Source organism: Variovorax sp. 10N412 (assembly GCF_056394985.1).
In genome coordinates this window covers 1-55,573 of sequence record NZ_JBFTIO010000008.1, presented here as the reverse complement: position 1 = coordinate 55,573, position 55,573 = coordinate 1, and the positions used below count along the sequence as shown (strand labels likewise).

Annotated in this window: 49 protein-coding genes and 1 pseudogene (1 of these 50 cut by a window edge); 22 read left to right on the top strand and 28 right to left on the bottom strand. The window is 69.0% G+C overall.

Features of this window, described 5'->3' with window-relative positions; all coding sequences use genetic code 11:
• The 7 genes from mmsA to AC1DJH_RS19655 all read left to right on the top strand — a co-directional run.
• Window positions 1–768: the 3' portion of a multiple monosaccharide ABC transporter ATP-binding protein gene (mmsA, locus tag AC1DJH_RS19685; RefSeq protein WP_478186995.1), read on the top strand. Its footprint begins 759 nt before the window's first position; only the last 768 of its 1,527 coding nucleotides appear in the window; its start codon lies beyond the left edge, outside the window; it ends in the stop codon at window positions 766–768.
• The gene (mmsB, locus tag AC1DJH_RS19680) at window positions 755–1,966 is read left to right on the top strand and encodes a multiple monosaccharide ABC transporter permease (RefSeq protein ID WP_435482679.1); all 1,212 of its coding nucleotides are present in this window, start codon (window positions 755–757) and stop codon (window positions 1,964–1,966) included. The genes mmsA and mmsB overlap by 14 nt, the downstream gene beginning before the upstream one ends.
• A 6-nt stretch (window positions 1,967–1,972) precedes the next feature.
• The gene (locus tag AC1DJH_RS19675) at window positions 1,973–3,493 is read left to right on the top strand and encodes a sugar ABC transporter ATP-binding protein (RefSeq protein WP_478186846.1); all 1,521 of its coding nucleotides are present in this window, start codon (window positions 1,973–1,975) and stop codon (window positions 3,491–3,493) included.
• 457 nt (window positions 3,494–3,950) lie between these two features.
• Window positions 3,951–4,985 carry an ABC transporter permease gene (locus AC1DJH_RS19670; RefSeq protein ID WP_472117440.1) on the top strand — a complete coding sequence of 345 codons (1,035 nt, stop codon included), beginning with the start codon at window positions 3,951–3,953 and terminating at the stop codon, window positions 4,983–4,985.
• Window positions 4,982–6,028, top strand: coding sequence for a galactofuranose ABC transporter, permease protein YjfF (gene yjfF, locus AC1DJH_RS19665; RefSeq protein WP_478186845.1), 1,047 nt, complete (start codon window positions 4,982–4,984; stop codon window positions 6,026–6,028). The genes AC1DJH_RS19670 and yjfF overlap by 4 nt, the downstream gene beginning before the upstream one ends.
• Before the next feature lie 43 nt (window positions 6,029–6,071).
• Complete coding sequence (locus AC1DJH_RS19660; protein ID WP_435482683.1) at window positions 6,072–7,832, top strand: IlvD/Edd family dehydratase; 1,761 nt, start codon at window positions 6,072–6,074, stop codon at window positions 7,830–7,832.
• 29 nt (window positions 7,833–7,861) lie between these two features.
• Entirely contained in the window at window positions 7,862–8,779 is a 918-nt protein-coding gene (locus tag AC1DJH_RS19655) for a dihydrodipicolinate synthase family protein (protein ID WP_435494095.1), read from the top strand.
• A gap of 49 nt (window positions 8,780–8,828) precedes the next feature.
• On the opposite strand, the pseudogene AC1DJH_RS19650 reads toward AC1DJH_RS19655, so the two are convergent.
• Window positions 8,829–9,695 (bottom strand): annotated as a pseudogene (locus tag AC1DJH_RS19650) (LysR family transcriptional regulator); the annotation flags it as partial.
• A 112-nt stretch (window positions 9,696–9,807) separates the two neighbouring features.
• Here AC1DJH_RS19650 and AC1DJH_RS19645 point away from each other — a divergent pair.
• A complete protein-coding gene (locus AC1DJH_RS19645) occupies window positions 9,808–10,584 on the top strand; it encodes an SDR family NAD(P)-dependent oxidoreductase (RefSeq protein WP_472117428.1) in 777 nt (258 codons plus the stop codon).
• A 49-nt stretch (window positions 10,585–10,633) separates the two neighbouring features.
• Here the strand turns inward: AC1DJH_RS19645 and AC1DJH_RS19640 are convergent, their stop codons facing one another.
• From AC1DJH_RS19640 to AC1DJH_RS19620, 5 genes are all read right to left on the bottom strand, one after another.
• Window positions 10,634–10,888, bottom strand: a complete 255-nt coding sequence (locus AC1DJH_RS19640) for a hypothetical protein (RefSeq protein WP_478186844.1) — start codon at window positions 10,886–10,888, stop codon at window positions 10,634–10,636.
• A 135-nt stretch (window positions 10,889–11,023) separates the two neighbouring features.
• Window positions 11,024–11,503, bottom strand: a complete 480-nt coding sequence (locus AC1DJH_RS19635; protein ID WP_435482686.1) for a hypothetical protein — start codon at window positions 11,501–11,503, stop codon at window positions 11,024–11,026.
• Window positions 11,504–11,531: 28 nt separating this feature from the next.
• Entirely contained in the window at window positions 11,532–11,942 is a 411-nt protein-coding gene (locus AC1DJH_RS19630; protein ID WP_478186843.1) for a hypothetical protein, read from the bottom strand.
• Window positions 11,943–12,093: 151 nt separating this feature from the next.
• The gene (cphA, locus tag AC1DJH_RS19625; protein WP_478186842.1) at window positions 12,094–14,661 is read right to left on the bottom strand and encodes a cyanophycin synthetase; all 2,568 of its coding nucleotides are present in this window, start codon (window positions 14,659–14,661) and stop codon (window positions 12,094–12,096) included.
• Between the two features lie 45 nt (window positions 14,662–14,706).
• On the bottom strand, window positions 14,707–16,944 hold the full coding sequence (locus tag AC1DJH_RS19620) for a cyanophycin synthetase (protein WP_478186841.1): 2,238 nt from the start codon (window positions 16,942–16,944) through the stop codon (window positions 14,707–14,709).
• A gap of 139 nt (window positions 16,945–17,083) precedes the next feature.
• Here AC1DJH_RS19620 and AC1DJH_RS19615 point away from each other — a divergent pair, with 139 nt between their 5' ends.
• The gene (locus tag AC1DJH_RS19615) at window positions 17,084–19,372 is read left to right on the top strand and encodes a cyanophycin metabolism-associated ABC transporter (protein ID WP_478186994.1); all 2,289 of its coding nucleotides are present in this window, start codon (window positions 17,084–17,086) and stop codon (window positions 19,370–19,372) included.
• Entirely contained in the window at window positions 19,369–19,848 is a 480-nt protein-coding gene (locus AC1DJH_RS19610; RefSeq protein ID WP_478186840.1) for a cyanophycin metabolism-associated DUF1854 family protein, read from the top strand. Before AC1DJH_RS19615 ends, AC1DJH_RS19610 begins: the two co-directional genes overlap by 4 nt.
• Window positions 19,849–19,852: 4 nt before the next feature.
• On the opposite strand, the gene AC1DJH_RS19605 is transcribed toward AC1DJH_RS19610, so the two are convergent.
• The 4 genes from AC1DJH_RS19605 to AC1DJH_RS19590 form a co-directional block, all read right to left on the bottom strand.
• Window positions 19,853–20,563: a hypothetical protein gene (locus AC1DJH_RS19605; protein ID WP_478186839.1), complete on the bottom strand. Its 711-nt coding sequence runs from the start codon at window positions 20,561–20,563 to the stop codon at window positions 19,853–19,855.
• Window positions 20,560–22,083, bottom strand: a complete 1,524-nt coding sequence (locus AC1DJH_RS19600) for an alkaline phosphatase (RefSeq protein ID WP_478186838.1) — start codon at window positions 22,081–22,083, stop codon at window positions 20,560–20,562. Before AC1DJH_RS19600 ends, AC1DJH_RS19605 begins: the two co-directional genes overlap by 4 nt.
• 32 nt (window positions 22,084–22,115) lie before the next feature.
• Window positions 22,116–23,591, bottom strand: a complete 1,476-nt coding sequence (locus AC1DJH_RS19595; RefSeq protein WP_478186837.1) for an alkaline phosphatase — start codon at window positions 23,589–23,591, stop codon at window positions 22,116–22,118.
• A 156-nt stretch (window positions 23,592–23,747) separates the two neighbouring features.
• A complete protein-coding gene (locus AC1DJH_RS19590; protein WP_472117399.1) occupies window positions 23,748–24,158 on the bottom strand; it encodes a DUF2177 family protein in 411 nt (136 codons plus the stop codon).
• Window positions 24,159–24,237: 79 nt separating this feature from the next.
• On the opposite strand from AC1DJH_RS19590, the gene queC reads away from it, so the two are divergent.
• Window positions 24,238–24,951, top strand: a complete 714-nt coding sequence (queC, locus tag AC1DJH_RS19585; RefSeq protein WP_478186836.1) for a 7-cyano-7-deazaguanine synthase QueC — start codon at window positions 24,238–24,240, stop codon at window positions 24,949–24,951.
• Here the strand turns inward: queC and AC1DJH_RS19580 are convergent.
• Window positions 24,933–26,720, bottom strand: coding sequence for an ABC transporter ATP-binding protein/permease (locus AC1DJH_RS19580; protein WP_478186835.1), 1,788 nt, complete (start codon window positions 26,718–26,720; stop codon window positions 24,933–24,935). The genes queC and AC1DJH_RS19580 overlap by 19 nt on opposite strands.
• A gap of 109 nt (window positions 26,721–26,829) precedes the next feature.
• Window positions 26,830–27,390 carry a phosphonate degradation HD-domain oxygenase gene (locus AC1DJH_RS19575; protein ID WP_478186834.1) on the bottom strand — a complete coding sequence of 187 codons (561 nt, stop codon included), beginning with the start codon at window positions 27,388–27,390 and terminating at the stop codon, window positions 26,830–26,832.
• 270 nt (window positions 27,391–27,660) lie between these two features.
• Here AC1DJH_RS19575 and AC1DJH_RS19570 point away from each other — a divergent pair, with 270 nt between their 5' ends.
• The 6 genes from AC1DJH_RS19570 to AC1DJH_RS19545 all read left to right on the top strand — a co-directional run bounded on the left by AC1DJH_RS19570 (window position 27,661) and on the right by AC1DJH_RS19545 (window position 34,286).
• A complete protein-coding gene (locus AC1DJH_RS19570; RefSeq protein WP_478186833.1) occupies window positions 27,661–28,695 on the top strand; it encodes a putative 2-aminoethylphosphonate ABC transporter substrate-binding protein in 1,035 nt (344 codons plus the stop codon).
• Window positions 28,696–28,723: 28 nt separating this feature from the next.
• Entirely contained in the window at window positions 28,724–29,803 is a 1,080-nt protein-coding gene (locus tag AC1DJH_RS19565) for an ABC transporter ATP-binding protein (RefSeq protein WP_472117383.1), read from the top strand.
• 2 nt (window positions 29,804–29,805) lie between these two features.
• Complete coding sequence (locus AC1DJH_RS19560) at window positions 29,806–31,530, top strand: putative 2-aminoethylphosphonate ABC transporter permease subunit (RefSeq protein ID WP_478186832.1); 1,725 nt, start codon at window positions 29,806–29,808, stop codon at window positions 31,528–31,530.
• Window positions 31,530–32,669, top strand: coding sequence for a TIGR03364 family FAD-dependent oxidoreductase (locus AC1DJH_RS19555; RefSeq protein WP_478186831.1), 1,140 nt, complete (start codon window positions 31,530–31,532; stop codon window positions 32,667–32,669). Before AC1DJH_RS19560 ends, AC1DJH_RS19555 begins: the two co-directional genes overlap by 1 nt.
• Before the next feature lie 102 nt (window positions 32,670–32,771).
• The gene (locus tag AC1DJH_RS19550) at window positions 32,772–32,906 is read left to right on the top strand and encodes a hypothetical protein (RefSeq protein ID WP_478186830.1); all 135 of its coding nucleotides are present in this window, start codon (window positions 32,772–32,774) and stop codon (window positions 32,904–32,906) included.
• 105 nt (window positions 32,907–33,011) lie between these two features.
• Window positions 33,012–34,286 carry an MFS transporter gene (locus tag AC1DJH_RS19545; protein ID WP_478186829.1) on the top strand — a complete coding sequence of 425 codons (1,275 nt, stop codon included), beginning with the start codon at window positions 33,012–33,014 and terminating at the stop codon, window positions 34,284–34,286.
• Here the strand turns inward: AC1DJH_RS19545 and AC1DJH_RS19540 are convergent.
• Window positions 34,234–35,652: an aminotransferase-like domain-containing protein gene (locus tag AC1DJH_RS19540; RefSeq protein ID WP_478186828.1), complete on the bottom strand. Its 1,419-nt coding sequence runs from the start codon at window positions 35,650–35,652 to the stop codon at window positions 34,234–34,236. The two genes, AC1DJH_RS19545 and AC1DJH_RS19540, sit on opposite strands and share 53 nt — an antisense overlap.
• Before the next feature lie 99 nt (window positions 35,653–35,751).
• On the opposite strand from AC1DJH_RS19540, the gene AC1DJH_RS19535 reads away from it, so the two are divergent.
• Genes AC1DJH_RS19535 through AC1DJH_RS19525 form a run of 3 tightly spaced genes read left to right on the top strand, consistent with a single transcriptional unit; the run spans window position 35,752 to window position 37,947 of the window.
• Entirely contained in the window at window positions 35,752–35,940 is a 189-nt protein-coding gene (locus AC1DJH_RS19535) for a DUF2970 domain-containing protein (protein ID WP_435441643.1), read from the top strand.
• A complete protein-coding gene (locus tag AC1DJH_RS19530; protein ID WP_478186827.1) occupies window positions 35,937–36,650 on the top strand; it encodes a c-type cytochrome in 714 nt (237 codons plus the stop codon). Before AC1DJH_RS19535 ends, AC1DJH_RS19530 begins: the two co-directional genes overlap by 4 nt.
• A 13-nt stretch (window positions 36,651–36,663) precedes the next feature.
• Window positions 36,664–37,947 carry a c-type cytochrome gene (locus AC1DJH_RS19525; protein WP_478186826.1) on the top strand — a complete coding sequence of 428 codons (1,284 nt, stop codon included), beginning with the start codon at window positions 36,664–36,666 and terminating at the stop codon, window positions 37,945–37,947.
• A 17-nt stretch (window positions 37,948–37,964) separates the two neighbouring features.
• Here AC1DJH_RS19525 and AC1DJH_RS19520 read toward each other — a convergent pair whose 3' ends face one another.
• From AC1DJH_RS19520 to gspG, 13 genes are all read right to left on the bottom strand, one after another.
• Entirely contained in the window at window positions 37,965–39,356 is a 1,392-nt protein-coding gene (locus AC1DJH_RS19520; RefSeq protein WP_478186825.1) for an 8-oxoguanine deaminase, read from the bottom strand.
• A 77-nt stretch (window positions 39,357–39,433) separates the two neighbouring features.
• Window positions 39,434–40,333: a 5'-nucleotidase gene (locus tag AC1DJH_RS19515; RefSeq protein WP_435482707.1), complete on the bottom strand. Its 900-nt coding sequence runs from the start codon at window positions 40,331–40,333 to the stop codon at window positions 39,434–39,436.
• Window positions 40,334–40,370: 37 nt separating this feature from the next.
• Window positions 40,371–41,609, bottom strand: coding sequence for a type II secretion system inner membrane protein GspF (gene gspF / locus AC1DJH_RS19510; protein WP_472117335.1), 1,239 nt, complete (start codon window positions 41,607–41,609; stop codon window positions 40,371–40,373).
• 15 nt (window positions 41,610–41,624) lie between these two features.
• The gene (locus tag AC1DJH_RS19505) at window positions 41,625–43,022 is read right to left on the bottom strand and encodes a GspE/PulE family protein (protein WP_435441649.1); all 1,398 of its coding nucleotides are present in this window, start codon (window positions 43,020–43,022) and stop codon (window positions 41,625–41,627) included.
• 29 nt (window positions 43,023–43,051) lie between these two features.
• The gene (gspD, locus tag AC1DJH_RS19500) at window positions 43,052–45,352 is read right to left on the bottom strand and encodes a type II secretion system secretin GspD (protein ID WP_472117329.1); all 2,301 of its coding nucleotides are present in this window, start codon (window positions 45,350–45,352) and stop codon (window positions 43,052–43,054) included.
• A 5-nt stretch (window positions 45,353–45,357) separates the two neighbouring features.
• Window positions 45,358–46,164 (bottom strand): type II secretion system protein N, encoded by an 807-nt coding sequence (gene gspN / locus AC1DJH_RS19495; RefSeq protein ID WP_478186824.1) that lies wholly within the window; start codon window positions 46,162–46,164, stop codon window positions 45,358–45,360.
• A gap of 10 nt (window positions 46,165–46,174) precedes the next feature.
• Window positions 46,175–46,744, bottom strand: a complete 570-nt coding sequence (gspM, locus tag AC1DJH_RS19490) for a type II secretion system protein GspM (protein WP_472117324.1) — start codon at window positions 46,742–46,744, stop codon at window positions 46,175–46,177.
• Window positions 46,741–47,958 (bottom strand): type II secretion system protein GspL, encoded by a 1,218-nt coding sequence (gene gspL, locus AC1DJH_RS19485; protein ID WP_478186823.1) that lies wholly within the window; start codon window positions 47,956–47,958, stop codon window positions 46,741–46,743. The genes gspM and gspL overlap by 4 nt, the downstream gene beginning before the upstream one ends.
• A 127-nt stretch (window positions 47,959–48,085) precedes the next feature.
• A complete protein-coding gene (gspK, locus tag AC1DJH_RS19480) occupies window positions 48,086–49,054 on the bottom strand; it encodes a type II secretion system minor pseudopilin GspK (RefSeq protein WP_478186822.1) in 969 nt (322 codons plus the stop codon).
• Entirely contained in the window at window positions 49,051–49,743 is a 693-nt protein-coding gene (locus AC1DJH_RS19475; RefSeq protein WP_478186821.1) for a PulJ/GspJ family protein, read from the bottom strand. The genes gspK and AC1DJH_RS19475 overlap by 4 nt, the downstream gene beginning before the upstream one ends.
• A complete protein-coding gene (gspI, locus tag AC1DJH_RS19470) occupies window positions 49,743–50,132 on the bottom strand; it encodes a type II secretion system minor pseudopilin GspI (protein WP_478186820.1) in 390 nt (129 codons plus the stop codon). Before gspI ends, AC1DJH_RS19475 begins: the two co-directional genes overlap by 1 nt.
• Window positions 50,129–50,647 carry a prepilin-type N-terminal cleavage/methylation domain-containing protein gene (locus tag AC1DJH_RS19465; protein WP_478186819.1) on the bottom strand — a complete coding sequence of 173 codons (519 nt, stop codon included), beginning with the start codon at window positions 50,645–50,647 and terminating at the stop codon, window positions 50,129–50,131. The genes gspI and AC1DJH_RS19465 overlap by 4 nt, the downstream gene beginning before the upstream one ends.
• A complete protein-coding gene (gene gspG, locus AC1DJH_RS19460) occupies window positions 50,622–51,062 on the bottom strand; it encodes a type II secretion system major pseudopilin GspG (protein WP_478186818.1) in 441 nt (146 codons plus the stop codon). The genes AC1DJH_RS19465 and gspG overlap by 26 nt, the downstream gene beginning before the upstream one ends.
• A 50-nt stretch (window positions 51,063–51,112) precedes the next feature.
• Here gspG and AC1DJH_RS19455 point away from each other — a divergent pair, with 50 nt between their 5' ends.
• Entirely contained in the window at window positions 51,113–51,718 is a 606-nt protein-coding gene (locus AC1DJH_RS19455; protein WP_478186817.1) for a type II secretion system protein N, read from the top strand.
• Between the two features lie 64 nt (window positions 51,719–51,782).
• Here AC1DJH_RS19455 and ilvA read toward each other — a convergent pair whose 3' ends face one another.
• A complete protein-coding gene (gene ilvA, locus AC1DJH_RS19450) occupies window positions 51,783–53,387 on the bottom strand; it encodes a threonine ammonia-lyase, biosynthetic (protein ID WP_472117312.1) in 1,605 nt (534 codons plus the stop codon).
• A 49-nt stretch (window positions 53,388–53,436) separates the two neighbouring features.
• On the opposite strand from ilvA, the gene AC1DJH_RS19445 reads away from it, so the two are divergent.
• Window positions 53,437–54,564 carry a hypothetical protein gene (locus AC1DJH_RS19445; protein ID WP_478186816.1) on the top strand — a complete coding sequence of 376 codons (1,128 nt, stop codon included), beginning with the start codon at window positions 53,437–53,439 and terminating at the stop codon, window positions 54,562–54,564.
• Window positions 54,565–54,658: 94 nt separating this feature from the next.
• Here the strand turns inward: AC1DJH_RS19445 and AC1DJH_RS19440 are convergent.
• Window positions 54,659–55,573: porin (locus AC1DJH_RS19440; protein WP_478186815.1), on the bottom strand; the 915-nt coding region annotated here is incomplete at its 5' end.

The window sequence follows — 55,573 nt, the reverse complement described above, 5'->3', positions numbered from 1 at the left end:
GTGTTCGAGGTGCGCGACTGGCGCGTGCACCACGCGCTGCACGCCGACCGCGAGCAGATCAAGGGCGTGAGCCTGACGGTGCGCCGGGGCGAGATCGTCGGCATTGCGGGCCTCATGGGCGCGGGCCGCACCGAGCTGGCCATGAGCGTGTTCGGCAAGTCCTACGGCCAGCGCATCAGCGGCTCGGTGCTGATGCACGGCAAGCCGGTGGACGTGGGCACGGTGCGCAAGGCCATCGACCACGGCATCGCCTACGTCACCGAAGACCGCAAGGGCCTGGGGCTGGTGCTGGAGGAAGACATCCGCAAGAACATCACGCTGGGCAACCTGGACGCCGTGTCCGAGCGCACCGTGATCGACAACGGCCGCGAGTTCAAGGTGGCCAACGACTACCGCAAGGCGCTCAACATCCGCTGCTCGGGCGTCGAGCAGCTGGTGGTCAACCTGTCGGGCGGCAACCAGCAGAAGGTGGTGCTGAGCAAGTGGCTCTTCACGCAACCCGAACTGCTGATACTGGACGAACCCACGCGCGGCATCGACGTGGGCGCCAAGTACGAGATCTACACCATCATCGACCAGCTCGCGAGCGAGGGCAAAGGCATTCTCATGATCTCTTCGGAACTGCCGGAACTGCTAGGCATGTGCGACCGCATCTACGTGATGAACGAAGGGCGCTTCGTCGCCGAAATGACGGCCGCCGAGGCCTCGCAGGAACGCATCATGCACGCCATCGTGAGCGCGGGGAGCACTGTCCATGTCCCGGCCTGAAGTCAACGCGTTGCAGGGCGCTGCGCCTGTGGCAGAGGCACCGAAGCTGCATGCGGGTTTCCTGAAGAACAACCTGCGCGAGTACGGCATGCTGATCTCCCTGGTCGCGATCATGGTGCTGTTCCAGGTGCTGACCGACGGCACGCTGCTGCGGCCGCTGAACCTCACCAACCTGCTGCTGCAGAACAGCTACGTGGTCATCATGGCGCTGGGCATGCTGCTGGTGATCGTGGCGGGGCACATCGACCTGTCGGTGGGCTCGGTGTGCGGCTTCATCGGCGCGCTGGCGGCGGTGCTGATGGTGGAGTACGAATGGCACTTCGTGCCGACGGCCATCGTGAGCATTCTTGCGGGCGCCGTCATCGGTGCGGCGCAGGGCTGGTTCGTCGCGTTCCGCAAGATCCCGTCGTTCATCGTCACGCTGGCGGGCATGCTGGTGTTCAAGGGGCTCACGCTGGCGCTGCTGGCGGGGCAGTCGGTGGGGCCGTTTCCGGTCGAGTTCCAGCGGCTGAGCTCGGGCTTCATTCCCGATCCGCTGGGTGGCGACGCGCTGCGCACCACCTCGCTGGTGGTGGGCGTGCTGGCGGCCGCGGCGCTGGTGTTCTTCAAGCTGCGCGGCCGCGCCAAGCTCAAGGCGCACGGCATGGAGCAGGAGCCCTATGCCTTCTTCCTGGTGAAGAACCTGTTCTTCGCGGCCATCATCCTGTTCTTCAGCTACCTGCTGTCGACCTACAAGGGCCTGCCCAACGTGCTGATCGTGATGGCGGTGCTGATCGTGGTGTACGACTTCGTCACCAACCGCACCACCATCGGCCGGCGCATCTATGCGCTGGGCGGCAACGAGAAGGCGGCGCGGCTGTCGGGCGTGAAGACGCAGCGCCTGGCCTTTCTTACCTTCGTGAACATGGGCGCGCTCGCGGCGCTGGCGGGCCTGGTGTTCGCCGCGCGGCTCAACACCGCCACGCCCAAGGCGGGCCTGGGCTTCGAGCTCGACGTGATCGCGGCCTGCTTCATCGGCGGTGCGTCGGCCTCGGGCGGCGTGGGCCGAGTGATGGGCGCGGTGATCGGCGCCTTCATCATGGGCGTGATGAACAACGGCATGTCGATCCTGGGCATCGGCATCGACTACCAGCAGGTCATCAAGGGGCTGGTGCTGCTGGCGGCGGTGTTCATCGACGTCTACAACAAGAACAAGTGAACGCGCATGGCTGACAGCAACCCATCGCCCGTGCTCGAGCTGCGGGGCATCCACAAGCAGTTCGGCGGCATTCCGGTGCTGCGCGACGTGCAGTTGCGCCTGTACCCCGGCGAGATCCACGCGCTGATGGGGCAGAACGGCGCGGGCAAGTCGACGCTCATCAAGGTGCTGACGGGCGTGCTCCCGTCCAGCGGCGGCGAGATGTTTCTCGACGGGCAGGCCATTCGCCCGCAGTCGCCGCTGGAGGCGCAGAAGCTGGGCATCAGCACGGTCTACCAGGAAGTGAATCTGTGCCCGAACCTGTCGGTGGCGGAGAACGTGTTCGCGGGCCGCTATCCGCGCTGCGGCATGGCGCAGGGCTTTCGCATCGACTGGGCGCTGGTGAACCGGCGTGCCGAAGAACTGCTGGCGCGCATCGGGCTGGACATCGACGTGACGCGGCTGCTGTCGAGCTACTCGGTGGCGGTGCAGCAGATGGTGGCCATTGCCCGCGCGCTGGGCGTGTCGTCGAAGGTGCTGATCCTCGACGAGCCCACTTCGAGCCTGGACGACGACGAGGTGGAGAAGCTGTTCGAGGTGCTGCGGCGTTTGCGCGGCGAGGGCCTGGCGATCGTGTTCGTCACGCACTTCCTCAACCAGATGTACGCGGTGTCGGACCGCATCACGGTGCTGCGCAACGGCGGCTGGATCGGCGAGTGGCGCGCCGCCGACCTGGGGCCGCAGGCGTTGATTGCCGCCATGCTCGGGCGCGAACTGGCGGCGCAGTCCGCGCGACCCGCGGCCTTGCCGGCATTCGACGAGGCCGCGCCGGCATTGCTGCAGGCCGAAGGGCTGGGCCAGGCCGGCCAGTTGCAGGCGACCGACCTGCGGGTGCGCGCCGGAGAAGTGGTCGGCATCGCGGGTTTGCTGGGCGCGGGCCGCACGGAACTGGCGCGCCTGCTGTTCGGGCTCGAACTGCCGGACCGTGGCGTGTTGAAGGTGGACGGGCGGTCCGTCAGTTTCTCGAACCCGGCCGATGCGATCCGCGAAGGCCTGGCGCTGTGCCCCGAGGAGCGCAAGACGGACGGCATCGTCGCCGAGCTGTCGGTGCGCGAGAACATCGCGCTGGCGCTGCAGGCGCGCCTCGGTACCAAGCGCTTTCTGTCGCACGCAGAGCAGACCGAGATGGCCGAGCGCTTCGTCAAGTCGCTGGGCATCAAGACCGCGAGCGTCGAAACCCCCATCGGCCTGCTCTCGGGCGGCAACCAGCAGAAGGCCATGATCGCGCGCTGGCTCGCCACCGAGCCGCGCCTGCTGATCCTCGACGAGCCCACGCGCGGCATCGACGTGGCGGCGAAGCAGGAAATCATGGAAGAGATCCTGCGGCTTGCGCGCGCGGGCATGGCGGTGGTCTTCATCTCGTCGGAGATGAGCGAGGTGGTGCGCGTGGCGCATCGCATCGTGGTGCTGCGCGATCGGAAGAAGGTGGGGGAGCTGCCGGGGGGCTCTTCCGAGGACGAGGTCTACGAAATGATTGCGGCCGCATGACGCACGAGCTTCTTTTGTCTTTCTCCCTTCCCCGTTCGGGGAGGGCAGGGGTGGGGGCAGGCGCCCGCCGATCAGGCGCTGCCACCTTGCAAGCGCCGCGTGCCCCCATCCCAGCCTTCCCCCGGAAGGGGAAGGAGCAAGACATGGGCAACGCCTCCTGCATTGAGTCCGGATATTTCTCCCTCCCCCGCCGGGGGAGGGCAGGGGTGGGGGCAAGCGCCCGCCGATCAGGCGCTGCCACATTGCAAGCGCCGCGTGCCCCCATCCCAGCCTTCCCCCGGAAGGGGAAGGAGCAAGACATGGGCAACGCCTCCTGCATTGAGCCCGGATATTTCTCCCTCCCCTCCCGGGGGAGGGTCGGGGTGGGGGCGCGCGGCCTTCACCTTCGCGCGATGTCGAAGGCCGCGTGCCCCCATCCCAGCCTTCCCCCGGAAGGGGAAGGAGCAAGGCAGAAGACATGAACCGCCTTTCATCCCTCATGCGCCATCGCCTCGCCTGGCCCCTCATCACACTGCTGCTCCTGCTCGCAGTGAACACGGCCTTCAACGCCAGCTTCCTCCACCTCGAATGGCGCGACGGCCATCTCTACGGCAGCCTGATCGACATCCTGAACCGCGCGGCGCCGCTGGTGCTGGTGTCGCTGGGCATGACGCTGGTGATCGCCACGCGCGGCATCGACATTTCGGTGGGCGCGGTGGTGGCCATTGCGGCGTCGCTCGCGGCCTGGATGATCGGGGGCTCGGTGGCCAACGACGTGAGCCGCTTCCCCATGTCGCTCGCCATCGCCGCGGCCATCGGCATCGCGCTGCTGTGCGGGCTGTGGAACGGCCTGCTGGTCGCCAAGGTGGGCATGCAGCCCATCATCGCGACGCTCATTCTCATGGTGGCCGGGCGCGGCATCGCGCAGCTGATTGCCGACGGGCAGATCATCACCATCTACTACAAGCCCTTCTTCTTCCTTGGCAGCGGCTACCTGCTGGGCCTGCCGTTCTCGCTGTTCATCGTGGCGGCGGTGTTCGTGCTGCTGTACCTGGCGATCACGCGCACGGCGCTGGGCCTGTTCATCCAGGCGGTGGGCATCAATCCGACGGCGGCACGCGTGGCCGGCGTGCAGGCGCGGCGGCTGGTGGTCGGGGCCTATGCGTTCTGCGGTGCTTGCGCGGGCGTGGCGGGCCTGCTGATCAGCTCCAACGTGAAGAGCGCGGACGGCAACAACGCCGGCCAGCTCATCGAGCTCGATGCGATCCTGGCCGTGACGCTGGGCGGCACCGCACTCACCGGCGGGCGCTTCAGCCTGGTGGGCAGCGTGATCGGGGCGCTGATCATCCAGACGCTGACCTATGCGATCTATTCGCTGGGGGTGCCGCCGGAGATCAACCTGGTCGTGAAGGCAGGGGTGGTGTTCGCGGTGATGCTGTTGCAGTCGCCGGAGTTTCGCGCCGAAATCCGGTCGCTGGTGCAGCGGCCGGCGGGTGAAGGGGCCAAGGTATGAGCGCGGTGATCGATAGGGGGCCCTCACCCCAGCCCTCTCCCGCTAGCGGGAGAGGGCGCAAGACCGGGGGCAAGGGCAGGAACGGGCTCAATCCGAAGTACCTGCCGTTGACCGCGACCATTTCGCTGTTCCTGCTGGTGGCCACGCTCGGCTCGGTGTTCTACGACGGCTTCTTCTCTGCGCAGGTGTTCCTCAACCTGCTGATCGACAACGCCTTCCTGATCGTCGTGGCCGTGGGCATGACCTTCGTGATTCTCTCGGGCGGCATCGACCTGTCGGTGGGCTCGGTGATCGCGCTCACCACCATGGTCTCGGCCTCGCTGGTCGAGAAGCACGGCTGGAGCCCGGGCATCGTCATTCCGCTGGTGCTGGCGATGGGCACGGCCTTCGGGGCGTTCATGGGGCTGCTCATCGAGCGCTACCGGCTGCAGCCCTTCATCGTCACGCTCGCGGGCATGTTCCTGGCGCGCGGGTTGTGCTACCTGATCAGCATCGACTCCATCAGCATCACCAACGCGTTCTATTCGGAGGTTTCGCAGATCCGCATTCCGATCTGGGGCGAAGCCTCGGTGTCGATCAGCGCGGTGATCGCCATCGTGGTGCTGCTGGCGGCGGTGTTCATCGCGCACTGCACGCCCTTCGGCCGCGCGGTGTACGCCATCGGCGGCAGCGAGCATTCGGCCATGCTGATGGGCCTGCCGGTGCGCCGCACGCTCATCGGCGTGTACACGCTCTCGGGCTTCTGCTCGGCGCTGGCGGGTGTGATCTTCACCTTCTACATGCTCTCGGGCTACGGCCTGCATGCGGTGGGGCTGGAGCTCGACGCCATCGCGGCCGTGGTGATCGGCGGCACGCTGCTCACGGGCGGCGTGGGCTACGTGGCGGGCACGCTGTTCGGCGTGCTGATGCTCGGGATCATCCAGACGCTGATTTCCTTCGACGGCACGCTGAGCTCGTGGTGGACGCGCATCGTGGTCGGCGCGCTGCTGTTCGTGTTCTGCCTGTTGCAGCGCTTCTTCACGTCGCGTGCGCCGCGCCGCTGACGACTTCTTTTTTTCTCTCTCCAGCTTTCATCAGGACTTCCGCATGTCGGACCCCACATCCAAGACCCCCCCGAAGAAACTGCGCTCCACCGAATGGTTCGGCTCGGCCGACAAGAACGGCTTCATGTACCGCAGCTGGATGAAGAACCAGGGCATTCCGGACCACGAGTTCGATGGCCGGCCGATCATCGGCATCTGCAACACCTGGTCGGAGCTCACGCCGTGCAACGCGCACTTCCGCAAGATCGCCGAGCACGTGAAGCGCGGCATCTCGGAGGCGGGCGGCTTTCCGGTGGAGTTTCCGGTGTTCTCCAACGGCGAGTCGAACCTGCGGCCCACCGCCATGCTCACGCGCAACCTGGCGAGCATGGACGTGGAGGAGGCCATTCGCGGCAACCCGGTCGATGCGGTGGTGCTGCTCACCGGCTGCGACAAGACCACGCCCGCGCTGCTGATGGGTGCGGCGAGCTGCGACATCCCGGCCATCGTGGTCACCGGCGGGCCCATGCTCAACGGCAAGCTCGACGGCAAGAACATCGGCTCGGGCACGGCCGTGTGGCAGCTGCACGAATCGCTGAAGGCGGGAGAGATCAACCTGCACCAGTTCCTTTCGGCCGAAGGCGGCATGTCGCGCTCGGCGGGCACCTGCAACACCATGGGCACGGCCTCCACCATGGCCTGCATGGCCGAGGCGCTGGGCACCTCGCTGCCGCACAACGCGGCCATTCCGGCGGTCGATGCGCGGCGCTACGTGCTCGCGCAGATGTCGGGCATGCGCGCGGTGCAGATGGCCAAGGAAGGGCTCACGCTGTCGAAGATCCTCACGCGCGAGGCCTTCGAGAACGCCATCCGCGTGAACGCGGCCATCGGCGGCTCGACCAACGCGGTGATCCACCTGAAGGCGATCGCGGGGCGCATCGGCGTCGAGCTGGAGCTGGAAGACTGGACGCGCATCGGCAGCCACACCCCCACCATCGTCGACCTGATGCCCTCGGGCCGCTTCCTGATGGAGGAGTTCTATTACGCCGGCGGCCTGCCCGCCGTGCTGCGGCGGCTGGGCGAGAACGGCCTGCTGCCGCACCCCGGTGCGCTCACGGTCAACGGCCAGTCGATCTGGGACAACGTGCGCGAGGCGCCCAGCCTCGACGACGAGGTGATCCGCCCGCTGAGCAACCCGCTGATCGCCGACGGCGGCATCCGCATCCTGCGCGGCAACCTGTCGCCGCGCGGCGCGGTGTTGAAGCCCTCGGCCGCAACGCCCGAGCTGCTCAAGCACCGCGGCCGCGCGGTGGTGTTCGAGAACCTGGAGCACTACAAGGAACGCATCGTCGACGAAGACCTCGACATCGACGCGAGCTGCGTGATGGTGCTGAAGAACTGCGGCCCCAAGGGCTACCCCGGCATGGCCGAGGTCGGCAACATGGGCCTGCCGCCCAAGCTGCTGCGCCAGGGCGTGAAGGACATGGTGCGCATCTCGGACGCGCGCATGAGCGGCACGGCCTACGGCACGGTGGTGCTGCACGTGGCGCCCGAGGCCGCCGACGGCGGGCCTTTGGCGGCGGTGCGCGACGGCGACTGGATCGAGCTCGACTGCGATGCGGGCCGGCTGCACCTGGACATCAGCGACGAAGAGCTGGCCTCGCGCCTGGCGTCGTTGACCGGCACCGACGCGCAACCCATGAGCACGCGCGGCGGCGGCTACCAGAAGCTCTACGTCAACCATGTGCTGCAGGCCGACGAGGGCTGCGACTTCGACTTTCTGGTGGGCTGCAGAGGTTCTGCCGTGCCGCGCCATTCGCACTGACATTCCACCGACATCCACGGCGATTCACCATGACCCCCAGATACCGCGGCATCTTCCCGGTGGTGCCCACCACCTTCACCGAACAGGGCGCGCTCGACCTCGAGAGCCAGAAGCGCTGCGTCGACTTCATGATCGACGCGGGCTCCGACGGCCTCTGCATCCTGGCGAATTTCTCGGAGCAGTTCGTGCTGTCCGACGAAGAGCGCGAGGTGCTCACGCGCACGATCCTCGAGCACGTGAAAGGCCGCGTGCCGGTCATCGTGACCACCACGCACTACAGCACCCAGGTCTGCGCCGAGCGCAGCCGCCGCGCCCAGGACATGGGCGCGGCCATGCTGATGGTGATGCCGCCGTACCACGGCGCCACCTTTCGCGTGCCCGAACCCCAGATCTTCGAGTTCTATGCGCGGCTGTCGGACGCGGTGGGCATCCCCGTCATGATCCAGGACGCACCGGCCAGCGGCACGGTGCTGTCGGCGCCGTTCCTGGCGCGCATGGCCAGGGAGATCGAGCACGTCGCGTATTTCAAGATCGAGACGCCCGGCGCGGCCGCCAAGCTGCGCGAGCTGATCCGCCTGGGCGGCGACGCCATCGAAGGCCCGTGGGACGGCGAGGAAGCCATCACGCTGATGCCCGACCTCGACGCCGGCGCCACCGGCTCCATGACCGGCGGCGGCTACCCGGACGGCATTCGCCCGATCATCGAGGCGCACCGCGCGGGCGACCGCGACAAGGCCTTCGCGCTGTACCAGCAGTGGCTGCCGCTCATCAACTACGAGAACCGCCAGGCGGGCCTGCTGGCCTGCAAGTCGCTCATGAAGGAGGGCGGCGTGATCGCTTGCGAGGCGCCGCGGCATCCGCTGCCGGCGATGCACCCCGAGACGCGCGCCGGCCTGATCGAGACGGCGAAGCGGCTCGACCCGCTGGTGCTGCGCTGGGGGCGCTAGCGGCCTCGCGTTCTTCTGTGAAGTAGGGCGCGAGGATTTCCGTCAGCCAGTCCATCACCGCCAGCACGCGCGGCGCGAGCTGGCGGCGGTTGACGTACACCAGCGACACCGGCATGGGGCGCGCGGTGAACGCCGGCATCAGCTGCACGAGCGAACCTCTCTCGAAGCAAGGCTGCAGGCCCGCGACAGGCGCCTGGATCAGCCCGAGGCCCGCCACCGCCGCGGCGTTGTAGGCGTCCGTGCCGTTCACCGTGACGGTGGCGCGCACAGGCTGCATCCTGTAGCGGCCTGCTGCCGCGTCGAAGTATTCCCAGCCCGCATCGTTCGGCGAGACGGTTTGCGCGAAATGCACGATGCGGTGCTGCGCGAGGTCGGCCAGCGTGTGCGGCGTGCCATGTGCCTGCAGGTAGGCCGGGCTCGCGGCGTTGGCCATGCGCATCACACCGAGCGGCCGTGCGACGAGTTCGGAGTCTCCGAGCACGCCCACGCGCAGCACGCAGTCGAAGCCCTCGTTCACGAGGTCGACCCGGCGGTCGGTGGTGCTGATGCCGATCTCGAGCGCGGGATGCCGCGCGAGGAATTCGGGCAGGCGCGGAATGACGAGGTCGCGCGCCACGGTGGCGGGCAGGTCGATGCGCAGGCGCCCCGTCAGGCCGCCGGTGTTCGAGCGGAACAGGGTGGCCAGTTGTTCGCCTTCCGCGAGGTAGTCCTTGCACCGCGCCAGGAAGCGTTCGCCGTCCTCGGTGAGCCGCACGCTGCGCGTGGTGCGCTGCAGCAGCCGCGTGCCCAGGCGCTCCTCGAGCTGCTGCACGGCCACCGACACGCGCGCCCGGGTCAGGCCGAGCTGGTCGGCGGCGCGGCTGAAGCTCGCGAGTTCGGCGACCCTGGAGAAGATGCGCAATTCGTCGGTGTTCATTGTGGTGGATTGTTATCGAATCGGGCAACAGTGTGCATCGCCTTGCGGGATTTATCTTGCTGCCGGTAATTTTTAAAGTCCATCCATCGATTCATCCACCGAGGACTTTGAAATGACCGCTTCCATCACACCCGTTTCCCGCATTGCCCTTGTCACCGGCGGCAGCCGCGGGCTGGGCCGCAGCACCGCGCTGGCGCTCGCCGCAGACGGCGTCGACGTGATCCTGACCTATGTGTCGAACGAAGCCAGTGCGCAGGCGGTGGTGTCGGAAATCGAAGCGAAGGGGCGCCGCGCCGTCGCCCTTCAGCTCGACGTTGGCGACAGCAGCGCGTTCGCCGCGTTCGCGCAAGCCGTGAAGGCGGCGCTGGCGTCCACCTGGCAACGCGAGCGCTTCGACTTCCTGGTGAACAACGCCGGCGTGGGCCTGCATGCGAGCTTCGAGGAGACGACCGAGGCGCAGTTCGACATGCTGTTCAACATCCATTTCAAGGGCACGTACTTCCTCACGCAGAAGCTGCTGCCGTTGATTGCCGACGGCGGGCGCATCGTCAACCTGTCGTCGGGGCTGACGCGCTTCTCGATGGCGGGCGCCTCCGCTTATGCCGCCATGAAGGGCGGCGTGGAAGTGCTCACGCGCTACCTCGCCAAGGAGCTGGGCGCACGCGGCATCACGGTGAACACGGTGGCGCCGGGCGCGATCGAAACCGACTTCAGCGGCGGCATGGTGCGCGACAACCCGCAGGTGAACGCGATGGTCGCGGGATTCACCGCGCTGGGACGCGCGGGCAGGCCCGACGACATCGGCGGTGCGATCGCGGGCTTGCTGGGGGAGGGGAACCGCTGGGTGAATGCCCAGCGCATCGAGGTCTCGGGCGGGATGATGGTCTGAGCGCGGGGCGCGCCCTGACGGGGACCGGGCACGGCGTGCCCGGGTGAACTCAGCTCTTCTCGAGCTCGGTGACCTGCAGCGACAGGTCGAAAAGCTTCGACTTGCTGGCGTAGTAGCGGTCGAGCCGCCACTCCTTCAGGATGTCCACGGCGAGCTGGAAGCTCTTGTAGTCGAGGTTGTACAGCGTGATCAGTTCGAAGCTGCGTTCGGACTCCAGCGCCAAGACGAGCTGGGCCAGGATCTTGGCCGATTCGTTGGCCGGGTCCGTTTCGATGAATCGGCGAGCGACCTTGATGGCATTCATGGGAAGGGATTCCTCGGTAGGCAGGGACCGAGAACTATAGCTAGCACTCCCGCGCCTTTTGTGACGGTTTTATGACAGCCAAGGTCATCGCCCGCCTTCCGGGCGCAAACCCGGAAGGGAGGAGCCTGCGGGCGTTCAGCGCATCGGCATCGGTGCCGGCATGGGCACCATCACCGGCTCGGGTGCGCGCTCCATCGGCATGGGCCGCGGCATCGGGCGCGCCGGCCGCACGGTGGTGGTGACCGATTCGCGGATCACGCCGCCGCCCATCACGCTGCCCTCGACCGCCGCGCTGGTGTTGCCGCTGCCGCCCAGCACCCGGGCTTCGCAGTCGGCACGGTCGGCCGGTTGCTGCAGGCCGCAACGGGCCAGGGCGTTGGCACGGTAGTCGGGTGCGCCGGTCAGGGCGCCCTGGGCCGCGGCTTGGCGCGCTGCGCCGGCTTCGCGGATGCAGGCGGCACGGTCTTGCTGGTTGTGGCCGCACACGGCCAACTCCTGCTGGTAGGTGCCGCCGTCACCGCGGCGCGGGCCGGCGGCCGAGGCCACGGTGGCGCTGGCCACGCCGCCCAGGGCGAGCAGCGCGAAGATCATCGAACGCGAGGTCTTGCTTTGCATGATGTGTTCCTTGGGAAGTCAAAGGGGTTCAACGCGACGGCACGGGCTGCGCCGGCAGCGGCGTCACGGTTTCGCGGATCACGCCGCCCCCCATCACGCTGCCTTCGGTGGTGGTGCGCGCGCCGCCCTTGATGCGGGCTTCGCAGTCGGCCTGGTCGGCCCCGGGCTGCTCGCTGCAACGGGCCAGCGAATTGACCTGGCCGCGGGCCGGGCTCGGTGTGGTGAGGCCGCTGCGGCCGGCTTCCTGCTTCGCGGCGCCGGCTTCGCGAAGGCATGCCGCGCGGTCTTGCTGCACACCGTCGCACACGGCGCGCTCTTTCTGCATGCGGGCATCGCTGCCCGGCGCCTGTGCGCCGGCGGTCTGCGCGCCGAACACGATGAATCCGCTGGCTGCGAAGAGGGCCGTGGCGGAAAGGATGGAACGAACTGTTGTTGTCATGCGGGCTCCTGGTTGGGGCACGCCCTCCTGGAGGTGCGTGACCGGAGCCACAGTGTGGTGTCGGTGGGGGTGGCGGGTCTGTGGGACAGCCGCACCCTCTGTCCGGGCCGGACGCGCCCCTCTCTGTGGGACGTGTCCGGCAAGCGGGACTTCAGCCAGCCGCGATGCGCTGCGCGAGGTGAGCGAGCGCTTCCTCGACCTGGTCGACGAGGATGAGCGACAGGTCCCCGGGCTGCAGGCGCGCCAGCGCGGTGTCGATGGCGACGAACTCGCCGCGGATCTCGTCGATGTAGCGCGTGCGGGCCGCGCCCTGCAGGCCCTGGCGCAGCAGCGCCATCACCTCGCCGTCGGCGCGGCCGCGCTGGGCCGCGTCCTGGTACAGGATCACGTCGTCGAAGGCTTGGCCGAGGATGGCGGTCTGGTCGCGGATGTCGGAGTCGCGGCGGTCGCCCGCGCCGCTGATGACCACCGAGCGCTTCTTCGCCGGCATCGTGTCCACGGCCGACACCAGCGCGCGCATGGCGTCGGTGTTGTGGCCGTAGTCGGCAATGACGGTGGCGCCGCGGTAGTCCATGACGTTGAAGCGCCCGGGCACGCCGGCCGCGTCGTTCATGAAGCTGGCCAGGCCGCTGCGGATGGTGTCCCAGTCCAGGCCCACGGCCCAGGCCGCGGCCACCGAGGCCATCACGTTGTCGACCTGGAAGCCGATGGTGCCGCCGCGCGTGATCGGCACGTCGCGCAGCGCGATGCGTTCGCGCCACGAGCCTTCGGCGGCGACCAGCGTGTCCTGGTCGACGTACACGGTGCGCTTGCCCTGGGCGCGGTGCGTGGCCATCACCGGGTGCATGCGGTCGGCGGTGAAGAAGATCACGTGGCCCGGGCAGCCCGCGGCCATGGCCGCGACGTTCGGGTCGCCTGCGTTGAGCACCGCGTAGCCGTCGGCGGACACGTTGCGCACGATCACGCGCTTCAGCACCGCGAGGTCTTCCACGGTGGTGATGTAGTTCAGCCCCAGGTGGTCGCCGCTGCCGATGTTGGTGACCACGGCCACCTCGCAGCGGTCGAAGCCCAGGCCCTCGCGCAGCACGCCGCCGCGGGCCACCTCGAACACGGCCGCGTCCACGTCGGGGTGCATCAGCACGTTGCGCGCGCTCTTCGGGCCGCTGCAGTCGCCGCTGTCGGTCTGCCGGCCGTCGACATACACGCCGTCGGTGTTGGTCATGCCGGTGCGCAGGCCGCTGGAGGCGAGCAGGTGGTTGATGAGGCGTGCGGTGGTGGTCTTGCCGTTGGTGCCGGTGACCGCGACCACCGGAATGCGGCCGTCGTCGCCGTGGGCGAACAGGGTGTCCATCACTGCTTCGCCCACCGCGCGGCCGCGGCCGAACGAGGGCGAGATGTGCATGCGCAGGCCGGGCGCGGCGTTGACTTCGACCACGCCGCCGTGCTGCTCCTCGAGCGGGCGCAGCACGTTCTCGCAGACCATGTCGACGCCGCAGATATGCAGGCCGACCATCTGCGCCGCATCGACGGCGCGCGCCGCCACTTCGGGGTGCACGGTGTCGGTCACGTCGGTGGCGGTGCCGCCGGTGGACAGGTTGGCGTTGTTGCGCAGCACCACGCGCTGGCCGCGCGCGGGCACGCTGTCGGGCGTGAGGCCTTGCGATTCGAGCCGGCCGACGGCAATGTCGTCCAGCCGGATCTTGGTGAGCGAGGTGGCATGGCCCTCGCCGCGGCGCGGGTCGAGGTTGACGGTGTCCACCAGCTGGCGCACGGTGAGGACGCCGTCGCCGATCACCTGCGGCGGATCGCGCCGCGCGGCGGCCACCAGTCGGTCGCCAACCACCAGCAGGCGGAAGTCGAAGCCGGGGAGAAACTTCTCGACCATCACCTCGCCGTAGACGGCGGCCGAGTCGTAGGCCGAGAACAGTTCCTCGCGCGTGGTGATGTTCACCGTGACGCCCTTGCCCTGGTTGCCGTCCTGCGGCTTCACCACCACCGGCAGGCCGATCTCGTGGGCGGCGGCCCAGCCGTCTTCGGCGCTGGACACGGGGCGGCCCAGCGGCACCGGCACGCCGGCGGCGTTGAGCAGCTGCTTGGTCAGTTCCTTGTCCTGCGCGATCGATTCGGCCACGCCGCTGGTGCTGTCGATTTCGGCGGCCTGGATGCGGCGCTGCTTGGAACCCCAGCCGAACTGCACCAGGCTGCCGCGCGTCAGGCGGCGGTACGGAATGCCGCGTGCCACGGCCGCATCGACGATGGAGCCGGTGCTCGGGCCCAGGCGCTCCGATTCGTCCAGGTCGCGCAGCTCGGTGATGGCGGCGTCGGCGTCGAAGGGGGTGTCGGCCTGTGCGGCGGCGATCAGTTGCTCGGCCAGTTCGATGGCGCGGCGGCCCACGGCCTCTTCGCTGTACTGGAACACCACCTGGTAGACGCCTTCTTCGAGCGTCTGCGAGGTGTGGCCGAAGTTGACGGCGCAGCCGGCCTGGGCCTGCAGCGCCACGGCGGCGTTTTCCAGCACGTGGGCCAGGGCCAGCGGCTGGCCCAGCACCATGGGATGCAGCTCGCCGATGGTCGGGAAGCGCGCGCGCAGGCGGGCTTCGAAGCCGGCCAGCTTGCCGGTGGCGTTTTCATCGCCTTCGCAGGCCACGACCGCTTCGATGGCGGTGTGGCGGCTCCAGAGATTGGGCCCGCGAAGGGCTCGGATGCGGGTGACTTTCATGGGGCGGCGAGGGCTCGAGGCTTGCGTTTCCGGCGCGCGAACGCGTCAGATGAATTGAGGTTGGAGGGGCTGGGTCTGCGACAGCTGGAGCGAGGCCAGCGCGGCCTGCAGGTCGGCCTCGAAGGCCTCCACGCCGGCGCCGATCAGGTTCAGCGGAATGCCCAGGGCCCAGGCCGCGGCCACGGCGGCCAGCAGGCTTTCGAGGCTCACGCCGGCATGGGTGGCGCGCCACACGGTCAGCCGGCCCAGGCCGGGCAGGAACGATTCGCTGCTGCCGTTGGCCAGCACCACGCGGTCCTGGCGCACCAGCACGGCCTTGCCGCCGGCGGTCTGGTGCGCGGTGAGCGCGGCGGCCTGCGGTTCGGCCGAATACAGGATGACGGCGCCGTCGCACAGCGGCGCCAGGCCGGCCACGCGCGCGTCGGCCGCGTTCAGCACGGCGGTGCCTTCGGACAGCACCACGTCGACCTGCGTGCGCAGCACCTTCACCAGCTGGTCGCTCTCGGTGATGTCGTAGTCGGTGAGGGCTTCGAAGCCGTCGAGGTCGGTGACGATGCCGACTTCGCAGCGGTCGTACGACAGGCCGTCGCGCAGGATGGTCTCGGCGCCGTTCTCGATCACCACGGCCTGCACGGCACGGTTCACCAGCAGGCGGTGGCCGGCGTCCCAGTTGGCGCTGTCGCGTGCGTCGACGCGGCGGCGTTCCAGGAACAGGCCGTCGCGGCAGGCCAGGCCGGTGTGGCGCCCGCCCAGGTTGACGAGCCAGGCGACCAGGCGTGCCAGCACCGCGGTGTTGCGCGAGCCGGCCACGCCGATCACGGGAATGCGCCCGGGCGCGTCGTTGGGGAACAGGTGGTCGCAGATGGCGCGGCCCACCGGGCGCGGCGAACCGACGGCCGGCTTCAGGTGCATCAGGAGGCCGGGGCCGGCGTTGACTTCGACGATGGCGCCGCGCTGCGGGCCCAGCGGCTTGGAAATGTCCTGCGCCACCAGGTCGATGCCGGCGATGTCGAGGCCCACCACGCGCGCGGCCAGCACGGCGGCATGCGCGACTTCGGGGTGGACCTGGTCGGTGCAGTCGTTGGCCATGTTGCCGTTGCGCTGGATGGTCACCACGCGGCCGGCGGCCGGCACGGCGTTGCCGTCCAGCTCCTGGCGCTTGAGCTCCAGCTGCAGCTTGGCGTCGGTGTCCAGCACGATCACGTCGAGCGGAAACTCTTCCTCGGCGCCGCGGCGCGGGTCGCTGTTGAGCTGCTTGTCGATCAGCTCGCGCACGCTGGCCTGGCCGTCGCCGGTCACGGTGATGATCTCGCCGCGCGCGGCCGCCACCACTTCGCCGCCCACCACCAGCAGGCGGTGTTCGTGGCCGCGGATGAAGCGCTCGACCATCACGTCGCTGCCTTCGGGCTCGGCCACCGCGAAGGCGGCCATGACTTCTTCGCGCGTCGTCAGTTCCAGCGAGACGCCGCGGCCGTGGTTGGCGTCCGACGGCTTCACGACCACCGGCAGGCCGATGTCTTCGGCGGCTTCCCAGGCTTCCTCGGCGCTGTTGACGACCTGGCCTTCGGGCACCGGCACGCCGCAGCTCGCCAGCAGGGACTTGGTCAGCTCCTTGTCGCTGGCGATCGATTCGCCGATGGCGCTGGTGTAGTCGGTCTCGGCGGTCCAGATGCGCTGCTGGTTGGCGCCGTAGCCCAGCTGCACCAGGTTGCCGCTGTTCAGGCGCATGTGCGGAATGCCCCGGTCGGTGGCGGCGGACACGATGGCCGCCGTGCTCGGGCCGAGGTAGCAGTCTTCGACCTTGGCCTTGACCGCGTCGACCGCCTTCTGCACGTCGGCGGCGCTGAACGGGTCGTTGTTGATGGCGGCCATCAGCAGGCGGTGGCCCTGGGCCAGCGCCACGCGGGCGACCTGCTCGTCACGCGCCCGGAACACCATGCGGTAGACGCCGTGCTCCGAGGTGCTGCGGGTTTGCCCGAAGCCCGTGGGCATGCCGGCCAGGTTCAGCAGCTCGATGACGACGTGCTCCAGCACGTGGCCCGACCAGGTGCCCTCGGTCAGGCGCTGGATGAAGCCGCCGCGCTCGCCGACGCCGCAGTGGTGCTCGATGAGCGCCGGCAGCAGCCCGGTCAGGCGGTCGGTGAAGCCGTCGATCTTGTTGGAGGGGAAGTCCTCGAGCGAGCCCAGATCGAGCCAGACTTCGAGCACCGGACGGTAAGTCCAGAGATTGGGACCGCGCAAATAGTTGATGCGCAGCAATTGGATGTCGTCGAAACGGGTCATGCAAACGTTCGATGTGCTTTGGCCGAGCACCGCGGCGCCTTCAAGCGCGCCCATGGTGATCGGTCAGAATCGGCGCCCGACCAAGGGCGCCATGAAGCGGTCCATGCGGCCCGCGACGGGCAAGAGTCAAAGAAACACAATGCAACATCACGATCCAGTCGGCACCCGGGAGGGCGAAACAGAGGCGGCTTCAGCGGCGCTGAAAAACCGTCTCGCAGTCGCGGAAAACGTTCTGGTAACACTGACGGTTGACCTCGACGACCAACTTCGCTTCGCCAGCGGCCTAGTCGCCCTCACTGACCGGAGGCTGATTGCATGCGAACCGGGTGGCGAATGGCGTGAGTGGTCGCTAACTGAATCGGCGCTCGAAATGCGTCTTTCAGACCATTCCGGCGTCGGAACCCTTGATTTGACGGGGCCCGCGGGCCGTCTGGGCCGCTGGCGCTACACGCTGGGCAGCCAGGCCGCGGCGCTGCGGCTGCTCAAGTTGTTCGGACAGCGAACTCAGGGTGCCGCCAAGGAAATGCCTCGGGCCGTCGACCCGGCCGACGGCGACGACGCCGCGATCGACACCGAAATCCAGGCCCCGCCCTCGACCTGGGTGCTGCTGCGCCTGGGCCGTTTTGCCGGGCCGTACCGCAAGCAGCTGATCCTGGGGTTCGTTCTGACCCTCATTTCCACCGCCGCCACGCTGGTCCCGCCGTACCTGACCATTCCGCTGATGGACGACATCCTGATTCCGTTCCAGAACGGGCAGAAGATCGACACCATGCGCGTGGGCCTGTACCTGGGCGGCCTGCTGATCGCGGCGCTGGTCGGCTGGGGGCTGGGCTGGGCGCGCACCTACCTGCTGGCGCTGGTGTCCGAGCGCATCGGCGCCGACCTGCGCACCACCACCTACGAGCACCTGCTGACCCTGCCGCTGGACTACTTCGGCGGCAAGCGCACCGGCGACCTGATGTCGCGCATCGGCTCGGAAACCGACCGCATCAACGTCTTCCTGTCGCTGCACGCGCTCGATTTCGCCAATGACGTGCTGATGATCGTGATGACCGCGATCATCCTGTTCTCCATCAACCCGCTGCTGGCCGTGGTCACGCTGGTGCCGCTGCCCTTCATCGCCTGGATGATCCACGTGGTGCGCGACCGCCTGCGCACCGGCTTCGAGAAGATCGACCGCGTCTGGTCGGAGGTGACCAACGTGCTGGCCGACACCATTCCGGGCATTCGCGTGGTCAAGGCCTTTGCGCAGGAGCGCCGTGAAGCCGAGCGCTTCCGCGTGGCCAACGTCTACAACCTGCAGGTGAACGACAAGCTCAACCGCACCTGGTCGCTGTTCACGCCGACCGTGTCGCTGCTGACCGAAATCGGCCTGCTGGTGGTGTGGGCCTTCGGCATCTGGCAGGTGGCGCGCGGCAGCATCACGGTGGGTGTGCTCACCGCGTTCATCGCCTACATCGGGCGTTTCTACACGCGGCTCGACTCCATGAGCCGCATCGTCTCGGTCACGCAGAAGGCGGCCGCGGGCGCCAAGCGCATCTTCGACATCCTCGACCATGTGAGCAACGTGCCCGAGCCTGCAAATCCGGTGAAGGTCGAGCGCGTGCAGGGCCGCATCGAGATGAGCGGGCTGGGCTTTCGCTACGGCTCGCGCGCCGTCATCCACGACCTCGACCTGGTGATCGAGCCCGGCGAAATGATCGGCTTGGTGGGCCACAGCGGCTCGGGCAAGAGCACGCTGGTCAACCTCATTTGCCGCTTCTACGACGTGACCGACGGCGCCATCAAGGTCGACGGCACCGACATCCGCCGCTTCGCCGTGGCCGACTACCGGCGCCACGTGGGGCTGGTGCTGCAGGAGCCGTTCCTGTTCTTCGGCACCATCGCGCAGAACATCGCCTACGGCAAGCCCGACGCCACGCGCGAAGAGGTGGTGGCCGCGGCCCGCGCGGCCCATGCACACGACTTCATCCTGCGGCTGCCGCACGGCTACGACTCGCTGGTGGGCGAGCGCGGGCAGGGCCTGTCGGGCGGCGAGCGCCAGCGCATCAGCATTGCGCGCGCGCTCCTGATCGACCCGCGCATCCTGATCCTCGACGAAGCCACCTCGGCGGTGGACACCGAGACCGAGAAGGAAATCCAGAAGGCGCTGGACAACCTCGTGCAGGGCCGCACCACCATCGCCATTGCGCACCGCCTCTCGACGCTGCGCAAGGCCGACCGCCTCGTGGTCATGGACCGCGGCGAGGTGGTCGAGGTCGGGCCGCATGACGAGCTGATGGCCAAGCAGGGCGCCTACTGGCGCCTGTACCAGGCGCAGCTGCGCCAGGGCGACGACGATGCGAGCGAAGGCGCGGTCGACGAGCGCGCGGGCGCGCAGGCATCGTTGGCCGTGACGCATGCAGCCCATCCGGCGGGGAACGCATGAATACAGACACCCAACCCTCTTTCGAACTCGAGCGCGACGCCTTCGGCCGCCTCGTGCTGACCGACGCCCAGGGCGAGCGGCATGTGGGCATCACGCCGGTGCGCGCCTTTCCGCTGAGCGCGCCCGGCCACGGCGTGTCGCTGGTCGGCGGCGAGGGGCGCGAGCTGGCCTGGATCGACGACGTCGCGCAGTTGCCGGCCAACGCCAGGGCACTGCTGCAAGAAGAACTCGCCGTGCGCGACTTCGCGCCCACGCTGCTGCGGCTGCACCGCGTGTCCAGCTTCGGCGTGCCCAGCACCTGGACCGTGAGCACCGACCGCGGCGACACCGCCTTCGTGCTCAAGGCCGAGGAAGACATTCGCCGGCTCGAAGGCGGCGCGCTGCTCATCGCCAGCGCGCACGGCGTGCAGTTCAGGATTCCCGACGTGAAGGAACTGGACCGCGCGTCGCGCAAGCTGCTCGAGCGCTTCCTCTAGAGCTTCAGTCCAGCAGGTCCGAGTACTCGCCGCGCTCGTAGACCTCGGCGGTCTGCCAGGGCAGTGTCTTCGGTGCCGCGATGGCCGCGGCGGTCATGGTGTTGACCGCGGTGCCGTTGGCGTTGCGCTGCTCGATCCTGCGGGCGTAGCGGCCCGCCACGTCCCAGTCGATGCGCAGCGTGCTTTCGCCCTGCGGCAACTCGTAGCGCTGCACGCCCTTGCCGCCGGCGCCCAGCGCCTTCATGCGCGGCAGGCTCGCCGGGTCGACCAGCCAGTAGGCGTTGGCCCACGAGCCGCCGTAGCCCACGTTGCCGTAGTTGGCCTGGTCGACCTCGATCACCTTGCGCTGCTCGCGCAGCACCATGCCCACCTGCACCTTGCCGGCCGCATCGCGGCGCAGCCACAGCGGCGCTGCCGTGGTGTCGACGTGCGAGTGGCCGATGTGCACCTTGCCTTCGCGCGCCTCGTGGTCGTGGTCGGCGCGCAGCACCGGCGGCAGTTCGCGCTCGATCCACACCGTGCCGGCGCGGCGGAACATCAGGTCGGCGTAGCGGCTCTCGCGCTGCACGCCGTCCTTGCCGATCGACATCACGTGGTGGCTGATGCGCAGGTTCTGGGCGGGCGCCGCGGCGTCGCCCGCCGCGCCCGCCGCCGTCGAAAAGGCCGCGAAGGCCGTGGCGCCCAGCAGCGCCTTGAGGGTCGGGGCGGCGTTCACAGGCCGGCCGCTTCCTTCACCTTGTTGAACACCTTGATGTTCTCCATGGTGCCCTTGAAGATCTTCGAGCCCGCGCCGCCGGCGAACAGCATCACGTCGCCCCCGCCGTGCGTTTCCGCGCCGGGCGAGCCGAGGTTGATGCCGACTTCCTGCAGGAAGTTGTCGTCCGTGGTGTCCATCACGCTCTGGTCGTCGCGGCTCGCCGCGCGTGCCGGGGCGATCCACTTCTTGCCGCCGTCTTCCGCGTTGACGTCGCTGCCTGCGGTCGCGCTGGGCCGGCCGCCGTTGCCGAACACCAGCGTGGTGTACGGCTTGCCGTCCGCCGCCTTCGAGGGCTTGCCGTCGGCGTAGCCGTTGACCAGGCCCAGGATCGGGTTGCCGATCTTCGGATACCCGTTGAAGGCGATCGCGTGGTCGTGGTCGGCCGTGACCACCACCAGCGTGTTCTTCAGGCCCGGGTCTTTCTTGTTCATGTAGTCCAGCGCCGTCTGGATGGCCGCGTCGAAGGCCAGCGTGTCTTCCAGCGCGCGCTTGGCGTTGGTGCCGTGCAGCGCATGGTCGATGCGCCCGCCCTCCACCATCAGGAAGAAGCCCTTGTCGTTCCTGCTCAACACGCCGAGCGCCTTCTCGGTCATGTCAGACAGGCTGGGCTGGTCGAGGTTCTGCTTCACGCGGTCCAGCTCGTAGGCCATCTCGCTCGGCGAGAACAGGCCCAGCAGCTTGCCCGTGGCGGCCGCATCGACGGCCTTGAGCCTGGTGCCGTTGTCCACGTAGGTGTAGCCCTTGGCGGTCATCGCGGCCACCAGGTCGACGCCGTCGGTGCGCTTGGTGCCCGCCGTCGTCAGGTAGTTGCGCTGGCCGCCGCCCAGCAGCACGTCGATGCCGTCGAGCAGCTTGGGGTTGTAGTTGGCATGGCCCGGCACGCTCTGCTCGGCAATGGTGTTGTAGCCGTTGCGGTTGCAGATGTGCGCGTAGGTGGTGGCCGGCGTGGCGTGGCCCACGCGCGTGGTCGACACCGCGCCCACCGCGCGGCCCTTGGCCTTGGCGAGCTCCAGCAGCGTGTCGGCGGCCTTGCCGTTGGTCGGCGGGCAGGTGGTGTTCTCGCCATTGATGTACTGCTTGCCGGTGCTGTCGACGGCGACGGTGTCGCTCGACATCGAGATCACCTCGTTGCGCATCTTCACGCCGGTCATGTAGGCCGCCATGGAAGGCGCGCTGTCGGTGGTCTGGCCGTCCAGCGAGAAGGTCTTCACGCGCGCCGCGTAGGGCAGCGACTGCATCACGAGGTTGGCGCGCTCCGGGCTCACCAGCGAGCCGGGCCTGGCGGCCAGCTGCTTCTCCCCCTTGTAGATGCGCGCTGCGGTGACGGTGACGGGGCCCATGCCGTCTCCGAGGAAGAAGATGACGTTCCTGGCTTCGCCGGCGGCGTGCGCGTTGCCGGCCAGCATGCCTGCGGCGCCGCAAAGCAGGGCGGCGGCCAGGCGGGTGGTGCGAATGGTGCGGTTCATGGTCTTGGGCATGTGGGTGTTCGTCCGTGGGTGCTCGCGGCCCCTCACAGGCCGACCGCCTTCTTGATCAGCCCGAACACGTCGGTGTTGGTGATGACCCCCGAGAAGTTGTCCGCGCCCAGGCCCTGCGCGCCCAGGAACACGTCGGCACCGCCGTGGGTCTCGGAGTCGCTCGCGCCGTCCATCGGCACCACGGCTTCCTGCCTGTAGTCCTTGCTTTCCAGCGCGGTGGCGTCGATGGCGCCGCGCGTGGCCAGGCGCACCGGGCCGTTGCCGAAGCCGATGATGGTGTACGGGTTGCCGTCGACGTCCTTGCTGGTCTTGCTGGTGTCGACGTAGTCCTTCACCAGGCCGAGCACGCCCGGCTTGCCGGCTTCGGTCTTGCCGGTGCGCGCGGCGTAGCCGTTGAGCTGCAGCGTATGGTCGTGGTCGGCCGTGACCACCACCAGCGTGTTCTTCAGGCCCGGGTCGATGGCCTGCATCCTGTCGAGCGCGAGCTTGATCGCGTCGTCGAAGGCGCCGGTGTCCTGCAGCGCGCGGCGTGCGTTGGTGGCGTGCAGCGCATGGTCGATGCGCCCGCCTTCCACCATCAGGAAGAAGCCCTTCTTGCGCGCGGCCAGCGCGTCGATGGCCTTGCCGGTCATCTCGGCCAGGCTCGGCTCCTTGGCGGCGTCGCGGTCCAGGTCGTAGGCCATGTGGCTCTTGGTGAACAGGCCGGCGATTTTGGTGCTGCCGTCGACGGGCAGCTTGTCGAAGTCGCTCTTGCTGGCGGCGTAGCTGTACTTCGCGGCCTTCAGCTCGGCGATCAGGTCGCGCTTGTCGTTGCGCTTGCCGCCGGCTTCCTTGCTGGTGAAGTAGTCGGTGCCGCCGCCGAAGAACACGTCCACGCCGTCGCCCAGCTTGCCGTTGTAGCCCGCGCCGCCCGGCACCAGCGCCGCGGCGATGGTGTTCTCGGCGTCGCGGTGGCACACATGCGAGTAGGTGGCGGCGGGCGTGGCATGCGTGATGCGCGTGGTGGTCACCACGCCGGTGGCATAGCCCCTGGCCTTGCTCTGTTCCAGCAGCGTTTCCACGGCCTGGCCGTTGCCCGAGGGGCAGGTGCTGTCGAAGTTGACGTGGTAGGCCTTGCCCGCCGCGTCGGTGGCCTTGGTGTCCGCGCTCATGGAGATGACTTCGTTGTTCATCTTCACGCCGGTCATGTAGGCCGACATCGAGGGCGCGCTGTCGGTCACCTGGGCGTCGTTCGAATAGGTGTGGACGAAGGCGGTCTCGGGCAGCGTGTCCATCGTGAGGTCGCCGTCTTCGCCGACCTTGTAGATGCGCGCCGCGGTCATGGTGGTGATGCCCATGCCGTCGCCCAGGAAGAACAGCACGTTCCTCTGCGCCTGCGCCGCCACGGGCGGCGTGGCCGGGGGCGGAGTGAGCGGCAGCACGTGGCTGGTGTTGTTGCTGCCGCCGCAGGCGGACAGCAGCAAGGAAACGCCCAGCAGCAGCGCTGGGGCATGGAAGCGTCGAGTCATGCAACTCCCTCGGATGGTGTTCGAGCGGCGCGCCTGCTGCGCACCGTTTCTGGAGCTGCAATCTAAAGACCTCGGATGACCCGGGAGTGACGGGTCACCTGCGCTGAAAAAGTCAGCGCGTTTTCTCTGGTGAGCGTGAGGTCGAGCGAGAGCCGGTCAACGCGTCGCGTACCACCTCAGCGCGGCCGCGCCCGCCGCGGCCGCCACACCGCTCACCAGCGTGCCCCACGCGATGTCGATGAAAGACAGCGCCAGCGGCCAGTTGCGAATGACGGCCAGGTTGGTCAGGTCGTAGGTGGCGTAGCAGAACAGGCCGAACAGGCCGCCAAGCACCGCCGCCCGGGTCACGCTCTGCGCCTCGGCGCCCGGCAGGATCGCGAAGATCAGCAAGCCGATGGGATAGATCAGGTAGAACGCCGCCGCGAAGGCCAGCCGCGGGTTCGGCGACATCAGGTCGCCCATGGCCTCCTGGTACATGCTCTTGGCGACGACGCCGAGCCAGATCATGTCGATGACCAGCAGCACCACGAAGGTGACCGCCCATGCAACCAGGTGTTTAGTGTTCATTCGCGGGATCGTATCCGTGCGCGCGACCTGGCCTGCGAAAATTGCGGCTTTGGACTACGACGGCCCGCCGTCGACGGATATGCCCCTGCACACCACCGCCCTCGTCCTGTTCTCCGGCGGCCAGGACTCCACCACCTGCCTGGCCGATGCGCTTTCCAGGTACCAGCGCGTCGAAACCCTTGGCTTCGACTACGGGCAGCGCCACCGCGTCGAGCTCGACGTGCGCGGCACCATCCTCGCGCAGGTGCGCGAGCGCTTTCCCGACTGGGCGCCCCGCCTGGGCGAAGACCATGTGCTCACGCTCGCCGCGCTGGCGCAGCTGGGCGGCTCGTCCCTCACCGAGGAAGTGGCGTTCGCCATGCAGGCCGACGGCCTGCCCAACACCTTCGTGCCCGGGCGCAACCTGCTGTTCCTCACGCTGGCCGGCGCGCTGGCCTACCGGCGCGGGCTGCAGGTGATCGTCACCGGCGTCTGCGAAACCGACTTCTCGGGCTACCCCGACTGCCGGGACGACACCATGAAGGCGATGCAGCTCGCGCTGTCGCTCGGGCTGGAGCGCCGCCTGGTCATCGAGACGCCGCTCATGTGGATCGACAAGGCCGAGACGTGGGCCATGGCCCACCGCCTGGGCGGCGAGCCGCTGGTGGACCTCATCGTCGAAGAAACCCACACCTGCTACCTCGGCGACCGCGAACACCGCCAGGCCTGGGGCTACGGCTGCGGGGAGTGCCCCGCCTGCGACCTGCGCAAGAAGGGCTGGGAGCGATATTCCGGTCAGGCCGCTGCGGGCTGAACAGCTGCCGTGTTCAGCCGGTAGCGCGCGCCCGTCGATCCTTCGGCCTGCGGCTCCAGCGTCCATCGCTGGTTGTGAAAGTCGCCTACCGCCGCACGGTGCGCGATCGACACCATGGCGCCCCCGGCGGCCTGCACGGTGTCCGAGAGCCGCTTGTAGAGCACGCCCTCGGCGTGCGCGTCCAGCGCGCTGGTGATCTCGTCGGCGAACAGCCATGCCGGCTTCTTCAGCAGCACGCGCGCGATGGCCAGGCGCTGCTGCTCGCCGCCCGAGAGCTTCTGGCTCCAGGCGTCGCTGTCGTCCAGGCGGGCGGCCAGGTCGGGCAGCAGGGCGTCGGTCAGCGCCTGGCGCAACTGGTCGTCGCTGAAGTCCGCGGCCGGGTTGGGGTAGGTCAGCGCGTCGCGCAGCTTGCCGTCGGGCACGTAGGGGCGCTGCGGCATGAAGACGGCGTCGTCCGGCACCTGCATGTGGCCCTTGGAGAACGGCCAGATGCCGGCGAACGAGCGGAACAGCGTCGACTTGCCGCTGCCGGACGGGCCCTGCAGCAACACGCTGTCCCCGGGCTTGACCGACAGCGCGGCGCCGGCGAGCAGCGGCGCGCCGTCGGGCAGCGCGACCGCAAGGTCGTCGGTGCGCAGCACGGCCGCGGGGGTGCGCTGCACGCCGTCGTCGCGCTCGGCGTGGGCGCGCATGCCGTCGTCGAAACTGGTCAGGCGGTCGGTGGTGGCGCGCCACACGGCCACGCTGTCGTAGTTGTCGACGAACCAGCTCAGCGACTCCTGCACCTTGCCGAAGGCCGAGCCGATCTGCATCAGGTGGCCGAGCTGGAAGGCCCCGCCGAAGTACTGCTGCCCCGCCACCAGGAACGGAAAGATCACTGCCGCCTGCCCGAAGAACGAGGTGAAGGTGACCAGGTTCTTCTGCTGCTTGATCAACTGCAGGTAGTTGCGCAGCACGTCGCCGAAGCGCAGGTCGAGCTGGCCGCGCTCGACCGTCTCGCCCTTGTCCAGCGCGATGGCTTCGCTGTACTCGCGCACACGCACCAGGTGGTGCCGGAAGTCGGCTTCGTAGCGCTGTTGCCTGAAGTTCAGCCCGATCAGCGGGCGTCCGATGAAGTGCGTGATGACGGTGCCGATGATGGAATAACCCAGCGCCACCCAGACCATCGCGCCTACCACCTGGTAGGTGGTGCCGCTGAACGTGAACGAAAAATTACCCGACAGCCCCCAGAGCAGGCCGATGAAGCTCATGAGCGTGACCACGGCGTTCAGCAGGCCCATCGACAGCGTCATCGTGGAACTGGTGAAGATCTGCATGTCTTCCTGGATGCGCTGGTCGGGGTTGTCCGGCGTCTGGCCGTTTTTGCCGGCGTAGCGCGCCAGCTCCAGGTGATAGAAGGTGCGGTCGGCCATCCAGCGCGACAGGTAGCTGCGCGTCATCCAGGAGCGCCAGCGCAGTTGCAGCAGCTGAGTCACGTAGAACTTGAGCACCTGCACCGCGATGTTGGCGAAGGCGATCCAGCCGAACACGCCCACCTCGTGCCAGAAGACCACCGCGTTCTTGTTCTGCAGCGCGTCGTAGAAGCGCCCGTACCACTCGTTGCCCAGCACGGCCACGTACACATAGAACAGGTTGAGCGCGACGATGGTCAGCAGCATGGCGCGGGCGCGCCACTTTTCCTCCGACTTGAAATATGGCGCCGACAGCGCGAAGACGCGCCTCAGGACCTGGGCGAACGTGGCGGCACGCGCCGTGACGGAGAGAGACATGCAGGTTTCCTCGCAGGCGCTCGCGCGCCGTTCATCGTGAGGAAACCATAGTAGACAAATGTTTCTTAAACCGGCCTGAAATGCGGCCCAGGCACCAAAAAGACTTCGATCAGCGCCGCATCACCCTGGCCGCGGTCGCCAGGAAGTGCCCCAGCGACGGCGTTTGCAGCCCTTGCACCTTCGCCTCTTCGTCCCACAGCCGCAGCCGCACGGCGTCGCCGGCCCCTTCGAGCGCGGCAAAGCGCTGCGCCGCCTCGCCGTCCATCACGCCGCCTTGCAACGCCAGGCTGCGCACCGAGTCGGGCGAGAGCTTCGAGAAGTAGCCGGCCCGCGTGGCGCACAGGTAGCGCTTGGCATCCACGTGCAGCCGGATCGGCTCGCGCACCTCGGCGTCGAAGGCGCCGCGCAGCAGGGGCAGGGCGATGTACTGGTGCCGGTCGTCGATGCCCAGTTCGGTGGGCGAGCGCGACAGCGTCTGGTGCTCGGCGATCAGCAAGTGGCCCAGGTCGTGCAGCAGCGCGGCCGTCACCAGCGCGTCGCTCGCGCCGGCCTGCTCGGCCAGCCAGGCGCATTGCAGCGCGTGCTCCAGCTGCGACACCGGTTCACCCGCGTAGGCAACCCCGCCGCGTTCGGCGAACAGGCGGGCGATCTCGGCGAGGTCGAGGGTCATGAAAATGAACGGAGCGGGCGAAGCGAAAACACGGGCAATGGAACCCGGACTTTGCCGCCAGGCAGTGACACGCGGATGACGGTGCCGCCGACCGCGGGCGCTTTTTTGGGCATTTGGGTTTTTTTGGGGCATCTGACAAATCCCTGTCACATGCCGCTGCCAGCATCGCCCGCATTCGCCGCACCGGACGACTTTCGTACTTTCGCCTGCCTGTCCGTGTGCCCCGCACCGCGTCCTCTCTTCTCTCCACTTTCTCCCAAGGATCCCCCCATGCTGCATCGTCAACTCCGCTGGTCCGTCGTGCCGGCCGCCCTGCTTTCGATGGCCTTCGCCGCATCCGCCCAGGGCCGCACCGAGCTGCTGGTCTACACCGCGCTCGAAGCCGACCAGGTGCAGGCCTACAAGGCCGCCTTCGAAAAGGAGAACCCGGCCATCGAGCTGAAGTTCGTGCGCGACTCCACCGGCATCGTCACCGCCAAGCTGCTGGCCGAAAAGGCCAACCCGCAGGCCGACGTGGTGTGGGGCCTGGCCGCCACCTCGCTGATGCTGCTCGACAAGGAAGGCATGCTCCAGCCCTACGCGCCCAAGGGCCTGGACGCCATCAAGCCCACCATGCGTGACCCGGCCAACCCGCCCAAGTGGGTCGGCATGGACGTGTGGTCGTCGGCCATCTGCTTCAACACCGCCGAAGCCACCAAGAAGAACCTGCCCAAGCCCACCAGCTGGGCCGACCTGACCAACCCGGTCTACAAGGGCCAGATCACCATGCCCAACCCGGCCGCCTCGGGCACGGGCTACCTCATGGTGTCGGGCTGGATCCAGATGATGGGCGAGGACAAGGCGTGGAAGTACATGGACGCGCTGCACCAGAACATCGGCATCTACAGCCAGTCGGGCAGCAAGCCCTGCCGCCAGGCCGGCGCGGGCGAGTTCGCGCTCGGGATGTCGTTCGAATACCGCGCCAACAAGACCAAGCGCGACGGCGCGCCCATCGACATCGTGCTGCCCAAGGAAGGCCTGGGCTGGGACATGGAAGCCACCGGCATCATCAAGACCAGCAAGAAGCAGGACGCCGCCAAGGCGCTGGCCGACTGGGCCGTGACGAAGCAGGCCAACGAGCTGTACGCGAAGAACTTCGCCGTGCTCGCGCTGCCGGGCATCCAGGAAAAGCTGGAGTTCGTGCCGGGCGACGTGGAGAAGCTGCTCGCCAAGAACGACTTCACCTGGGCCGCCGCCAACCGCGACCGCATCCTGACGGAGTGGTCCAAGCGCTACGAGTCGAAGTCCGAGAAGAAGCCGCTCTGATCCTCTCGAAACGAAGCGGTACCTGGTCATGACGAGCAGCAGCTTTCTCTCCCTTCGCGGCATCGGCAAGTCCTTTGGCGCCACACGCGTGCTCGACGGCATCGACCTGGACATCGAGCCTGGCGAGTTCGTGTGCCTGCTCGGTCCCTCGGGCTGCGGCAAGACCACGCTGCTGCGCATCGTGTGCGGCATCGAGCGCGCCGACAGCGGCCAGATATTGCTGGGCGGCCAGGACATCGCGGGCCTGCCCCCGGCGGCGCGCGGCTTTGGCGTGGTGTTCCAGTCGTACGCGCTGTTTCCCAACCTCACGGCCGCGCAGAACATCGCCTACGGCCTGCATCCCACGGGCGCACTGGCCCGCGAGATGGCCAAGCGTTCGCGCGAGATGCTCGACCTGGTCGGCCTCACCGCGCATGCCGACAAGTACCCCGTGCAGCTCTCGGGCGGCCAGCAGCAGCGTGTCGCCCTGGCGCGTGCATTGGCCCCCAACCCGCGCCTGCTGCTGCTCGACGAGCCGCTCTCCGCGCTCGACGCGCAGGTGCGCGCCAGCCTGCGCAGCGAAATCCGCGCGCTGCAAAAGCGCCTGGGCATCGTCACCATCATGGTCACGCACGACCAGGAAGAAGCGCTGTCGATGGCCGACCGCGTGGTGCTGATGCACAACGGCCGCATCGAGCAGGCGGGCACCCCCGACGAGTTGTACCGCCAGCCGCGCACCCGTTTCGCGGCCGGCTTCGTCGGCCGCATGAACATGCTGCCCGCCACCGTGCTGGCCGACGGCAAGGTGCGGGTGCGCGACAGCGAGCTGTTCTGCGCGCCGGGCAACTTGAGCGTCGGCTCGCAGGCCACCGTGGGCATTCGCCCCGAACACGTGGTGGTGAAGCGCTTCGGCACCGAACTCGGCGCCAACAGCTTCGCGGCGCGTCTGCTCGACACCGAGTTCTTCGGCAACCGCACCTCGGCCCGTCTGGCGTGCGAGCCGCTGGGCATAGAGATAGAAGCCGAGCTGCCCGCCGATGCGCGCGGTGGCGGCGGTGAGCCTCTGGTGCCCAGCAGCATGGTGCATATCCAGTTGCCGTTGAACGCGCTGTCGGTGCTGGCGCATTGAGCATGAGCAGTTCTCCCGACGCCGTTGCCGTCCTGCCGGTGGCGACGGCGCGCATGGCGCGCAAGGGCGCGTTCGACCGCGAGCGATGGCTGACCGGTGCCGCCGTGCTGCTGATGGTGCTTGTGCTGGTCGTGATCGTCGCGTTGCCCGTAGGTGCGCTGGTCGGCCAGAGCTTCTTCGACCGTGCGGGCGCCTTCGTGGGCCTCGCCAACTTTGCGCGCTACCTCGACAACCCGGCGCTCGTGCAGTCGGCGTTCAACAGCCTGGGGCTCGCCGCCGTCAGCGCCGTCATCTGCACCGGCATCGCCTACGTGTACGCCTACGGGCTCACGCTGTCGTGCATGCCGGCCAAGGGCCTTCTGCGCGCGGTGGCGCTGGTGCCGCTGCTCGCGCCTTCGCTCCTGCCGGCCATCAGCCTCGTGTATCTGTTCGGCAACCAGGGCCTGTTCAAGGGGCTGCTGGGCGAGGTGTCGATCTACGGGCCGCTGGGCATCGTGCTGGGCTCGGTGTTCTGGACGCTGCCGCATGCGCTGCTGATCCTCACCACGGCCATGGCCACCTCCGACGGCCGGCTGTACGAAGCCGCGCAGACCCTCGGCGCCTCGCGCTGGCGCATCTTCCGTACCGTGACGCTGCCGTCGTCGCGCTACGGCCTGATCGTGGCCGCGATGGTGGTCTTCGTGCTGGTCATCACCGACTTCGGCGTGCCCAAGGTGGTGGGCGGCCAGACCGGCGTGCTCGCGACCGACATCTACAAGCAGGTGGTCGGGCAACAGAACTTCCAGATGGGCGCCGTGGTCGGCCTGGTGCTGCTCATTCCCGCGGTGCTGTCCTTCCTGGTCGAGCGCCGCGTGCGCGGCAAGCAGGCCGCGGCGCTGTCGGCACGCGCCACGCCGTACCAGCCCGAACCGGTGAAGTCGCGCGACCGCGCGCTGCTCGCGTTCTGCGTGCTCACCGCGTGCGCCATCCTCGTGATGATCGGCATGGCCGTGTTCGCCTCGCTGGCCACCTACTGGCCCTACAACCTCGCGCCGTCGGTGAAGAACTACGACTTCAGCAACATGGACGGCGGCGGCTGGGGCAGCTACTTCAACTCGCTGCGACTGGCCGTGTGCGCGGCCGTGGCGGGTGCGCTCGCCACCTTCGTCTCTGCCTACCTGGTCGAGAAGCCGCGCCACTTCGGGCTGCTGCGCGAACTGCTCAACCTGCTGGCCAACCTGCCGCTGGCCGTGCCCGGGCTGGTGCTGGGCGTGGGCTACATCTTCTTCTTCATCTCGCCGTCGAACCCGCTGCGCGGCATCTACGGCAGCATGACCATCCTCGTGGTGTGCACCGTGGCGCACTTCTTCTCGGTGGCGCACCTCACCTCGCTCACCGCGCTGCGCCAGCTCGACCGCGAGTACGAGCTGGTGTCCGAGTCGATGGGCGTGCCCTTCTGGCGCACCCTGTGGCGCGTGCACCTGCCGGTGGCGCTGCCCACCGTGCTCGGCGTGGGCGGCTACTTCTTCGTCAACGCGATGACGACCGTGTCGGCCGTCGTGTTCCTCTATTCGCCGCAGACCTCGCTGGCCGCCATTGCCGTGCTCAACATGGACGACGCGGGCGACGTCGCGCCCGCCGCCGCCATGGCCTCGCTGATCATGCTCACGGCCGCGCTCGGCCGGGGCTTGTTCGCGCTCGCGGGGCACGGGGTGCTCAAGCGCACCCAGGCATGGAGACATCGGTGATGCCCGCGACCCTGGCTCTTCATTCGGACCATTTCGACCTGATCGTGGTCGGCGCCGGCATCGTCGGCCTGGCCCACGCCTACACCGCCGCGCAGCGCGGCCTGAAGGTGTGCGTGGTCGAGCGCGACGCGGCCTGCGTGGGCGCGTCGATCCGCAACTTCGGCTTCATCACCGTCACCGGCCAGGCACCGGGCGACACCTGGCGCCGTGCGATGCATGCGCGCGAGGTGTGGCAGCAGATCGCGCCGTATGCGGGCATCGACATCGTGCACCGCAACCTCTGGCTCGCCGCCTACCGCCCCGAGGCGCACGAGGTGCTCGAGGCCTTCATGCGCACGCCGATGGGCGAGGGCTGCGAGCTGCTCGACGCCGCCGATGCGCAGGCCAAGGCGCCGGCGTTGAGCCTGGCCGATGCGCAGTCGGTGCTGTTCAGCCCGCACGAGCTGCGCGTGGAATCGCGCACCGCCATCGGCCGGCTCGCGAAATGGCTGGCCGAGGCGCACGGCGTGACCTTCCGCTTCGGCGAAGCGGTGCACGAAGTCGAAACACCGCGCGTGCGCACCTCGCGCGGCACGCTGCACGCCGAGCGCGTGGTGGTGTGCACCAACACCGACCTGCACGGCCTGTTTGCAGAGCGCATCGCCGCGCACGACCTCACGCTGTGCCGCCTGCAGATGCTGCGCGTGCAGCCCGAGCCCGGCTTTCATTTGCCCGGCTCCGTGATGATGGACCTGAGCCTGGTGCGCTACGAGGGCTACAGCACGCTGCCCGAGGCCGCCGCGCTGCGCGCACGGCTGCAACAGGAAGAAGCGGCCTCGCTGGCGCACGGCATCCACCTCATCGTGGTGCAGAGCGCCGACGGCTCGCTGGTGGTGGGCGACTCGCACCACTACGCCGATGCGCCCGAGCCCTTCGCGATGGAGGCGGTCGACCAGCTCATCCTGCGTCACCTTCGCAGCACGCTGAACCTGGAGGCCGCGCAGGTCACCGAGCGCTGGACCGGCGTGTACCCGTCGTCGAAGACCACGCCCTGCGTGATCGACGCGCCAAACGACGCCACGCGCGTGGTGCTGGTCACCAGCGGCAGCGGCGCGAGCACCGGCTTCGGCATTGCGCACGACGTGCTCGACGCCTGGTGAAGCGGTTCGGCACGTCTGCCGCTGCCTGAGGTGCGGGCACGAGACAGAAGACAGAGGCGGCGTCCGACTTGACGCCCGCTGGCCCGGGCATAAGGTGCACTCATGAAGAGCACCATCCTTGTCTTTCTGTTCTGCGTTGGCCTGCTGACGGCTGCGTGCGACGACAGGCCCAAGCCGGGCGGGCCGATGCCCAAGGCTTCGGTGAGCCTTGCAACGCCGGCGCCGTCGGTTCGCTGATCCGACGCTGCACCTGACTGCACGTGAGGGTGGCTGCGCGCCATCGGGTTCCTCGCGCGCCCCGCGTTCCGGCGCACCGGGGTATCCTCGCCGCGGAGAAAAACAATGAAGACCCCAGAGACAACCGCCCATCAGGCGGATTCACGCTACGCCATGCTGCGCCTTGGCCTCACGCTGCTGATCATGACGGTCGGCAGCAGCGGCATGTACGTGGTGTCGGTGATGCTGCCCGCGGTGCAGGCCGAGTTCGGCGTGGCGCGTGCCGACGCCTCGCTGCCCTACACGCTGCTGATGCTGGGCTTCGGCTTCGGCGGCGTGCTCATGGGCAAGCTGGCCGACCGGGTCGGCGTGATGTGGCCGCTGCTCGGCGGCTCGGTCTTCCTCGGCCTGGGCTACATCGCCACGGGCCTGTCGGGCGGCATCGTGTCCTTCACCATCGCGCAGGCGTTGCTGGTCGGGCTGCTCGGCTGCTCGGTGACCTTCGCGCCGCTGGTGGCCGACACCTCGCTGTGGTTCGTCAAGCGGCGCGGCATCGCGGTGGCGGTCTGCGCCAGCGGCAACTACCTGGCCGGCGCGGTGTGGCCGCCGATCGCGCAGCACTTCGTGGAGACGGTGGGCTGGCGGCAGACCTACATCGGCATGGGCATCTTCTGCGGCGTGACGATGGCGCTGCTCGCGCTGCTGTTCCGCGCGCGGCCGCCTGCGCTTGCGCAGGCACTGCCTGCCGGCGCGTCGAGCCGGTCGAGTGGCCTGGCCGCACGCGACCCCACGCGGCCCTTCGGCCTGCGCATGGGCACGGCGCAGGGCCTGCTGTGCGTGGCCGGTGTCGCGTGCTGCGTGGCCATGGCGATGCCGCAGGTGCACATCGTGGCCTACTGCGGCGACCTGGGCTACGGGCCGGCGCAGGGCGCGATGATGCTGTCGCTGATGCTGGGCTTCGGCATCGTGAGCCGGCTGGTGTCGGGCGCCATCTGCGACCGCATCGGCGGGCTGCGCACGCTGATGCTCGGCGGCCTGCTGCAGTGCGTGGCGCTGCTGCTGTTCCTGCCCTTCGACGGGCTGGTGCCGCTGTATGTGATCTCGGCGCTGTTCGGGCTGTTCCAGGGCGGCATCGTGCCTTCGTACGCCATCATCGTTCGCGAGCACTTTCCGCCGGAGGAGGCGGGTGCGCGCGTGGGCACGGTGCTGATGTTCACGCTGTTCGGCATGGCGCTGGGCGGCTGGATGTCGGGCAAGGTGTTCGACCTCACGGGCAGCTACCACGCGGCCTTCCTGAACGGCATTGCGTGGAACCTGCTCAACGTGGGCATCGCGGCGTTCCTGCTGTTCAGGACGCTTCGGCGACCAGGCGGCCGAGGGTCTGCATTGCCTGCTCGCTGAGCGTGTCCCAGGGGTGGCCGTAGTTCAGGCGCAGGCAGTTGGTGAAAGCGCGCGTGGCCGAGAAGATCGGCCCGGGCGCCACGCTGATGCCGAGCGCCAGCGCCTTGCCGTGAATCTCCAGCGCGTTCACCCGCGCCGGCAGCTCGACCCACAGGAAGTACCCGCCCAGCGGCCGCGTCGCACGCGTGCCCGCCGGAAAGTAATGCCCCACGGCCTGCGCGAAGGTGGCCTGTTGCAGGGCCAGCGTCTGGCGCAGCCGGCGCAGGTGCTTGTCGAGCCCGCCCTTTTCCAGGTAGCCGGCCAGCGCGAGCTGCGACGGCGCCGAGGTGCTGAGCGTGGTCGTGAGCTTTTGCCGCGCCACCTGCCGTGCGAAGCGCCCGGCCGATGCCCAGCCGATGCGGTAGCCGGGCGCCAGGCACTTGGAGAACGAGGCGCAGTGCAGCACCAGGCCTTGCGTGTCGAAGGCCTTGGCCGGCGGCGGGCGGCGCTCGCCGAAGTAGAGCTCGGCGTACACGTCGTCCTCGATCAGCGGCAACTGGTGCCGCGCCAGAAGCGCCACCAGCGCCTTCTTCTTCGCATCGGGCATCAGGCTGCCCAGCGGGTTCTGGAAGGTGGTCATGAGCCAGCAGGCGGTGGGCCTGTGCGCCGCGATGGCCAGCTCCAGCGCGCCCAGGTCGATGCCTTCGCCTGGATGCGTGGGCACCTCGATGGCCCGCAGCCCCATGCGCTGCAAGGCCTGCAGCGCCGCATAGAAGGTGGGCGACTCCACGATCACCGCGTCGCCCGGCCGCGTCACGGCCGAGAGGCAGAGGTTGAGCGCTTCCAGCGCGCCGTTGGTCACGACGATCTCGTCGGCCGGCACCGGCATGCCGTCGCCCAGGTAGCGCAGCGCGATCTGCCGGCGCAGCGCGGCGCTGCCGGGCGTGAGGTCGTCCACCGTGCTCCACGGGTCCAGCGACTTGGCGCTGGCCGCCATGAACTGCCCCAGCCGCGCCAGCGGAAACAGCAGCGGGCTCGGGAAGGCCGAGCCGAAGGGCACCACCTTGCGCGACATGCTGGCTTCGAGGATGTCGAACACCTGGTCGCTCACGTCGAGCGAGCGCGGGCCGTCGGCGGGGCGCGAGGTGAGGGTGGACTCGGGTGGCGCGTCGCGCAGGCCGCCGCCGGTCACGTAGTAGCCCGAGCGGTCGCGCGCGCGCACCAGGCCGCGCGCCTCGAGCAGGTAGTACGCCTGGAACACGGTGGACGCGCTGACCCCGCGGCTCTCGCCGGTGTGGCGCACCGAGGGCAGGCGGTCGCCGGTCTTCAGGGTGCCGTTGCGGATGGACGCCTCGATGTCGGCGGCCAGGGCTTCGTAGCGCTTCATGGCAGGGCGGTGTTCATTCGGCAGGACTTTATCTGCGCCGGTCAATTGAGGGGAATCTGCATCTGTTTTTTTGAGTGGGCAGGGTTCACACTCGGTCCCATGTCGAATCTCATGCGCGCGGTGCGCGCCGTTCTCTGGAGTTTCATCGGCCTGGGTGGGCGCCGCGCCGACGCCGACAAGCGGACCGCGCAGGTCGGCATCCTGCCGCTGATCGGCGTGGCGCTGGTGATGGTGCTGCTGCTGATCGCGGGGCTGCTGGCGTTGGCGCACTACGCCGCTGGCACATGAAGCGCGGACTGCGCCTCTTCGCGCTCGGGCTGCTGCTTGCCGTGCAAGGGATGGCAGGGGCTGCCACCACCACCGTGCCAGACACCATCGAACAGCGCGTGGCCGCCTGCATCGCCTGCCACGGCCGCGAGGGCGCGACCACCAACGCCGGCTACTTTCCGCGCCTGGCGGGCAAGCCGTCGGGCTACCTGTTCAACCAGCTGGTGAGCTTTCGCGACGGGCGCCGCTTCAACACCGACATGGCGTACATGGTGCAGCACATGTCCGACGACTACCTGCGCGAGATCGCCGACTACTTCGCCGGACTCGACCTGCCGTATCCGCCGGTCTCGCCGGCGAGCGACGCCACGCCCGAGGTGCTCGCGCGCGGCCGCATGCTCGCGCTGCAGGGCGACCCCGAGCGCCGGCTGCCCGCCTGCGTGCAGTGCCACGGCGCGGCGCTCACCGGCGTGCAGCCCGCCACCCCTGGGCTGCTGGGCCTGCCGCGCCTGTACCTGGCGTCGCAGCTGGGCGCCTGGCTCACCAATGAGCGGCATGCGCAGGCGCCCGACTGCATGGCCGAAGTCGGCCGCCGCATGTGGACCTCCGACGTGAACGCGGTGGCGAGCTGGCTGGCCACGCAGCCGGTGCCGGCCAACGCGAAGCCCGCCGCTTCGCTGCCCGCGCCGATGCCGATCGCCTGCGGCGGCACGACCGGGCCGAAGAAGTGACGAAGCCGCACCCATGAAACTCCGACACCTCGGCTGGACGCTGCTGACCCTTCTGGTGCTGATGGCCGTGGCCGCCGGCATCGTCGTGGCCCTGAACCTGCGCGGCGAAGACCCGCTGCCCGAGACGGCCGAAGCCTTCCAGTCCACCCCGCAACAGGTCGAGCGCGGCCGCTACCTCGCGCTGGCCGGCAACTGCGCGGGCTGCCACACCACGCGCGGCGGCCGGCCGTACGCGGGCGGCCTGCCCATCGACACGCCCTTCGGCACCATCTATTCGAGCAACCTCACGCCCGACGACGGCACCGGCATCGGCCGCTGGAGCAGCGCGCACTTCTGGCGCGCGATGCACAACGGGCGCAGCAAGGACGGCCGCCTGCTGTACCCGGCGTTCCCGTACCCCAACTTCACCCAGGTGACGCGCGACGACTCCGACGCCATCTACGCGTACCTGCGCAGCGTGCCAGCCGCCACGGAGCCCAACAGGGCGCACCGGCTGCGCTTTCCCTACGACACCCAGCCCGCACTGGCCGTGTGGCGCGCGCTGTCGTTCAAGCCCGAGCCTTTCGTGGCCAACGCGGGCAAGCCGGCCGAGTGGAACCGGGGCGCCTACCTGGTCAACGGGCTGGGGCATTGCATCGCCTGCCACGGCCCGCGCAACTCGCTGGGCGCGACGGACACCAGGCTCGGCCTTTCGGGCGGGCTGATTGCCGTGGAGAACTGGTACGCCCCGTCGCTCACCGACCCGCACCAGGCCGGCGTGGCCGACTGGCCCGCCGCCGACGTGGTGGCGCTGCTGAAGACGGGCGTGGCGCCGCGCGGCTCCGTCATGGGGCCGATGGCGGACGTGGTGTTCCGCAGCACGCAGCACCTGAGCGAGGCCGACCTGGGCGCGATGGCGAGCTACCTGAAGAACCTGCCCGACGTGCCGAAGGCCGAAGCGCCCGTGGCGGCCAAGGCCCCGATCCGCCGCGACGCCGGCACGATGGCACGCGGCGCGAAGATTTACGACCAGCGCTGCGCCTACTGCCACGGCGACCAGGGGCAAGGTGCCGCCGGCGCCTATCCGCCGCTGGCGGGCAACCGCGCCGTGAACATGGCGCAGCCGACGAACCTGATCCAGGTCGTTTCGCACGGCGGCTTCCTGCCCACCACGGCCGGCAACCCGCGCCCCTACGGCATGCCGCCGTTCGGCCAGGTGCTGGACGCGGCGGACGTGGCGGCGGTGCTCACCTATGTGCGCGGCTCGTGGGGCAACGACAGCGCGCCGGTCACGCAACTCGACACGATGCGGCGCTGAGTGCGGGGCCGCCGGGGTCAGGCCGTGTGCGGATGCTGCGCGCGCTCGTACAGCGTACGCGCCAGCGCGCGGTGCCGTGCCAGCAGCGGCGTGAGCTCCAGCCCGGTGAACTGCCCGTCGCGGATGCGCACCGCGCCGTCGATCACGCTCAGCGACACCTGCCCCGGCGTGCAGAACACCAGCGCCGCCACCGGGTCGTGCCATGCGCCCGCATGCGCCACGCCGCGCAGGTCGAAGGCCACGAGGTCGGCCGACATGCCCGGCGCCAGCGCGCCGATGTCGTCGCGCCCCAGCACTTGCGCGCCGCCCAGCGTGGCGATTTCCAGCGCCTCGCGCGCCGTCATCGCGGCCGGGCCGTGGCCCACGCGCTGCAGCAGCATGGCCTGTCGCGCCTCGCCCAGCATGTGCGCGCCGTCGTTCGAGGCGCTGCCGTCCACGCCCAGCCCGACCGGCACGCCCGCGCGGCGCATCGCACCGATGGGCGCGATGCCCGAGGCCAGCCGCATGTTGGAGCAGGGGCAGTGCGCCACGCCGGTGCCGGTGCGCCCGAAGAGGGCGATGCCGGCTTCGTCGAGCTTCACGCAGTGCGCGTGCCACACGTCGCGCCCGACCCAGCCCAGGTCCTCGGCGTATTCGGCCGGCGTCATGCCGAACTTCTCGCGCGAATAGGCCACGTCGTTGTCGTTCTCCGCCAGGTGCGTGTGCAGCGACACGCCGCGCTCGCGCGCCAGTTCGGCCGACAGGCGCATCAGGTCGCGCGACACCGAGAAAGGCGAGCAGGGCGCCAGCACGATGCGGCGCATGGAATGGCGCGACGCGTCGTGCCAGCGGTCGATGAGCCGCTCGCTGTCGCGCAGGATGGCCTCTTCGGTCTCCACCACTTCGTCGGGCGGCAGGCCGCCGGCGCTGCGGCCCACGCTCATGCTGCCGCGCGCGGCATGAAAGCGCATGCCCATGGCGTGCGCCGCCTCGATGGAATCGTCGAGCCTGGCGCCGTTGGGAAACAGGTAGAGGTGGTCGCTGCTGGTGGTGCAGCCCGAGAGCATCAGCTCGGCCATGGCGGTCTGCGTCGACACGCGGATCATCTCGGGCGTGAGGCGCGCCCACAGCAGGTACAGGTGGGTGAGCCAGCCGAAGAGCTCGGCGTCCTGCGCCTCGGGCACGGCGCGCGTGAGGCTCTGGTACATGTGGTGGTGCGTGTTGACCAGCCCGGGCAGCACCACGCGGCCGTGCATGTCGAGGGCCTCGGCCTGCCCGCTGCGCAGGGCGTCGAGGTACGAGGCCGGCAACTCGGCCGTCGGCCCCACCCAGGCCACCGCGGGCCCGTCGCACACCACGGCGCCGTCGGCGATTTCGCGCCGCGCGGCGTCCATGGTGACCAGAACGTCGGCGTGTCGAAGGATCAGCATGCCGGCATTCTTGCCGGTGCCCGCGGGCCGGGCAAGCCCGTGGCCCGTCATGGCGCTTTCGCGGCGCCCTCGTGGCCTCAGGGCTCGTTGCTGATACCGCTGCTCACATGCCCCGCGGGCACGTGGCGCGAGGCTGCATCGACGTGGCCGGTCTGGTCGTCGAAGAAGAAGTCGGGCTCGAACTCGCGCAGGAACTCGCCCTTGGGCAGGCCGCCGAGGAACATGGCCTCGTCGACGCGGATGTTCCACTTCATCAGCGTGCGAATGGCGCGCTCGTGCGCCGGTGCGCTGCGCGCGGTGACCAGCGCGGTGCGGATGCGCATGTGCGCGTTGCCCGCCATCTGCAGGCGGTGCAGCGCCATCAGCAGCGGCTTGAACGGCCCTTCGGGCAGGGGCAGGTCGGCCTTGCTGAGTTCGTGCGCCTGGAAGGCGTCCAGCCCCTCGGCCTGGAACACGCGCTCGGCCTCGTCGCTGAAGAGCACCGCATCGCCGTCGAAGGCAATGCGCACTTCGCTGGGCCAGGCGTCGCTGGCCTTCACCGATTCGACCAGCACGCGCGCGGCCGGAAAGCCCGCGCCCAGCGCCTCGCGCACGTCCTGCGCATTGGCCGACAGGAACAGGTGCGCGCGCAAGGGGCGCAAGTAGCCGAAGGGTGGGCGGCCCTGCGTGAACACGCCGCGCTGCAGCTTGATGTCGGCCGCCACGCTCGAGCGGAAGATGCGCATGCCCGACACCGGGTCGTTGCGCGACAGGATCACCACTTCCACGCGCTGCACGCCGTCGTCGTTGAAGCGCAGCAGCTTGCGGATCAGCGAGTACGCAATGCCCGGTGCGGCCGGCACGTCGATTCGGTCGAGCTGCAGCTTCATGTAGCCCTCGTTGTCGCCGGCGTCGAAGATCCTGTTTTCTTCTTCGAGGTTGAACAGGGCGCGCGAGGAAATCGCGACCACGAGCTTGTCTTCGAGCGTTACGGGCATGTCGCGTGCACCTGGGTGTGTGAGGCGATGCGGCGCGTCACTTGATGAACTGGTTGAGCTGGATGATCGGCAGCATCACCGCCAGCACGATCAGCATCACCACGCCGCCCATCGCCACGATCAGCAGCGGCTCGAGGATGGTGGCCAGGTGCATGGCGCGGCGCTGCACTTCGGCGCCCAGCTGGTTGGCCGCGCGCTGCAGCATCAGCGGCAGCGTGCCCGTTTGCTCGCCCAGGCGCGCGAACATCGACACCAGCCCCGGAAAGCGTTTCTTCTGCGCCAGCGCCGAGGCCAGCGGCGCGCCTTCGCGCACCAGCACCAGCGCGTCGAGCGCGTCAGCGCGCATGGCGCGGTTGCTCAGCGTTTCGGCCGCCGCCTGCAGCGCGCGCAGGATGGGCACGCCGGCGGTGGCCAGCATGGCCAGCGTGCTGGCGAAGCGCGCTGCGTTGTAGCCGCGCGCGAGCTTGCCCACCAGCGGCAGCTTGAGCCAGGCGGCGTCGAACTTCAGGCGAAAGGCCTCTTGCGCCAGCGCGAGCCGCACGCCGGCTGCTGCGAGCACCACCGCGCCCAGCATCCACCAGCCGTAGTTGCGCACGCCCGCGCTCAGCGACAGCATCACGGTGGTGAGGAAGGGCAGCGAACGCTTGGTGCCCGCGAACACCTGCGCCACCTGCGGCACCACGTAGCTCACGAGGAAGATCACGATCACGATCGCCACCAGCGTGACGATGGCCGGGTACAGCGCCGCGCCGATCAGCTTCTGCTGCAGCGCCTGGCGCTCTTCCAGGTCGTCGGCCAGGCGGTCGAGCACCAGGCCCAGGTTGCCGCTCTGTTCGCCGGCACCGATCACGGCCGTGTAGATGGGCGAGAACTCGCGCGAATGCGCCGACAGCGCACGCGCGAACGGCGAACCGGCGTTGACCTCGGCGCGCAGCGAGGCGACGAGGTTGCGCTGGGGCTCGGACTCGGCCTCGTCGGTGAGGGCGGTGAGCGCGCGTTCCAGCGGCAGGCCCGAAGACACCAGGCCCGCGAGCTGGCGCGTCCACACGGCCAGGCCGGTGGAATTGAAGACCCGCTTGCCGCCGCCCAGCCAGCGGCTCAGGCTGCTGCGCTGGCCGGTGCCGTTGACGTGGTCGCTGCCGACCGGCTTGACCGACAGCGGAATGAGCGCCTGCGCCCGCAGCAGGCTGCGCGCGCTGCGTGCGGTATCGGCCTCGAGCACGCCTTCGCGCGACTGGCCTGTAGCATCGATGGCTTCGAAGGAATAGGCGGGCATGGCGAAACCGGCGCGCTAGTCGCGCGTGACGCGCAGCAGTTCGGCGCGCGAGGTGATGCCGGCCTGCACCAGCCGCTCGCCGTCTTCGCGCATCAGCCGCAGGCCGCCGCGCGCGCCGGCTTGCAGCAGCTCGCTCTCGGCCGCCTTGCTGTGAATGAGGCCCTGCACGGTCTCGTCGGCCACCAGCAGCTCGAAGATGCCGGTGCGGCCCTGGTAGCCGGTCTGGCCGCAGACCTCGCAGCCGGCACCCGCGCAGGCTGTGCAGACCTTGCGCACCAGCCGCTGCGCGAGCACGCCCAGCAGCGACGAGCTCAGCAGGAAGGGCTCCACGCCCATGTCGGTCAGGCGCGTGACGGCGCTGACGGAGTCGTTGGTGTGCAGCGTGGCCAGCACCAGGTGGCCGGTGAGCGAGGCCTGGATCGCGATCTGCGCGGTCTCGAAGTCGCGGATTTCGCCGATCATGATCACGTCCGGGTCCTGCCGCAGGATGGCGCGCAGGGCCTTGGCGAAGGTGAGTTCGATCTTGGCGTTGATCTGCGTCTGGCCCACGCCGGGCAGCTCGTACTCGATGGGGTCTTCCACCGTCATGATGTTGCTGCGGCTGGCGTCCAGGCGGGCCAGCGCGGCGTACAGCGTGGTGGTCTTGCCCGAGCCCGTGGGGCCCGTCACCAGGATGATGCCGTGCGGCTGCGAGATGAGTTTTTCGAAGCGATGCAGCGTGTCGCCCTGCATGCCCACCGATTCGAGCGTGAGCTTCGACTCGCTCTTGTCCAGCAGGCGCAGCACCGCGCGTTCGCCGTGCGCGCTGGGCAGCGTGGACACCCGCACGTCGACCGCGCGCGTGCCGATGCGAAGGCTGATGCGCCCGTCCTGCGGCAGCCGCTTCTCGGAGATGTCGAGGTCGGCCATGATCTTCAGCCGCGAGATCAGCGCGGCGTGCAGCGCGCGGTTGGGCTGCACCACCTCGCGCAGCGTGCCGTCGATGCGAAAGCGCACGGACGAGGTGCGCTCGTAGGGCTCGATGTGGATGTCGCTGGCGCCGTCGCGCGCGGCCTGCGTGAGCAGCGCGTTGAGCATGCGGATGATGGGCGCGTCGCCCGCGCTGGCCAGCAGGTCTTCGACGGCCGGCAGCTCCTGCATCATGCGCGAGAGGTCGGCGTCGTTCTGCACTTCGCTCACCACCGCGGCGGCGCTCGATTCGCCCTGCGAGTAGGCCGCGCTGATGCGCTGCGCCAGCACGCCGTCGGCCAGCACCTCGAAGGCCTGCACGCCGTACTTGCGCGCCACCTCGCCCACCGCGCTGCGCGCGGGGTGCGAGGACATCCACAGCGTGTGGCGGCCGTCGTCGGCTTCCTCGAGCAGCAGTTGCTGGCTGCGTGCGAACGCGTAGGGCAGGGGGTAGCGGCTGGACATCAGGGCAGTATCAAGGCATTTGGCGCGCGTCAGGGCAGTTCGCGTGCGCTCACGGGATCGGCCGTGGGCGGCAGCGCGCCGCGCAGGGGGCTCGGGGCCAGGCGGCGGTTGTCGGCGGGCAGCGCCGGCGGCGGAATCAGCTGGGTGCCTTCGTCCCGCAGGCCGCCGGTGCGGTTGCTCGCGGCACCCAGCGGCGGCGCGGCCGGCAGGATGGGGGCGGCGCTCACGTTGCGCAGCATTACGTTGTCGGTGTTGGGCTGCGCCGCCTGCTGCAGGCCGCGGATCTGGTCGTAGCGGTCGTAGGCGAAGGCTTCGGTCGAGTTCGCGTCGCGCATGACCACGGGGCGCAGGAACATCATCAGGTTGTTCTTCTCGCGCTTGCGGGTCTCGTTCTTGAACAGGTTGCCCACGATCGGGATGTCGCCGGCCAGCGGCACCTTCTCGATGGCGTTGCCGTAGGTGTCCGACAGCAGGCCGCCCAGCATGACCAGGCCGCCGTCTTCCACCAGCACGCTGGATTCGAGCGAGCGCTTGTTGGTGGTGGGGCCGTTCGGGTCGGTGGTGGTGCCGGCCGCGACGTTGGAGATCTCCTGGAAGATCTGCATCTTTACCGTGCCGTTCTCGTTGATGGTCGGGCGCACGCGCAGCGTGAGGCCCACGTCCTTGCGCTCGACGGTGGTGAAGGGGTTGATGCCCACCGAGCCCGAGGTGCTGGCGTACGAGCCGGTGGGGAAGGGCACGTTCTGGCCGATGACGATCTTGGCCTCTTCGTTGTCCAGCGTCAGCAGGTTGGGCGTGGACAGCACGTTGGCGTCGTTGTCGCTGCTGAAGAAGTTGGCGATGGCGCCCAGGATGTACTGGCCGCCGACCTTGCCCGCGATGCCCAGGTTCAGGCCGGTGGGAAGGTTGATGCCCGCCGCGTTGCGGGTGGCGATGGCCTGGGTCAGCGCCAGGATGTTGGCGCCCGTCAGGCTGGAGTTGGTGCCGATGACCGCGTTGTTGCCCAGCGCGCTTTGCCACTGCACGCCGAAGTTGGCGGCCTTGGTGGCGTTCACCTCGACGATGAGCGCCTCGATCATGACCTGCGCGCGGCGCCCGTCGAGCCGGTCGATCACCGCGCGCATCTGGCGGTACTGCGGCTCGGGCGCCGTGATGATCAGCGAGTTGGTGCTCGGGTCGGCCTGGATCTGGCCGCCGGTCGAGGGCTGGTTGGCGTTGTTGAGCGGCGCCGAGGCCTGCGGCGAGCTGCTTCCCTGACCGCCGAAGGCCGACTGCTGCGCCTGCTGCGAGAACGCGTTCTGCCCCTGCGGCTGGGCCGCGCCACCGGCCGCGCCCGCGGCCCCGCCCTGGGTGGTGTTGATCTGGTTGGCCGCCATGGCGGCGCGCAGCGTGGCCGCCAGGCGCACCGCGTCGGCGTTCTTCAGGTAGACGACGTAGATGTTGCCGGCCGCGCCGTTGGTGCTTTCGGCCGCCGGGCGGTCGAGCTTGTCGACCAAAGAGCGCACCAGGCTCACGCGCGCCGGGTTGGCCGCGCGAAGAATCAGCGAGTTGCTGCGCGGGTCGGCCATCAGCGTGGTGCGGAACGACGCATCGGCGGCGCCCGGGGCAGCGGCCGCGCCCGGCGCGCCCGCACCGCCGCCGTCGATCAGGCGCTGCACCAGCGGCACCATGTCGGTGGCGATGGAGTGCTTGAGCTGGATCACCTCGATGTCGGACGCGTTCGGCACGTCGAGCGACGCGATGATGCGCGCCAGCCGGCGCATGTTGTCGGCGTAGTCGGTGATCACGAGCGAGTTGTTGCCCGGGTTCACGTTGATGGTGTTGTTCGGCGGAATCAGCGGGCGCAGCACCGGCAGCAGGCTGTTGGGCGACTCGTAGTTGAGCCGGAAGATCTGCGTGACGATCTGGTTGCTGCCGCTGGACGACGCGGCGCCGATGGAGGTGTTGACGGTGCTGCTCTGCAGCTTGGCGTCGGCCTCGGGCACCACCTTGTACAGGCCGTCGGCCTCCACCACCGCGAAGCCCTGCAGCCGCAGCGCCGAGGCGAACTGGTTGAAGGCCGCGGCCGGCTGGATGGCGCGGTCGGTGACCAGGTTCATCGTGCCCTTCACGCGCGGGTCGACCACCACGTCGCGCCCGGTGACCACCGCCATGGTGCGCGCCACGGCCTCGATGTCGGCGTTGGCGAAGTTGAGCGTGATCGGCTCGCCGCGGCGCGGCGCGTCGCCGGCCTGCGCGAACACGGCGGGCGCGGCCTGCAGGAAGGTGGCGGCGATCAGCACGCGCACCGCAAGGGCGACGGTGCCGGTCGAAAACAGTGGCTTCATCATGAGGATCAACCCAGGGTGATGATCGAGCGCGCGTTGTCGCGGCGCCCGATGATGTTCAACAAATTGGAAAGTGCGTCTTCGCGGCCGGGCGCGGCGCTGGCTTCGCCGTTGAAGCGGAACGAGGTGCCGTTCCAGCTGCCGCTGCCGTTGAGTTCGAGGCTGCCTGCGCGCGTGCTCAGCAGCAGCGTGGGGCTGGGGCCGCCGTCGAGCGTGAGTCGGTAGCTGCCCATCGGCCTCAGCGTCGACAGGCTGGAGGAAACGTCGGTGGCGTCGAGCGTGGCCTGGCCCGCGATGCGCAGCGCGGGACCGTCCCACTGCACTGCGAAGGCCTTGGTGGACAGGTCGAGCGCGCCTTCGAGCTTGAGCGTGTTCCAGGGCGCGCCCAGGCCGGCGAGCATGGTGGCGGGCCAGCGCGAGCGGCTGTCCTGCCAGATGAGCAGCATGCCGCCTGCGCGCGGGCTGGCCTTGAGTTCGAGCGGCTGCGCGGCACAGCAGGCCAGGTCGAGGCTGGCGGACATGCCGCCCCAGCCCGGACGCATGCGCCAGTGCAGAACGCCGGGCAGCGACACGGCCTGCGTGCCACCCGCGCCGCTGGCGAACACCACGGCAGCGGTGCCGTTCCACACGGTGCCGCGCGGGTTGGCCAGCACGAGGCGGCCTTCGCTCCAGCTCGACAGCGCCGCCGACAGCCAGCGGGCCGGCGCGAACAGCAGCACCGCCGCCAGCACGCCGAGGGTCAGCCCGAGCAGGGCCCAGCGCCAGCCGCGGGGGGGCCTGGGTTGGAAGGCGGAGGGGGCGGACCGGGTCACCATGCGGTGCTGCTCATCGCGCCGCGGGCAGCGCCATGACGACGGTGCCGTCCCAGCGGACCACCGGCGGCTTGGCGGCGTCCTTGCCGCCTGGCGACGGTGCGGCCGCGGCGGCGGGCGTGGAGGCGGGCGTGGATGTGGGCGCGCGGGTCAGGTGCACTTCGCGCGGCACCGCATGGGCATTGCCGCGGGCCTGGGCAAGCCATTGGGCGAGCGTGGGCGCGGGCGCGGCGCGCAGCGACACCGTGGCGGCACCGTCGCCGCCGGCCGTCATGAGCTGGGCATTGCTGGCGCCGAGGCCGTCGCGCACCGAGGTCTCCAGGGCGCGCAGCGCGTCGTCGCGGTTCAGCCGCGGCTGCGATTGCAGCGCCTTCGCGCGGTTTTGCAGGGTGGCCATCTGCTGCAGTTGGGCGTCGAGCCGTGCGTGTTCGGCCGGGGCCGCGGCCAGCGTGCGCAACGCGGGGGCGAGCGCAATCCACCACAGCAAGGCCAGTGCCACCAGGGTGGCGGCCCCCGCGACCAGGCGTCGCTCGCGCGCATCGAGCGCGGCCCAGCGCGCCTTGAGTTGTTCGCTGAAGTTCATCGGGTGGCCTCGGCCTGTGCCTGCACGAGCAGCAGATCGCCTTCGGTGCGCACGCCGTAGCCGCGCGGCGCCATGGCGCCGGTGACCTGCGACACCTCCGACGGCTGCAGCCCCAGGCCGCGCAGGCGCAGCTGGCCTGCGCTGTAGTCGACGGCGCTGGGCACCCTGCCCGGCGGCAGGTTGGCGGCGAGCGCGCCGACCATGGGTTCGAAGTCGCTGTCGGCCACGTCGCCCACGGCCTGTTGCAGCGCCGAAACCTCGCGCTGCATCTGCAGCGGCGCGTCGATCACGATCTTCACCGAGGGGAATGTCTGGGTCAGCATGGTCTTGGCGGTCTGGCGCTTGGCGTCGAGCGCGTTGCGCTCCTTCCAGGCCCAGGCGTTCAGGCCGATGAGCTGGGTCAGCAGCAGCGCCACCACGCCCCAGCGCGCGGCACGCCATTCGGGTGCGTAGCGCAGGGTCTGGAAGACGGAGGCGAACTTCTTGCCGGCGCGCGCGCGGCCGGTCACGGCCAGGTCGAACTGCGCCAGCTCCCACGGCGTGCGCGCAGCCTGCAGCCAGCGCTGCGGCGTCTGCACGATGGGCACGCGGCGCTCCAGCAGGTGCTCGGCGGCTTCGGCCACGGCGGGTTCGGTGGTGATGACGGCAGTGTCCAGCGGCAGGCCGCTCGACAGCGCAAGCCCCGCACCGGCCAGCGGCAGAGAGACCACGCCGTCGGCGTCGCAGACGGTGAGGCGCGGCGCCTCGGGTTCGCCCGTGACCAGCAGCAGCGGCGGGGCGTCGAGCGGCTGGGGCGCGAACTCGGGCACGATGCGCACCACGCGCCGGCCGGCCGCTTCAAGCGCCTGCACCACGCTGCGCAGCCAGATGCGGTTGCAGGCCGCGACCCACACCGGCGCGCCGGCCTTGGCGTCGGGCTCGAGCGCAAAGTGCAGGCTCTCGGGCTCGTCGAGCAGGTGCTCTTCGAGCAGGCCGTCGAGCACCGCGCGCAGCCTGGAGGCGCTGCCCATGCTGCCCTTGGGCAGCGTGACGCGGTGCCACGAGAGGGCGGCGGAAGGAATGCCGAGCATGACTTCGCTGCCCGAGGGCAGGAGCGCCAGCAGCGCGCGGCCCTGGTTGCGCAACGCAATGCCGTCGTCGCCTGCCTGGGCCCAGTCGAACTCGCCCGCGGCGTCGGCCGGGGGGAGGGGGGCAAGGAGCAGCAAGGGGGTCATGTCGATGTTGGAAAAGCCGGTGGATTGTAGGTGTCTGTCCGACAGCGGAGCGCTCTTCTTTCGATAGCGTACTGTGCAGCTGTGACGCGCGTTAGAAGGCTTTTTATTTACAAATAGTGCCGCGAAATCAGGGTTTGACCGGAGTGTTCGTCGCGCCGGCGCCTCGGGTGCGCCAGATGGTCGTCACCGTGACACCGTTGCGTTGTAGGAGCGAGTGTTCCTCGACATAGGTGCGGTCCAGCCGCAGCCGGCCGTAGACCTCGAAATAGTTGGTGCCCACGCCGTGCTGCGCCGCGTTGAAGGGCGCGCTGCCGCTGGGCAGCGCGGCGTTGGCGGCGGCGATGTCCTTGAAGAAGCTGCGCGTGCGGCGCTCCACCAGCTGGCGCGCGCTGGCGATGTTGAGCGACTCCATGCTGGCGCTGATGGCCTCGGCGCTGGCGGTGTTCAGGTTGAGCGTGGTGCGCACCGGCAGGATCGTCACGTAGGGTTCGAGCGCCGCCGCGGTCGAGGGCGACAGGCCGAGCCACACCAGCTGCGAGACTTCCTGCGGCATCAACGGGGCGCCGCCGGTATCGCCGTCGGCACCCGTGGCGAGCGCGCTCACCAGGCCCGTGGTCATGCGATTGAGCTCGGCCACCGGCAGGCCCAGCGTATTGAACAGCCGGGTGAAGGTGGCGACGCTGGCGGGTATGGGCTGGCCGGCGTCGACCAGCGACAGCACGTTGAGCTTGGACTGCGCGTCGACGATTCGGCCCGACAGGAACGCGTCGGGCAGGCCTTCGACGCTGTCGCTGGCCACGTTCTTCTCGGCCGCCAGGAAGGTGGTGAGCCGCGCCTCCTCGAGCGGCACGGCCCAGGGCTCGGTGAGGTTGTCGGAACCGCCGGCGCGGCCGTCCTCGCCGAGGATCAGCCGCGACCAGTCGAGCGCGCCGACCAGCACCCAGGCGGCCTGCACGCGGGCGCGCTCGGCGCCTTCGATCTCGGCGGCGCGCCATTGCTGCCAGAGCGCCGCGGCGGAAAAGGTGGCCACCAGCATCACCGTGAGCATCGCGGCGAGCAGGGCGGCGCCGGACTGGCGCTGGGCGGTCTTCGTCATGAGCTTCGGGGCGCGCCGACGGTGGGGCGGACCCAGTCGCGCGTGAGGGTGCCCGAGAGCCCGTCGCCCGGCGGCAGCGTGATCACCAGGCGCAGCCCGTCGGGCATGGCGACGACCGGGCCCGTGGGCGCATTGGGGGTGGCGGCAACGGTGGGCAGCTGGCTGGCAGGCACCCAGGTGTTGTCGCGGAAGAAGTAGAGCTGCCAGCTGCTGGCGGGCACCAGCGTGACGTCGCTGTAGCCGCCTGCGGCGCCGGTGCCGGCGTCCTGCGACCAGGCTGCGGCCATGTTCCAGGCCTGCTGCCACTCGCCGCGCGTGGTGAAGGGCAGCGACTGCCAGCGCCGCCAGCGCACGCCGTCGGGGCCCTGCTTGAGCGTCCAGGCGACCACCAGCACGGAGGGCGCGCTGGCGTCGCTGCCGCGCCGCGTGAGGCGCAGCACGCGGCCGTCCCAGTCGATCGGGCGGGTCTGCGCCAGCGTGGCCACGGCGTCGAGGTCGGCGCCCCACTGCGCCAGCGTGGTCTGCAGCGTTAGCACGGCGTCGGCGCGCTGCTGGTTCTGCGTGGTGGCGCGCGACATGCTCTCCAGCCCGCGCCAGCTCACGAGCGACAGCAGGGCCATCACCGAGATGGCGACGAGCAGCTCGATCAGCGTGAAGCCGCGCGGGGCGGTGGGTGTGGCGCGCCGCATCAGTAGCGCCCCACCACGGTCGAGATGCGCAGGATCGGCGCGTCGCCCTCGTCGCGCACCTGCACGTCGACACGGCGGAAGTTCGGGTTCAGCGTGGGAAAGGTCGAGGTCGTCACGTTGAACGACACGCCGGCCTGCGGGCAGATCGAGCCCGAGTCGCCCACCGCCGGCATCTGCCGCGAGAGCCGCGCCTTGGCGAGTTCGTTCTCCGCGCACAGCTCGGCCAGCACCAGGTCGGACTGGCGCTGCGCATTGCGGGTGAGCGACATCGTGGCCTGCGAGCCCGCGGCCAGCGCCAGCGCCACGATGCCCAGCGCGATCAGCACTTCGATCAGCGTGAAGCCGCGGCCGTGCGAGGCGCGTGAAGAAGAAAGGCGCCGCGCGTTCATTGCACGGCCGTCACGGTGAAGGGGCGCAGCCCGTCGGTGGCGATGCGCAACGCGCGGGCGGGTGGGCCGGCCGAATAGAGCATGACCTGCTGCGGCGCAATGATCGGGTCGGGCCCCAGCTGCAGGCCCGGAACCGGCACACCGCTGGCGAGCGAAGCCTGAGCCGTGATGCCTTCGGCCGCCCAGCCGCTGGGCAGCGCACCGGCCGGCAGGCCGTCGAACACGAAACCGCCTTCCACCAGGCGCCACCGCACCACCACGCCGCTGGCGCGCGACTGGGCGCGCGCCGATTCGAGCAGGGCGGCCAGGCGGTCGCCCTCGCGGTCGAGCTTGGCGGCGTCGGTGTCGCGCATGGCGAAGCTCACGGCGGCGGTGGCGATCGCGATGATCGCAATCACCACGATCAGCTCCAGCAGGGTGAAGCCGGCGGCCGGATGGCTGTTGTGGGAAGGGTGCGGATGCAGGTTGCGGCGCGGCGCGCCCGGGCTGCTACTGCCAGCTGCCGATGTCGGCATTCTTGCCCTCGCCGCCGCTCTTGCCGTCGGCGCCGAACGAGAGCACGTCGATCTCGCCCTTGATGCCCGGGTTCATGTACTGGTACGGATGGCCCCAGGGGTCGTTGGGCAGCTTCTCGACGTAGGGCTTCCAGTTGGGCGCGGCCGGGCCCGAGGTTGGGCGGGTGAGCAGCGCCTGCAGGCCCTGCTCGCCGGTGGGGTAGCGCTGGTTGTCCAGGCGGTAGAGCTTGAGCGCCTGCATCAGGTTGTTGATGTCGGTGCGTGCGGCCGTCACGCGGGCGTCGTCGGCGCGTTCGATCACGTTCGGCACGATCAGCGCCGCGAGCACGCCGATGATGACCAGCACGACCATCAGTTCGATCAGCGTGAAGCCGCGTTGGGCGGTGCGGGTGGCGGTACGAAGGAATTTTTTCATGGGTTCGGCGGACATGATTCGGAAGGCGCGCTGCATGATAATCCGCGCCCATGACAAGTCCTTACTCCGCCGCCCGCTGGCATGCCCCACTTGCAACGACAGGGCTTTGGGCGCTGGCAGCCGGCGCGGCCGTGTTCTGGGCGCTGCGCCTGGCTTCGCCGACCGACATGGTCGCGGCGGCCGCGACCATGCCCCGGCCGTCGGTTGCGGCCGACTCGGATGCGGTGGCGCGGCTGCTGGGCGTGCTCCCCGCATCGAGCACCGCGCCGGTGACGCCGGAGGCGGCCAGCCGCTTCGCACTGTCGGGCGTCGTGGCCGACCCGTCGAAGCAGGGCGCCGCGCTGATCGCCATCGACGGCAAGCCGCCGCGGCCGTTTCGCGTGGGGTCGAGGGTTGGCGACAACTACGTGCTGCAGTCGGTGGGATTGCGCTCCGCCACGCTGGGCGCGCAGGCCGACGGGCCCGCGGCGTTCACGCTGCAACTGCCGGTGCGCGCGCCGATCAGCGTGTCGAGCGTGCCGGGTGCATTGCCGACGGTGGTGTCGGCACCGCCCGTGTCCATGAGCGCCCCGCCGCCCGCCGGATTGCCGCCGGCGATGATGCCGGCGGTGGTGGCGCCACCTCCGCAGCAGGCGGCTCAAGGGCAGGCGCAGTAGCCCGCAGCAGGGCGCAGCGAACGATCCAGCGACAGAAGCCGGCCTTGCGCCGGCTTCTGTCTTTTCAGGCCTGCAGGAACATGCGGTACGCCGGGTTGGCCGTTTCCTCGACGTAGGGATAGCCCAGCGTTTCGAGGAAGGCGTCGAACGCGGCGGACTCACCGGTCGGCACTTGCAGCCCGACCAGGATGCGGCCGTAGTCGGCGCCCTGGTTGCGGTAGTGGAACAGGCTGATGTTCCAGTTGGGCTTCATCAGGCTCAGGAACTTGAGCAGCGCGCCCGGGCGTTCGGGAAACACGAATCGCAGCAGGCGTTCGTCGTGCGCGAGACCGGTGCGCCCGCCCACGAGGTGGCGAAGGTGCTCCTTGGCCAGCTCGTCGTGCGTGAGGTCCAGTGCCTCGAAACCGTGTTCGTTGAAGCTGCGCGCAATGGTGGCCGACTCTCCGCGCTCCGAGGTCGTGAGGCCGACGAACACGTGGGCCTTGGCCGCGTCGCTGATGCGGTAGTTGAACTCGGTCACGTTGCGCGGCGCGCCGCCGGCCTCGGCGTCGCGCGCGGGCAGTTCGCTCACCAGCTCGCAGAAGCGGCGGAAGCTGCCGCGCTCTTCGGGGATCGTGACCGCGAACAGTGCTTCGCGTTCTTCGCCGACCTCGGCGCGTTCGGCCACGAAGCGAAGCCGGTCGAAGTTCATGTTGGCGCCGCACAGGATGGCCGCGTAGGTCTCGCCCTGGCGGCCGTGCCGGGCCACGTATTGCTTGATGGCCGCCACCGCCAGCGCGCCCGCCGGTTCGACGATGCCGCGCGTGTCCACGAAGATGTCCTTGATGGCGGCGCACACCGCGTCCGTGTCGACGGCGATGTACTCGTCCACCAGCTCGCTGGCGATGCGGAAGGTTTCTTCGCCGACCAGCTTGACCGCGGTGCCGTCCGAGAACAGACCGACGTCGGGCAGGTTCACCCGCTGGTGCGCGGCGACCGATTGCATCATCGCGTCGGAGTCGTTCATCTGCACGCCGATGACCTTGATCTCGGGGCGCACGGCCTTGATGTAGTTGGCCACCCCGGAGATCAGGCCGCCGCCGCCGATCGCGACGAACACGGCGTCGAGCCGGCCCTGGTGCTGGCGCAGGATTTCCATCGCGATGGTGCCCTGGCCTGCAATGACGTCAGGGTCGTCGAAGGGGTGGACGAAGGTCAGGTCTTGCTGCGTCTGCAATTCGAGTGCGTGCAGATAAGCGTCCGAATAGCTTTCGCCGTGCAGCACGATTTCGCCGCCGAAGCCGCGTACGGCATCGATCTTCAAGCGGGGCGTGGTCACCGGCATCACGATGACGGCGCGGGTGCCGAGCTTGCGCGCGCCCAATGCAACGCCCTGTGCGTGATTGCCGGCGGATGCGCAAATCACGCCGCTCGCCAATTGCGCCGCGCTCAGGTGCGCCATCTTGTTATAGGCGCCACGCAGCTTGAAGCTGAATACAGGTTGCTGGTCTTCGCGCTTGAGCAAAACCGTGTTGCCGAGCCGTGCGCTGAGCGCGCGCGCCTTCTCCAGAGCGGACTCCACGGCCACGTCGTACACACGGGCGTTGAGAATTTTTCTGAGATAGTCGGCGGGCGTCAGCGCCGGAGTAACAGGTGCATTGCGCACGATTTTTTCCAAGGGAGTTTTCATTTGCTAACCGTCGATGATAAGAGGCATCGGGATTGCATGCGGGTATGACATGGACACAAATGTCATAAACCTATTTCAAAGTACCCCTGCAGCCAATGATTCGGGATTTTTTGGACGCAGCTATTCCGCAGTTCACACGCCTGCCAATCAAATTACGATTGAGCAAAATTTGTTATCAATTTCTGTCAGCGACCTTTCCAAAGGACTGATGCAGGCAGAGGCTGCGCGTGTTCAGCGAAAAGAGATTGGCCGGCCCACGTGGCAGGTCATGGGCAACAGATTGCGTGCGCACATCATTCCGTTGCTGGGCGATGTACAGGTGCAGTCGTTCGTTACGGCCGATGCGCAGCGCCTCATCGACCACCTCGGCGCGCAGGGCTTCACCAGCACGACGATCGCGCAGTACCTGGTGCTGTTGCGCAAGGTGCTGATGCATGGCGTGCACACCGGCGTGCTGCGCGATGCGCCGGCATTTCCGAAAGTGAAGGTGCGCAGCCAACCGCGCGGCAGCTTCAGCGTGGCGGAGTACCGAACGATCATTGCGGCCGCGCGAAGCTTGCGCGGGCACGCGCACCCGGTGCTCGATCAGCTGTCGGCCGGCGAGCGCTTCTGGATCGCGAGGGAACTGCTCGTGATGCCGGACGAGTTGCCGTGGCTGATTCGTTGGATGGTGAACACCTTCGTGCGGCCGAGCGACATCAAGCTCATGAAGCACAAGCACATCGATGTGGTGCGCGGCAAGCATGTCTACCTGCGCATGAACTTGCCGGAGACCAAGCGGCACAGCCAACCCATCGTGAGCCTTCGACCCGCCGTGCGTGTCTATGAGTGCTTGCTCGCTCATCGCGGCGAACATGGATTTGGCGGCGCGGAAGACTACATCTTCATGCCGCACCTGAAGAACCGTGAACACGCATTGGCAGTGCTCAACTTCTTTTTCCACTGGGCGCTCGAGAAGACGGGGCTCGCCAAGGGGCCGTTGGGTCAGGCCAGGACGCTTTATTGCCTGCGCCACACAGCGATCACGTTGCGGCTCCTGTATGGGCAGGGCATCGACATGCTGACCTTGGCGCGCAACGCGCGCACGAGCGTCAACATGGTTGAACGTTTCTACGCATCGGTGTTGAGCGGAGAAATGAATGTGGGGCTGCTGCAGAGCAGGCGTGGCCGGACTTGAAGGGAAAGGACAAAAAGCCGCCCGGCTTGCACCGGGCGACTTGAGGCTTTGCTGAATCGAACTGGCCGGAGCCAGCATCGGGATCAAACGAAGATCAGAACGCGTGACGGATACCGAAGTCGTAGCCCGTCGAGTTCTTCGGCGTAAAGGCTCCGGCGGTGTTGTTGTAGAAGGCCGGGCCGCCCACAGTCAGTGCCGCGCCGTTCTTGTTGCTCACGCGAGCCACCGTGGCGTACAGGGCCGTGCGCTTCGACAGGTTGTGCACGTAGCCGAGTGCCAGCTTGTTGGCCTTCGGGTCGCGGATCGGCAGAGCGAACGCGGTTTGAACCCTGTTCAGGTCGTACTTGACCGACGAGTACGAAGCGCGGATCAGGCCAGCACCGACCGGCACGGTCACGCCGAGCAGATAGCCCTTCAGGTTCACGTCGGGGCGGCCTCCGCCGAAGGGGGTGACTTCGTAGTCACGCGAGTTCTTGGCGCGCGAAACTTCACCGAAGAGCTTTGCGGGACCGAAGTCGTACGAAGCACCGAGGTTGAAGGTCTTCACAGCGTCGGTGGTACCGGCGTAGTACTGGTCGCCCACAGTGCTGTTGCCGTAGGCAAGTGCGACATCCAGGGGACCGTTGGCGTAGCCGAAGCGACCGCCAATGTAGCGGCCGGTGCGGCTCTTGGCCGCGCTGGCCTGCTCGATGGCGCCGGTCTTCGAATTCAGGGCGAAGCCGGTGCCCGCAGTTGGCGTGAATTCGCCGTTCTTGTACTTGTCGTTTTCGTGGAACGCGTACATCAGCTGACCGTAGAAGCCACCCAGGTTCGGCGGCAGGAAGTAGCCGATCGAGTTGCTGGCGCGAACGTAGTTGGCGTTGCCGCCGAAGCCGCCCGTGCCGCCGGCGGTGTTGAAACCGTTGGCCGTCGAGATCAGGTTGGTGCCCACGCCGTTGGTGCCGAACGGATCGAACACGGTGTCGTTCCAGAAGGTCGGGGTGTAGTCACGGCCGAGGCGGATTTCGCC

What these genes read in the sequence shown, in the direction of transcription:
- mmsB (WP_435482679.1), top strand. Translation starts at nt 755, where the DNA reads ATGTCCCGGCCTGAAGTCAACGCGTTGCAGGGCGCTGCGCCTGTGGCA.
- AC1DJH_RS19675 (WP_478186846.1), top strand. Translation starts at nt 1,973, where the DNA reads ATGGCTGACAGCAACCCATCGCCCGTGCTCGAGCTGCGGGGCATCCAC.
- AC1DJH_RS19670 (WP_472117440.1), top strand. Translation starts at nt 3,951, where the DNA reads ATGAACCGCCTTTCATCCCTCATGCGCCATCGCCTCGCCTGGCCCCTC.
- yjfF (WP_478186845.1), top strand. Translation starts at nt 4,982, where the DNA reads ATGAGCGCGGTGATCGATAGGGGGCCCTCACCCCAGCCCTCTCCCGCT.
- AC1DJH_RS19660 (WP_435482683.1), top strand. Translation starts at nt 6,072, where the DNA reads ATGTCGGACCCCACATCCAAGACCCCCCCGAAGAAACTGCGCTCCACC.
- AC1DJH_RS19655 (WP_435494095.1), top strand. Translation starts at nt 7,862, where the DNA reads ATGACCCCCAGATACCGCGGCATCTTCCCGGTGGTGCCCACCACCTTC.
- AC1DJH_RS19645 (WP_472117428.1), top strand. Translation starts at nt 9,808, where the DNA reads ATGACCGCTTCCATCACACCCGTTTCCCGCATTGCCCTTGTCACCGGC.
- AC1DJH_RS19640 (WP_478186844.1), bottom strand. Translation starts at nt 10,888, where the DNA reads ATGAATGCCATCAAGGTCGCTCGCCGATTCATCGAAACGGACCCGGCC.
- AC1DJH_RS19635 (WP_435482686.1), bottom strand. Translation starts at nt 11,503, where the DNA reads ATGCAAAGCAAGACCTCGCGTTCGATGATCTTCGCGCTGCTCGCCCTG.
- AC1DJH_RS19630 (WP_478186843.1), bottom strand. Translation starts at nt 11,942, where the DNA reads ATGACAACAACAGTTCGTTCCATCCTTTCCGCCACGGCCCTCTTCGCA.
- cphA (WP_478186842.1), bottom strand. Translation starts at nt 14,661, where the DNA reads ATGAAAGTCACCCGCATCCGAGCCCTTCGCGGGCCCAATCTCTGGAGC.
- AC1DJH_RS19620 (WP_478186841.1), bottom strand. Translation starts at nt 16,944, where the DNA reads ATGACCCGTTTCGACGACATCCAATTGCTGCGCATCAACTATTTGCGC.
- AC1DJH_RS19615 (WP_478186994.1), top strand. Translation starts at nt 17,084, where the DNA reads ATGCAACATCACGATCCAGTCGGCACCCGGGAGGGCGAAACAGAGGCG.
- AC1DJH_RS19610 (WP_478186840.1), top strand. Translation starts at nt 19,369, where the DNA reads ATGAATACAGACACCCAACCCTCTTTCGAACTCGAGCGCGACGCCTTC.
- AC1DJH_RS19600 (WP_478186838.1), bottom strand. Translation starts at nt 22,083, where the DNA reads ATGCCCAAGACCATGAACCGCACCATTCGCACCACCCGCCTGGCCGCC.
- AC1DJH_RS19595 (WP_478186837.1), bottom strand. Translation starts at nt 23,591, where the DNA reads ATGACTCGACGCTTCCATGCCCCAGCGCTGCTGCTGGGCGTTTCCTTG.
- AC1DJH_RS19590 (WP_472117399.1), bottom strand. Translation starts at nt 24,158, where the DNA reads ATGAACACTAAACACCTGGTTGCATGGGCGGTCACCTTCGTGGTGCTG.
- queC (WP_478186836.1), top strand. Translation starts at nt 24,238, where the DNA reads ATGCCCCTGCACACCACCGCCCTCGTCCTGTTCTCCGGCGGCCAGGAC.
- AC1DJH_RS19580 (WP_478186835.1), bottom strand. Translation starts at nt 26,720, where the DNA reads ATGTCTCTCTCCGTCACGGCGCGTGCCGCCACGTTCGCCCAGGTCCTG.
- AC1DJH_RS19575 (WP_478186834.1), bottom strand. Translation starts at nt 27,390, where the DNA reads ATGACCCTCGACCTCGCCGAGATCGCCCGCCTGTTCGCCGAACGCGGC.
- AC1DJH_RS19570 (WP_478186833.1), top strand. Translation starts at nt 27,661, where the DNA reads ATGCTGCATCGTCAACTCCGCTGGTCCGTCGTGCCGGCCGCCCTGCTT.
- AC1DJH_RS19565 (WP_472117383.1), top strand. Translation starts at nt 28,724, where the DNA reads ATGACGAGCAGCAGCTTTCTCTCCCTTCGCGGCATCGGCAAGTCCTTT.
- AC1DJH_RS19560 (WP_478186832.1), top strand. Translation starts at nt 29,806, where the DNA reads ATGAGCAGTTCTCCCGACGCCGTTGCCGTCCTGCCGGTGGCGACGGCG.
- AC1DJH_RS19555 (WP_478186831.1), top strand. Translation starts at nt 31,530, where the DNA reads ATGCCCGCGACCCTGGCTCTTCATTCGGACCATTTCGACCTGATCGTG.
- AC1DJH_RS19550 (WP_478186830.1), top strand. Translation starts at nt 32,772, where the DNA reads ATGAAGAGCACCATCCTTGTCTTTCTGTTCTGCGTTGGCCTGCTGACG.
- AC1DJH_RS19545 (WP_478186829.1), top strand. Translation starts at nt 33,012, where the DNA reads ATGAAGACCCCAGAGACAACCGCCCATCAGGCGGATTCACGCTACGCC.
- AC1DJH_RS19540 (WP_478186828.1), bottom strand. Translation starts at nt 35,652, where the DNA reads ATGAAGCGCTACGAAGCCCTGGCCGCCGACATCGAGGCGTCCATCCGC.
- AC1DJH_RS19535 (WP_435441643.1), top strand. Translation starts at nt 35,752, where the DNA reads ATGTCGAATCTCATGCGCGCGGTGCGCGCCGTTCTCTGGAGTTTCATC.
- AC1DJH_RS19530 (WP_478186827.1), top strand. Translation starts at nt 35,937, where the DNA reads ATGAAGCGCGGACTGCGCCTCTTCGCGCTCGGGCTGCTGCTTGCCGTG.
- AC1DJH_RS19525 (WP_478186826.1), top strand. Translation starts at nt 36,664, where the DNA reads ATGAAACTCCGACACCTCGGCTGGACGCTGCTGACCCTTCTGGTGCTG.
- AC1DJH_RS19520 (WP_478186825.1), bottom strand. Translation starts at nt 39,356, where the DNA reads ATGCTGATCCTTCGACACGCCGACGTTCTGGTCACCATGGACGCCGCG.
- AC1DJH_RS19515 (WP_435482707.1), bottom strand. Translation starts at nt 40,333, where the DNA reads ATGCCCGTAACGCTCGAAGACAAGCTCGTGGTCGCGATTTCCTCGCGC.
- gspF (WP_472117335.1), bottom strand. Translation starts at nt 41,609, where the DNA reads ATGCCCGCCTATTCCTTCGAAGCCATCGATGCTACAGGCCAGTCGCGC.
- AC1DJH_RS19505 (WP_435441649.1), bottom strand. Translation starts at nt 43,022, where the DNA reads ATGTCCAGCCGCTACCCCCTGCCCTACGCGTTCGCACGCAGCCAGCAA.
- gspD (WP_472117329.1), bottom strand. Translation starts at nt 45,352, where the DNA reads ATGATGAAGCCACTGTTTTCGACCGGCACCGTCGCCCTTGCGGTGCGC.
- gspN (WP_478186824.1), bottom strand. Translation starts at nt 46,164, where the DNA reads ATGGTGACCCGGTCCGCCCCCTCCGCCTTCCAACCCAGGCCCCCCCGC.
- gspM (WP_472117324.1), bottom strand. Translation starts at nt 46,744, where the DNA reads ATGAACTTCAGCGAACAACTCAAGGCGCGCTGGGCCGCGCTCGATGCG.
- gspL (WP_478186823.1), bottom strand. Translation starts at nt 47,958, where the DNA reads ATGACCCCCTTGCTGCTCCTTGCCCCCCTCCCCCCGGCCGACGCCGCG.
- gspK (WP_478186822.1), bottom strand. Translation starts at nt 49,054, where the DNA reads ATGACGAAGACCGCCCAGCGCCAGTCCGGCGCCGCCCTGCTCGCCGCG.
- AC1DJH_RS19475 (WP_478186821.1), bottom strand. Translation starts at nt 49,743, where the DNA reads ATGCGGCGCGCCACACCCACCGCCCCGCGCGGCTTCACGCTGATCGAG.
- gspI (WP_478186820.1), bottom strand. Translation starts at nt 50,132, where the DNA reads ATGAACGCGCGGCGCCTTTCTTCTTCACGCGCCTCGCACGGCCGCGGC.
- AC1DJH_RS19465 (WP_478186819.1), bottom strand. Translation starts at nt 50,647, where the DNA reads ATGCCGACATCGGCAGCTGGCAGTAGCAGCCCGGGCGCGCCGCGCCGC.
- gspG (WP_478186818.1), bottom strand. Translation starts at nt 51,062, where the DNA reads ATGAAAAAATTCCTTCGTACCGCCACCCGCACCGCCCAACGCGGCTTC.
- AC1DJH_RS19455 (WP_478186817.1), top strand. Translation starts at nt 51,113, where the DNA reads ATGACAAGTCCTTACTCCGCCGCCCGCTGGCATGCCCCACTTGCAACG.
- ilvA (WP_472117312.1), bottom strand. Translation starts at nt 53,387, where the DNA reads ATGAAAACTCCCTTGGAAAAAATCGTGCGCAATGCACCTGTTACTCCG.
- AC1DJH_RS19445 (WP_478186816.1), top strand. Translation starts at nt 53,437, where the DNA reads ATGGACACAAATGTCATAAACCTATTTCAAAGTACCCCTGCAGCCAAT.